This window comes from Acidovorax sp. LjRoot117 (assembly GCF_964252695.1).
In the GTDB taxonomy this organism is placed as follows: domain Bacteria; phylum Pseudomonadota; class Gammaproteobacteria; order Burkholderiales; family Burkholderiaceae_C; genus Acidovorax.
In genome coordinates this window covers 220,573-276,100 of the sequence record NZ_CAXUPO020000004.1, presented here as the reverse complement: position 1 = coordinate 276,100, position 55,528 = coordinate 220,573, and the positions used below count along the sequence as shown (strand labels likewise).

General features: G+C 68.3%; 49 protein-coding genes (2 of these 49 running past the window's edge). 23 read left to right on the top strand and 26 right to left on the bottom strand.

Annotated elements, in window-relative coordinates:
- Positions 1-12, top strand: partial view of a VOC family protein gene (locus ACSQ3D_RS14490; protein WP_436127369.1) — the end only. The gene continues 366 nt to the left of window position 1, outside the view; only the last 12 of its 378 coding nucleotides appear in the window; its start codon lies beyond the left edge, outside the window; its stop codon occupies positions 10-12.
- Between the two features lie 155 nt (positions 13-167).
- The gene (locus ACSQ3D_RS14485) at positions 168-707 is read left to right on the top strand and encodes an EVE domain-containing protein (protein WP_436127368.1); all 540 of its coding nucleotides are present in this window, start codon (positions 168-170) and stop codon (positions 705-707) included.
- A 60-nt stretch (positions 708-767) separates the two neighbouring features.
- On the opposite strand, the gene ACSQ3D_RS14480 is transcribed toward ACSQ3D_RS14485, so the two are convergent.
- The 13 genes from ACSQ3D_RS14480 to ACSQ3D_RS14420 all read right to left on the bottom strand — a co-directional run bounded on the left by ACSQ3D_RS14480 (position 768) and on the right by ACSQ3D_RS14420 (position 17,262).
- The gene (locus ACSQ3D_RS14480) at positions 768-1,706 is read right to left on the bottom strand and encodes an SMI1/KNR4 family protein (protein WP_436127367.1); all 939 of its coding nucleotides are present in this window, start codon (positions 1,704-1,706) and stop codon (positions 768-770) included.
- A 128-nt stretch (positions 1,707-1,834) separates the two neighbouring features.
- On the bottom strand, positions 1,835-5,605 hold the full coding sequence (locus ACSQ3D_RS14475) for a molybdopterin cofactor-binding domain-containing protein (protein ID WP_436127366.1): 3,771 nt from the start codon (positions 5,603-5,605) through the stop codon (positions 1,835-1,837).
- On the bottom strand, positions 5,602-6,093 hold the full coding sequence (locus ACSQ3D_RS14470) for a (2Fe-2S)-binding protein (RefSeq protein WP_436127365.1): 492 nt from the start codon (positions 6,091-6,093) through the stop codon (positions 5,602-5,604). Before ACSQ3D_RS14470 ends, ACSQ3D_RS14475 begins: the two co-directional genes overlap by 4 nt.
- A gap of 195 nt (positions 6,094-6,288) precedes the next feature.
- Entirely contained in the window at positions 6,289-7,461 is a 1,173-nt protein-coding gene (locus ACSQ3D_RS14465) for an ABC transporter substrate-binding protein (protein WP_436127364.1), read from the bottom strand.
- Between the two features lie 121 nt (positions 7,462-7,582).
- A complete protein-coding gene (gene pncA, locus ACSQ3D_RS14460; protein ID WP_056411548.1) occupies positions 7,583-8,308 on the bottom strand; it encodes a bifunctional nicotinamidase/pyrazinamidase in 726 nt (241 codons plus the stop codon).
- A 72-nt stretch (positions 8,309-8,380) separates the two neighbouring features.
- A complete protein-coding gene (locus tag ACSQ3D_RS14455) occupies positions 8,381-9,124 on the bottom strand; it encodes an ABC transporter ATP-binding protein (RefSeq protein ID WP_396504320.1) in 744 nt (247 codons plus the stop codon).
- A 2-nt stretch (positions 9,125-9,126) separates the two neighbouring features.
- Entirely contained in the window at positions 9,127-9,927 is an 801-nt protein-coding gene (locus ACSQ3D_RS14450) for an ABC transporter ATP-binding protein (protein WP_056410348.1), read from the bottom strand.
- Positions 9,924-11,831: an ABC transporter permease gene (locus ACSQ3D_RS14445; RefSeq protein WP_436127363.1), complete on the bottom strand. Its 1,908-nt coding sequence runs from the start codon at positions 11,829-11,831 to the stop codon at positions 9,924-9,926. The genes ACSQ3D_RS14450 and ACSQ3D_RS14445 overlap by 4 nt, the downstream gene beginning before the upstream one ends.
- Before the next feature lie 229 nt (positions 11,832-12,060).
- A complete protein-coding gene (locus tag ACSQ3D_RS14440; protein WP_056410350.1) occupies positions 12,061-13,266 on the bottom strand; it encodes an ABC transporter substrate-binding protein in 1,206 nt (401 codons plus the stop codon).
- A gap of 78 nt (positions 13,267-13,344) precedes the next feature.
- Positions 13,345-13,929: an amino acid synthesis family protein gene (locus ACSQ3D_RS14435; protein WP_436127362.1), complete on the bottom strand. Its 585-nt coding sequence runs from the start codon at positions 13,927-13,929 to the stop codon at positions 13,345-13,347.
- A 53-nt stretch (positions 13,930-13,982) separates the two neighbouring features.
- Positions 13,983-14,624, bottom strand: coding sequence for an amino acid synthesis family protein (locus ACSQ3D_RS14430; protein ID WP_056163220.1), 642 nt, complete (start codon positions 14,622-14,624; stop codon positions 13,983-13,985).
- A 27-nt stretch (positions 14,625-14,651) separates the two neighbouring features.
- A complete protein-coding gene (locus ACSQ3D_RS14425) occupies positions 14,652-15,602 on the bottom strand; it encodes a UPF0280 family protein (protein ID WP_436127361.1) in 951 nt (316 codons plus the stop codon).
- A gap of 13 nt (positions 15,603-15,615) precedes the next feature.
- On the bottom strand, positions 15,616-17,262 hold the full coding sequence (locus ACSQ3D_RS14420) for a 6-hydroxynicotinate reductase (RefSeq protein ID WP_436127360.1): 1,647 nt from the start codon (positions 17,260-17,262) through the stop codon (positions 15,616-15,618).
- A 174-nt stretch (positions 17,263-17,436) separates the two neighbouring features.
- Between ACSQ3D_RS14420 and fdxA the strand changes: the two genes are divergently transcribed.
- From fdxA to ACSQ3D_RS14400, 4 genes are all read left to right on the top strand, one after another.
- Entirely contained in the window at positions 17,437-17,766 is a 330-nt protein-coding gene (fdxA, locus tag ACSQ3D_RS14415) for a ferredoxin FdxA (protein ID WP_056163211.1), read from the top strand.
- A 76-nt stretch (positions 17,767-17,842) separates the two neighbouring features.
- A complete protein-coding gene (locus ACSQ3D_RS14410) occupies positions 17,843-18,619 on the top strand; it encodes a ferredoxin--NADP reductase (RefSeq protein ID WP_056410358.1) in 777 nt (258 codons plus the stop codon).
- Positions 18,620-18,686: 67 nt separating this feature from the next.
- Positions 18,687-19,394, top strand: a complete 708-nt coding sequence (locus tag ACSQ3D_RS14405; protein WP_436127359.1) for a TetR/AcrR family transcriptional regulator — start codon at positions 18,687-18,689, stop codon at positions 19,392-19,394.
- A 130-nt stretch (positions 19,395-19,524) separates the two neighbouring features.
- Positions 19,525-20,712 (top strand): amidohydrolase family protein, encoded by a 1,188-nt coding sequence (locus tag ACSQ3D_RS14400; protein ID WP_436127358.1) that lies wholly within the window; start codon positions 19,525-19,527, stop codon positions 20,710-20,712.
- 77 nt (positions 20,713-20,789) lie between these two features.
- Here ACSQ3D_RS14400 and ACSQ3D_RS14395 read toward each other — a convergent pair whose 3' ends face one another.
- A complete protein-coding gene (locus ACSQ3D_RS14395; RefSeq protein ID WP_436127357.1) occupies positions 20,790-21,623 on the bottom strand; it encodes a glycine zipper 2TM domain-containing protein in 834 nt (277 codons plus the stop codon).
- Positions 21,624-21,799: 176 nt separating this feature from the next.
- Positions 21,800-22,738 (bottom strand): YihY/virulence factor BrkB family protein, encoded by a 939-nt coding sequence (locus ACSQ3D_RS14390; RefSeq protein WP_436127356.1) that lies wholly within the window; start codon positions 22,736-22,738, stop codon positions 21,800-21,802.
- Between the two features lie 181 nt (positions 22,739-22,919).
- Between ACSQ3D_RS14390 and ACSQ3D_RS14385 the strand changes: the two genes are divergently transcribed.
- Positions 22,920-24,065 (top strand): serine hydrolase domain-containing protein, encoded by a 1,146-nt coding sequence (locus tag ACSQ3D_RS14385; RefSeq protein WP_436127355.1) that lies wholly within the window; start codon positions 22,920-22,922, stop codon positions 24,063-24,065.
- A 92-nt stretch (positions 24,066-24,157) separates the two neighbouring features.
- Positions 24,158-24,724 (top strand): shikimate kinase, encoded by a 567-nt coding sequence (locus tag ACSQ3D_RS14380; RefSeq protein WP_056410369.1) that lies wholly within the window; start codon positions 24,158-24,160, stop codon positions 24,722-24,724.
- Between the two features lie 110 nt (positions 24,725-24,834).
- Here ACSQ3D_RS14380 and ACSQ3D_RS14375 read toward each other — a convergent pair whose 3' ends face one another.
- Positions 24,835-25,215, bottom strand: a complete 381-nt coding sequence (locus ACSQ3D_RS14375; protein WP_436127354.1) for a hypothetical protein — start codon at positions 25,213-25,215, stop codon at positions 24,835-24,837.
- Between the two features lie 22 nt (positions 25,216-25,237).
- Entirely contained in the window at positions 25,238-27,976 is a 2,739-nt protein-coding gene (metH, locus tag ACSQ3D_RS14370; protein WP_436127353.1) for a methionine synthase, read from the bottom strand.
- A 229-nt stretch (positions 27,977-28,205) separates the two neighbouring features.
- Here metH and ACSQ3D_RS14365 point away from each other — a divergent pair, with 229 nt between their 5' ends.
- Entirely contained in the window at positions 28,206-28,592 is a 387-nt protein-coding gene (locus ACSQ3D_RS14365) for a hypothetical protein (protein ID WP_056410373.1), read from the top strand.
- 45 nt (positions 28,593-28,637) lie between these two features.
- Here the strand turns inward: ACSQ3D_RS14365 and ACSQ3D_RS14360 are convergent, their stop codons facing one another.
- On the bottom strand, positions 28,638-29,120 hold the full coding sequence (locus ACSQ3D_RS14360) for a PACE efflux transporter (RefSeq protein WP_396504308.1): 483 nt from the start codon (positions 29,118-29,120) through the stop codon (positions 28,638-28,640).
- A 72-nt stretch (positions 29,121-29,192) separates the two neighbouring features.
- On the opposite strand from ACSQ3D_RS14360, the gene ACSQ3D_RS14355 reads away from it, so the two are divergent.
- Both ACSQ3D_RS14355 and ACSQ3D_RS14350 read left to right on the top strand, forming a co-directional pair.
- A complete protein-coding gene (locus tag ACSQ3D_RS14355) occupies positions 29,193-30,128 on the top strand; it encodes a LysR family transcriptional regulator (RefSeq protein WP_056410377.1) in 936 nt (311 codons plus the stop codon).
- A 277-nt stretch (positions 30,129-30,405) separates the two neighbouring features.
- The gene (locus ACSQ3D_RS14350; RefSeq protein WP_436127352.1) at positions 30,406-32,562 is read left to right on the top strand and encodes a TonB-dependent siderophore receptor; all 2,157 of its coding nucleotides are present in this window, start codon (positions 30,406-30,408) and stop codon (positions 32,560-32,562) included.
- Positions 32,563-32,611: 49 nt separating this feature from the next.
- On the opposite strand, the gene ACSQ3D_RS14345 is transcribed toward ACSQ3D_RS14350, so the two are convergent.
- A complete protein-coding gene (locus ACSQ3D_RS14345) occupies positions 32,612-33,424 on the bottom strand; it encodes an MBL fold metallo-hydrolase (protein WP_436127351.1) in 813 nt (270 codons plus the stop codon).
- A 126-nt stretch (positions 33,425-33,550) separates the two neighbouring features.
- On the opposite strand from ACSQ3D_RS14345, the gene ACSQ3D_RS14340 reads away from it, so the two are divergent.
- The 5 genes from ACSQ3D_RS14340 to ACSQ3D_RS14320 all read left to right on the top strand — a co-directional run bounded on the left by ACSQ3D_RS14340 (position 33,551) and on the right by ACSQ3D_RS14320 (position 40,711).
- Complete coding sequence (locus tag ACSQ3D_RS14340) at positions 33,551-34,561, top strand: helix-turn-helix domain-containing protein (protein WP_436127350.1); 1,011 nt, start codon at positions 33,551-33,553, stop codon at positions 34,559-34,561.
- 188 nt (positions 34,562-34,749) lie between these two features.
- A complete protein-coding gene (locus ACSQ3D_RS14335) occupies positions 34,750-35,643 on the top strand; it encodes a PPK2 family polyphosphate kinase (protein WP_436127349.1) in 894 nt (297 codons plus the stop codon).
- 164 nt (positions 35,644-35,807) lie between these two features.
- A complete protein-coding gene (locus ACSQ3D_RS14330; RefSeq protein WP_056410382.1) occupies positions 35,808-37,127 on the top strand; it encodes a Glu/Leu/Phe/Val family dehydrogenase in 1,320 nt (439 codons plus the stop codon).
- 528 nt (positions 37,128-37,655) lie between these two features.
- Positions 37,656-39,314: a class I adenylate-forming enzyme family protein gene (locus ACSQ3D_RS14325; protein WP_436127348.1), complete on the top strand. Its 1,659-nt coding sequence runs from the start codon at positions 37,656-37,658 to the stop codon at positions 39,312-39,314.
- On the top strand, positions 39,314-40,711 hold the full coding sequence (locus tag ACSQ3D_RS14320) for an MFS transporter (protein WP_436127455.1): 1,398 nt from the start codon (positions 39,314-39,316) through the stop codon (positions 40,709-40,711). Before ACSQ3D_RS14325 ends, ACSQ3D_RS14320 begins: the two co-directional genes overlap by 1 nt.
- 62 nt (positions 40,712-40,773) lie before the next feature.
- Here ACSQ3D_RS14320 and ACSQ3D_RS14315 read toward each other — a convergent pair whose 3' ends face one another.
- Complete coding sequence (locus ACSQ3D_RS14315) at positions 40,774-41,598, bottom strand: EAL domain-containing protein (protein ID WP_436127347.1); 825 nt, start codon at positions 41,596-41,598, stop codon at positions 40,774-40,776.
- Positions 41,599-41,708: 110 nt separating this feature from the next.
- Positions 41,709-42,818 carry a hypothetical protein gene (locus ACSQ3D_RS14310; RefSeq protein ID WP_436127346.1) on the bottom strand — a complete coding sequence of 370 codons (1,110 nt, stop codon included), beginning with the start codon at positions 42,816-42,818 and terminating at the stop codon, positions 41,709-41,711.
- 257 nt (positions 42,819-43,075) lie between these two features.
- On the opposite strand from ACSQ3D_RS14310, the gene ACSQ3D_RS14305 reads away from it, so the two are divergent.
- The gene (locus tag ACSQ3D_RS14305) at positions 43,076-43,735 is read left to right on the top strand and encodes a hypothetical protein (RefSeq protein WP_436127345.1); all 660 of its coding nucleotides are present in this window, start codon (positions 43,076-43,078) and stop codon (positions 43,733-43,735) included.
- Between the two features lie 127 nt (positions 43,736-43,862).
- Here the strand turns inward: ACSQ3D_RS14305 and ACSQ3D_RS14300 are convergent, their stop codons facing one another.
- The 5 genes from ACSQ3D_RS14300 to ACSQ3D_RS14280 all read right to left on the bottom strand — a co-directional run bounded on the left by ACSQ3D_RS14300 (position 43,863) and on the right by ACSQ3D_RS14280 (position 49,620).
- Positions 43,863-44,195 carry a hypothetical protein gene (locus ACSQ3D_RS14300; RefSeq protein WP_436127344.1) on the bottom strand — a complete coding sequence of 111 codons (333 nt, stop codon included), beginning with the start codon at positions 44,193-44,195 and terminating at the stop codon, positions 43,863-43,865.
- Positions 44,196-44,236: 41 nt separating this feature from the next.
- Positions 44,237-45,610 (bottom strand): SH3 domain-containing protein, encoded by a 1,374-nt coding sequence (locus ACSQ3D_RS14295; protein WP_436127343.1) that lies wholly within the window; start codon positions 45,608-45,610, stop codon positions 44,237-44,239.
- A gap of 156 nt (positions 45,611-45,766) precedes the next feature.
- Positions 45,767-47,209: a prephenate-dependent tRNA uridine(34) hydroxylase TrhP gene (trhP, locus tag ACSQ3D_RS14290; protein WP_436127342.1), complete on the bottom strand. Its 1,443-nt coding sequence runs from the start codon at positions 47,207-47,209 to the stop codon at positions 45,767-45,769.
- A gap of 189 nt (positions 47,210-47,398) precedes the next feature.
- Positions 47,399-48,364: a tRNA 2-thiocytidine(32) synthetase TtcA gene (gene ttcA, locus ACSQ3D_RS14285; RefSeq protein ID WP_436127341.1), complete on the bottom strand. Its 966-nt coding sequence runs from the start codon at positions 48,362-48,364 to the stop codon at positions 47,399-47,401.
- 191 nt (positions 48,365-48,555) lie between these two features.
- Positions 48,556-49,620, bottom strand: coding sequence for a homocysteine S-methyltransferase family protein (locus tag ACSQ3D_RS14280; RefSeq protein ID WP_056163146.1), 1,065 nt, complete (start codon positions 49,618-49,620; stop codon positions 48,556-48,558).
- A 349-nt stretch (positions 49,621-49,969) separates the two neighbouring features.
- On the opposite strand from ACSQ3D_RS14280, the gene ACSQ3D_RS14275 reads away from it, so the two are divergent.
- From ACSQ3D_RS14275 to ACSQ3D_RS14250, 6 genes are all read left to right on the top strand, one after another.
- Entirely contained in the window at positions 49,970-50,209 is a 240-nt protein-coding gene (locus tag ACSQ3D_RS14275; protein WP_200912359.1) for a hypothetical protein, read from the top strand.
- A gap of 118 nt (positions 50,210-50,327) precedes the next feature.
- Positions 50,328-50,678, top strand: coding sequence for an RNA recognition motif domain-containing protein (locus ACSQ3D_RS14270; RefSeq protein WP_056163143.1), 351 nt, complete (start codon positions 50,328-50,330; stop codon positions 50,676-50,678).
- Between the two features lie 267 nt (positions 50,679-50,945).
- Positions 50,946-52,838 carry a DNA helicase RecQ gene (gene recQ / locus ACSQ3D_RS14265; RefSeq protein WP_436127340.1) on the top strand — a complete coding sequence of 631 codons (1,893 nt, stop codon included), beginning with the start codon at positions 50,946-50,948 and terminating at the stop codon, positions 52,836-52,838.
- A 156-nt stretch (positions 52,839-52,994) separates the two neighbouring features.
- The gene (locus tag ACSQ3D_RS14260) at positions 52,995-53,840 is read left to right on the top strand and encodes a hypothetical protein (protein WP_436127339.1); all 846 of its coding nucleotides are present in this window, start codon (positions 52,995-52,997) and stop codon (positions 53,838-53,840) included.
- A 180-nt stretch (positions 53,841-54,020) separates the two neighbouring features.
- Positions 54,021-55,244, top strand: coding sequence for a hypothetical protein (locus tag ACSQ3D_RS14255; RefSeq protein WP_436127338.1), 1,224 nt, complete (start codon positions 54,021-54,023; stop codon positions 55,242-55,244).
- Positions 55,245-55,296: 52 nt separating this feature from the next.
- Positions 55,297-55,528: the start of a threonine ammonia-lyase gene (locus ACSQ3D_RS14250; RefSeq protein WP_056163130.1), read on the top strand. The gene runs 968 nt beyond the window's last position; 232 of the gene's 1,200 nt are visible here — the first part of the coding sequence; the start codon lies at positions 55,297-55,299; the stop codon falls past the right edge of the window.

Sequence of the window (55,528 nt, the reverse complement as noted above, 5' to 3'; positions counted from 1 at the left end):
GCGCTGGAGTAGCCCCCTGTGCCGCCTGGCGGCGTCTTCCCCCAAGGGGGACGCACCCCGTGGACCGGCGAAGCCGGATCCACGGGTGCACTGGTAGGCGCTGCGCCCGTTCCATAGAAAGTGGTGGAGCCCAGCATCACAACCACTGCAACCACAAGGACTACAGCATGCAAACCGCACTGTGGGCGGATACGCCCGTAACCACCGCCGTCGCCCGGCCATCCCGGCGGGCCGCTGTGTCCGACGCCGTGGCGCAGCCGCCCCGCAACTGGATCGCCGTGGCCAGCGCCGAACATGCGCGGCTGGGGCGTGCCGAACCTGCGGCGGGTTACCTGCAGGTGTGCCACGGCAAGGTGGCCCCGCTGCAGCGCATGCGCGCCGGGGACCGGGTGGCCTACTACGCACCCGCCACGACGATGCGCGGCGCGGACCGGCTGCAGTCCTTCGTCTCCATCGGCACCGTGCTGCAGGGCGCGCCGTATGCCGTCGACATGGGCAACGGCTTTGTGCCACACCGCAGGGACGTGGCCTATGTGCCGGACGCCCGCGAGGCGCCGATCCGCCCTCTGCTGGCGCAACTGGAGTTTGTGGAAGACCCCCAGCGCTGGGGCGCGAAGTTTCGCTTCGGGCTGTTTGCCATCAGCGACCACGACATGCGCGTGATTGCACTGGCGATGGGGGCGTCGGAGCAATTGCTACATTTTTGATAGCTGCTAGCGCCCGGCCATGGAGCGGTAGCGGCATTTTTTATCAGGTTCCAACGCCATCTAGCGCGACAGTGGGTTGAGCGCATCCACCGCGGCCTTGGCAGTGGGCAGGTCGCCGCCAAACTCTGCCTGGTAGGCGCGGATGGCCTGCCGACGCGTGGCCGGGTCCGCCGCCAGCGATTGCCATGTTGGCGCAGCGGGGCTTTGCACGGCGGCCGGCGCGTTCACCTCCTGCGCAGGGGCAGATCGAAGTTCCCAGCGAGGCACCACCGAAAACCGCAGCTGCGCCGTCGACAAACGTTCCAGTTCCTGCGCCAGTTGCTTCTGCGAGATCAACGCCCACACGTCGCGCGGCCGCGCACGCGGCCCGTCCTGCACCGATTGCTGCTGCGGCGCTTGCCCGGCCATCGCCTGCAGGCGTTCAGCGCTGTCGGCGGGCATCAGCGCAGATGTGCGCGCGACATCAAGGCGGGTTTGGGTAACGGCTTCTTCCTGCGAGAACTCGTCCATCTGGTGGCTGAGGTCCGCCATGGACTGCAGCAGCATCGCAGTGGCAAAGTCGTCGAAGCTGGCGTGCAGCACCATCGCCTCGTCATCGTCGTGGGGCACCAGGGCGACCGGCGCCACTGTGTGGGGTAGTGCATTAACGCCCAGGGTCAGGCAATACGCGTCGCCCGCGCCGTTCTGGGCGAAGGGGAGAAACCTGCGACCGCCCTGCGCGGCTGCGTACAGCCATTCCTGCGCCGCGTCTGCGCGCTCTTGCGCATCCATCCACTCGAAGTCCTCGCAGCTGATGAAGGCGGGCGGCTGCGTGAGGCACAGCGTGCGCCACTGCCCTGCCCAGTCGGGGCCGTAGAAGGTGGCGCCAGCGGCGACCAAGGCGCGCAACAGGGCGGGTACTTCGATGCCCACCTGGGTGGCCAGGTCATCGAGCGCGTCGGCATTGGCGAGGGCCGCGTCAGCTGCGGCAGGGGGTGGTGGAGTCGTTGGCTCAGTCATGCGGCATCGTAGTCTTGCCCGGTCGGCCAGCGGACGTGTGGACATGCAGACGCACGTGCCCCTAATGCTATGTTTTTGATAGCGCCTGGCGCTGATTCAACAAGCGCCAGGCCATGCAAAGCCCTAGATCACGGATGCGCAGGCCCCGCCCGTACGCGCGCCAGCGCCTCAGGCACATCGCTCCACGCGGGCCGGCCCGGCGCGTAGCGCTGGCGCATGTAGTGCGCCAGCTCGGTGACCTGCGCATCGCTGAGCGCATGGCCGAAGGCGGGCATGAAGCCGATGTCGCGCGCGGCGGGCTCGCGGATGCCATGCACGATGACCTGCAGCAGGTTGTCGGGCCGGTCGCTGTGCAGGTTGCTGTTGAGCGCCAGCGGGATGTTCACGCCCAGCAGCTTCGGGCCGTCGCCGTCGTGGTGGCAGGCGGCGCAGGCGCCGTTGAACAGGCGCTGCGCCTGGCCGGGCTGGGGCGCGAGTGCGGCGGCCTGGGCCACGGCGGCCAGGGCCGTCGCCTCGCGGGCCTGCACGGCATCGGCGGCGGGCTCGGTGTCCGCGGTGAACGAGGCGAGGTAAGTGGCCATGGCGCGGATGTCGCCATCCGGCAGGTGCGCCAGCTCGCGCACCACCGGTGCCATGGGGCCCGAGGCGCTGCCGTGCTGCGCGCTGTGGCCGTGGCGCAGGTAGCTGTAGAGGGACTCGGCGCTCCACGGCACGGGGGCCTTGGACAAGCCGGTGAGCGCGGGCGCTTCCCACCCATCCACCATCGCGCCCGACAGGAAGGCGGCACCGCCCATTTCAGCACCCATCGCATTGCGCGGCGTGTGGCAGGCGCCGCAGTGGCCCACGCCCTGCACCAGGTAGGCGCCGCGGTTCCACTCGGGCGGGCGCGTGGGATCGGGCTTCCAGGGCGTGGCGTCGTGGAACAGCGCGTTCCAGCCGGCCATGAGCGGGCGCACGCTGAACGGGAAGGCGAGATCGGTCTTGGGCACCTCCGCGCGCACCGCGGGCTGCGCCATCAGGTAGGCGTACAGCGCTGTCAGGTCGTCGTCGCTCATCTTCGCGAACGCGGTGTACGGGAACGCGGGGTACAGGTGCTTGCCGTCGCGCGAGATGCCTTCGCGCATGGCGCGCTGGAAGGCGCTGAACGACCACTGGCCGATGCCGGTCTCGGCGTCGGGCGTGAGGTTGGTGGTGTAGACGGTGCCGAACGGCGTCTCCATGCCGCGCCCGCCGGTGTTGGGGGTGCCGCCGGGCGCCGTGTGGCAGACCACGCAGTCGCCTGCAGCGGCCAGCAGGCGGCCACGTTCGATGGTGGCGGCGTTGTAGACCGCCGCGCCGCCCGCCGTCTGCACCACGGGCGCGATGGACGGGCGCCAGCCCAGCAGTGCGGCGCCCAGGGCCAGCCCGCCAGCCAGCAGTGCACCGCCGCGCGCCCACAGGCTGCGCCGGCGCGGCCAGGTGGCGGTGGCAGGCACGGCGGGTGCGGGCAGCTCCAGGGTGGGCAGCACGTCGGCCGGCGGGGTGGGCATGCCGCCCTCGTCGCCGGGCCGCCCGCGACCTGCGGCCTCGGCTGCCGCGGTGAGGGGGTTCAAGCCCGCCCGCACGACCTCGGGCGTGAACGGCGGCGCCCGAAAACGCACGCCCGTGGCGTCGAAGATCGCGTTGGCGATGGCCGCCGTGCCGGGCACCGAGGACGACTCGCCCGAACCCAGCGGCGCCTCGTCCTGCCGGGGCATGTGCATGACCTCGATGACGGGCACTTCGCGAAAGCTCAGGATGGGGTAGCTGCCCCACTCGCGGTTGTCCACGGCCTGCTTCACGGGCTCGAACGTCACCTGCTCCTTGAGCGCGCGGCTGGTGGTCTGCAGCACGTTGCCGTGCACCTGCTGCTCCACGCCCGCCGGGTTGACCATGAGGCCCGCGTCGTGCCCCACGACCACGCGGCGCACATGCACCTCGCCGGTCCGCTTGTTGACCTCGACATCGGCCACCCAGGCGGCCCAGGCCGCGCCGAAGCCGGGCCACTTGCTGTGGATGTAGCGGGCGTAGGCAAAGCCCTGGCCCTGCACCCAGTCGCCGTCTTCACTGCCGCCGTCCAGCGCGCGCTGCTGCGGGCCGGTGCGGCGCACCCAGCCGGCCTTCTCGGCTGTGGCCTGCACCAGCTCGGCCGCGCGCGGGTCGTTCAGCAGCTGCAGGCGAAAGGCCACCGGGTCCACGCCGGCGGCGGTGGCCAGTTCGTCCACATACGATTCGTGCGCAAAGGAGTTGGGCAGCGCGGACACGCCCCGCAGCCACGATGCGCGCACGATGGGCGGCATGTCGTTGACCGCCACGCGCAGGTTGTCGTACTGATAAGGCGGGCGTGCGGTGCGGTCGCCCATCTCGTAGGCCTGGGCCACAGGCTCGATGGTGCGGGTGAGCAGCAGGGCCAGCGTGGGCGCGCCGTTGGACGGGTAAGAGGTCTCGAAGTCGTACGCTGCCACCGAGCCATCGGCGTTGAGCCCGCCACGCACCTGCATGAGCTGCGCCGTGCCCTTGGGCTCCCACAGATGCTCCTGCTCGCGCGTGAGCTGCACCCGCACCGGGGCGCCCACGGCGCGCGACAACAGCGCGGCGTCGGCCGCCACATCGTCGGCACCGTTGCGGCCGTAGCAGCCTGCGGCCTCCATGCGGATGAGGTCGATGTCCACATCGCCCATGCCCATGAGGCGGGCCAGGTCGGCGCGCAGCACGTGCGGGTTCTGCGTGCCGGCCCACACGGTCATGCGCGGGCGACCGGTGCCATCCTGCGCCCGCCACTCGGCCACCGCGCACGACGGGCCGATGGACGCGTGCATCTGGTAGGGCCACACGTAGGTGCGCGGCATGGGCTGGTCGGCCGCGGCCAGGGCTGCGTCCACATCGCCTTCGTCCACCAGGCGCCGCTGCGTGGCCGGGTTGGCGCGGATGGCCTGGGCGATGGCCTCGGGGCTGTCCTGGCGCGGAAAGCCGGGCCAGTCCTTCCACTGCACGCGCAGCTCGCGCAGGGCCTGCTCGGCCTGCTCCTCGCGCTCGGCGACGATGCCCACGAAGTCGCGGACCACCACCACCGCGCGGATGCCGGCGATGTGCGCGATGGACGCCTGGTCCACCGATGCCAGCGTGTTGCCGATGAAGTCGCCATGGTCGGCCCCCGCATACGGCGGGCGCACCACGCGGCCGTGCAGCATGCCGGGCACGCGCATGTCGTGCACAAAGACCAGCTCGCCGCTGACCTTGGCAGGGATGTCCACGCGCGGCACCGACTGGCCGACCACGCGGTAGTCGGCCGTGGGTTTGGTGGGCGTGGCGTCGGACAGCTCCAGCACCGTGTGCTGGCCCGCCAGCAGGTCGCCGTAGCGCAACTGCTGCGCGGGGTCGGCCGCCAACTGCACCACGCCGCCCGACACCTGCAGCGCGTCCGCCGGCACGTTCAGGCGCTCTGCGGCGCGGGCCACCAGCCAGTGGCGCGCCTGCGCTGCGGCAAGGCGCAGCGGCTTGGCGTGGATCTGGATGGAGGCACTTGCGATGGTGGCGCCCTGGTTGGGCGCGCGCGTGGTGTCGCCCAACACCATGTTCACCCGGGCCAGGTCCACGTCCAGCTCTTCGGCCACGATCTGCGCCAGCGCCGTGCGGATGCCGGTGCCCAGGTCCACATGGCCGTTGAGCGCGGTCACGCTGCCGTCGTCCCACACGGCGATCAGTATTTCGACGCCCTCGGCCGGGTTGCCGGCCACCAGCGCGGGCTGGCCCTTGACCGGCGGCGGCGCGGGCGGCGGGTTGCGCACCACCAGCAGCACGCCGTCGGCCGCGTGGAAGTCGGCGCGGGTCAGGGGCGTGTGGGCGCGCAGCGGCGCAGTGCTGGCGGGCGGCGTGCTCATGCCCTGGCCTCCTGCATCAACACCGCCGCGCGCTGCACGGCGCGGATGATCTCCACATGCGTGCCGCAGCGGCACAGGTTGGCCGACAGCTCGCGGCGGATGGCGGCCTCGTCGGGGTGGGGGTTTCGCTCCAGCAGCGCCACGGCCATCATGACCATGCCGTTCAGGCAGTAGCCGCACTGCGCGGCCTGCTCGTCGATGAAGGCCTGCTGCACCGGGTGGCGCCCCGCCGCAGTGCCGCAGCGCCCGGGCAGGCCCTCCAGCGTGGTCACCTCACGCCCTGCCACGCCCTGCGCCGGAATCACGCAGGCCCGCGCGGCCACGCCGTCCACCAGCACCGTGCACGCCCCGCACTGCCCCAGCCCACAGCCGTACTTGGGGCCGTTGAGCGCCAGGTCGTTGCGCAGCACGTGCAGCAGCGTGGCGCTGCCGGACGTGGCCGCAGGCAGGGGGCAGGGCTGGCCGTTGACAACAGCGACTAACTGCATTTGCTGGATGGTTGTTTACTTCGGACGAAAGACACGGTTGCTGCGTCAGCGACGTACGACACTGACGCAGCCCAAGTCAGGGGCCGCCGCGGAAGGGCCGCCCCGCCCCGCTGGCGGCGTCCCCCTTCCCGCATTGCGCAGCAATGCGAGAGAAGGGGGAAGGCGCGAAGCGCCACAGGGGGTTGCACCATATCCTTAGCGCTTGAGCGCTCCGGTGCGCGTGTACATCTCCAGGTCCACGAAGTTCGAGCCGTTGTGGTTGGTGGGGCCGTACTGCAGCGGAAAATCGCCGATCTTGGTCGTGCCCATGTCTTCCAGCGCCTTGATGAAACCGTCGCGCGTGAGGTTGCGGCCCGCGCGCTTGAGGCCTTCCACGAACACGCGCGCGGCGATGTAGCCCTCGAGCATGGTGTAGCTGTCGATCTTCTCGCCCGCGTCGGTGCGGTCCTTGCGGTAGTCCACCACGATGGGCATGCGGCTGGCCTGCGGCGACGGCACGATGCTCGCCGTGACCAGGCCTTCGATGCCGCCGTTCAGGCGCTGCGCCGAGCCCGGCGCATCGGTGATGCCCACCGAGATGGTGTACAGCGGCGACGCGGCACCCGCCGCGCGGTAGTCGCGCAGGAAGACCTCCACCATCTTGCCGGCCATGATCATCACCACCGCGCCGGGCTGGGCCTTGGTGAGCGTGGCGACCTGCGCCTTGGCGTCGGTGGCGGCGATCTCCATGGGCACGGATTCGACCACCTTGACCTTCAGGCCCTGCGCGATCTGCAGGCAGGTGTCGAGGTTGGACTTGCCGAACGCGCTGTTCTGGTAGATGACGGCGATGTTGGTGATGCCCAGCGTGGCCAGGTGGCCCACGATCTTGCGCAGCTCGGTCTCGTAGCTGGCGCGCACGTGGAACAGATAGCGGTTGTGCGTGGTGCGGAACGACGTGGTGCCCACCAGCGGCGCGAACATGGGCACGCCCGCCTTCTCGGCCAGCGGCATCGCGGCGATGAGGTTGCCCGTGGCCACGTAGCCGATCAGCGCGAAGACCTTGTCCTCGTCGATCAGCTTGGCGGTGTTCTCGGCCGTCTTCTTGGGGTCGTAGGCGTCGTCGTGCGACACCAGCTCCAGCGTGCGGCCCTGCACGCCGCCACTCTTGTTGACCTTGTCGAAGACCAGCGCGATGCCGGCCTTGTAGTCCACCCCGAAATCCTTGGCAGGCCCGGTGAACACGGCCGACTGCCCCACCTTGATGCGGGAGTCCGTCACTCCGGTCTCGGCGGCGGCCGGCCCCGCCCCTGCCAGAGCAGCGGCGGCCAGGCTTGTGAGCACCACCCGGCGGTCGATGCGCCCTTCCTCCATCCCACGAAACTTCATGAAACGCTCCTTACATCAAAGGCGCAATCTTCCCTTTAACTGGAGGGGCTTTGCAACACTTTCTGCGGTGTGTTGTGAATCCGTCAAACGCCTGGCGCCGCGGCGCCGGCGCTGCGGGCGGTCACGCGATGTCGATGTCGCTGGACTGAATGCGCTTGACGCCTTTGGCGGCCATGTTCTTCCACGCGGCGGCGAGCGAGCCGTTGAGGTCGATGGCGCGGCAGGCATCCTCGACCACGTACGTCTCAAAGCCCAGGCGCCTGGCATCGAGCGCCGTCCAGGCCACGCAGAAGTCGGTGGCCAGGCCGGTGACGAACACCGCCCGGATGCCGCGCTGCTTCAGGTACCCCGCCAGGCCCGTGGATGTCTTGCGGTCCGCCTCTTCGAACGCCGAATAGCTGTCCACGTGCTGGTGGAAGCCCTTGCGCAAGATCACCTGCGCCTGCGGCACTTTGAGGTCCTTGTGCAGCGCTGCGTCGTCGGTGCCCTGCACGCAGTGGTCGGGCCACAGCACCTGCGGGCCGTAGCTGAGCTTGGCGGTTTCAAACGGCTTCTTGCCCGCATGGCTGCTGGCAAACGAGGCGTGGCCCTGGGTGTGCCAGTCCTGCGTCACCACCACGTTCTCGAAGGCGGTGGCGATGCGGTTGATGACCGGCACCACCTCGTCGCCCTGGGCCACCGGCAGGGTTCCACCCGGCACGAAGCAGTTCTGCACATCCACCACGATGAGCGCTGCGCGCTCGCCGGGTTTGATCTTGCCCGCCGCCCACGCGGTGGGAAGGCAGACGCCGGCCACGGTGAACGCGGCCGATTGGAGAAGAAGGCGACGACGCGGTGCAGTTGGCATGGTGAACACTCCGGTTGGGAACGCACTGACACATCGGCGGCGGCCCGGTGGGGCCACCGCCGGGGATTCGCTTCACACGCTGAGGTAGGCCCGCCGGACTTCCTCGTTCGCCGCCAGTTCGGCCATCGTGGCCTGGTAGCGGATCTGGCCCTTCTCCAGCACATAGGCGCGGTCGGAGACCAGCTCGGCAAAATGCATGTTCTGCTCGGACAGCAGGATGCTCACGCCCTGCCCCTTGAGCTCCAGGATCATCTGCGCCATCTGCTCCACGATGACGGGCGCCACGCCCTCGGAGGGCTCGTCGAGCAGCACCAGGTACGGGTTGCCCATGAGCGTGCGGGCCACGGTCAGCATCTGCTGCTCGCCGCCGCTCATGCGCCCGCCCGGGCGCTGGGGCATCTCGCCCAGGTTGGGGAAGAGCTTGAACAAGGCCTCGGGCGTCCACAGCGGGGCGGCCGTGCCGTCGGGCCACTGGCGGGCCGGCTGGCGGCCTACCTCCAGGTTCTCCATCACCGTGAGGTCGGTGAACACGCGGCGGTCTTCGGGCACGAAGCCCAGGCCCAGGCGGGCCGCGTCGTGCGGGTCGCTTTTGGACAGGTCCTTGCCCATGAACTGGATGCTGCCCTTGCGCTTGGCGAGCATGCCCATCAGCGTCTTGAGCGTGGTGGACTTGCCCGCGCCGTTGCGGCCCATCAGCGCCACGACCTCGCCGCGGCGCACTTCCAGGTCGACGTCGTAGAGGATCTGCGCGGCGCCGTACCAGGCCTGCAGGCCCTGGGCTTTCAGGAGAACTTCGTTCGTTGCGCTGCTCGTCATGGTCATGCCGTCTCCGCCGCCGGGGCCGCTGCGGCCGATGCTGCTGTTTTCTTCTCGAAGGTCTTGCCGGTGCCGAAGTAGACCTCCTGCACCTTGGGGTGGTCGCGCAGCTCCAGCGGCTTGCCTTCGGCGATGAGGCGCCCGCGCGCCAGCACGATCATGCGGTCGGCGTACGCGAACACCACGTCCATGCTGTGCTCGGTGAACAGCACTGCCATGCCGCGGTCGATCACGAGCTGCTTGGTCAGCGCCATGAGTTCGTTGCGCTCCTTGGGCGCCATGCCGGCGGTGGGCTCGTCCATGAGCAACAGCTTCGGGCTGTTGGCCATGGCGATGGCCAGCTCCACGCGCTTGACGTCGCCATAGGCCAGCACGCTGCAGGGGCGGTCGGCCTGGGACTTCATGCCCACCTGGTCGAGCAGCGCCAGCGCCTCGTCGCGCTTGTGGTCCGCGGCCTTGCGCCACATCGAGAACAGGCGGCTGTCGCTGGAGATCAGCGCCATCTGCACGTTCTCCACCACGGTGAGCGAGGCGAAGGTCTCGGCGATCTGGAAGGTGCGGCCCACGCCCATGCGCCAGATGTCGCGGGGCTTGCGGCCCACCAGCTCCTGCCCGTCGAGCTGTATGGAGCCCACGTCGGCCGGCAGCTGGCCGTTGACCATGTTGAAGGTGGTGGACTTGCCGGCGCCGTTGGGGCCGATGAGCGCCAGCAGCTCGCCCGCGGCCAGCTCGAAGTGGATGCCATCCACCGCCTTGACGCCGCCGAACGACTTGCCCAGGCCCGTGACTTTGAGCAGGCTCATGCCTGGCCCTCCTTCATGTTCTTGGCTTCGCGCCGGTTGTCGAAGACCTGCTTGATGGCGCCTGCGATGCCCTGCGGGAAGAGCAGCACCAGGATGAGGATGATGGCGCCCAGCATGGCGCGCCAGTAGTCGGTGTTGCGCGCCACGGTGTCGTGCAGCCAGGTGAAGGTGACCGCGCCCACCACGGGGCCGGCCAGGGTCTGGATGCCGCCGAGCAGCACCATCACCAGGCCGTCGACCGAGCGGCCCACGTGCAGCGTCTCGGGCGAGATACTGCCCTTGGAGAACGCGAACAGCGCGCCGCCCAGGCCCGCGAACAGCCCGGCGATGACGAAGGCCGTCCACTGCATGCGCTTGACGTCGATGCCGATGGCATCGGCGCGCAGCACCGAGTCGCGCCCCGCCCGCAGCGCGTAGCCGAACGGCGAGTACAGGATGCGCCGCAGCATCAGCACGCCGCCCACGACCAGCGCGAGCGTGAGGTAGTAGTAGTTGCGCTTGTCCGACAGCCAGGCCGCGGGCCACACGCCGGTGAGGCCGTTGCTGCCGCCGGTGAAACCGTCCCACTGGTAGCAGATGGCCCAGGTGATCTGCGCGAAGGCCAGCGTGAGCATGGCCAGGTACACGCCCGACAACCGCACGCAGAACCAGCCGTACAGCAGCGCACCGGCGGCCGCCGCGAGCGGCGCCACCACCAGGGCCAGCTCCATCGGAATGCCGGCCGAGCGCACCAGCAGCGCTGCCGCGTAGGCCCCGAGGCCAAAGTACGCCGCATGGCCGAACGAATGCATGCCCGCCGGCCCCATGATGAAGTGCAGGCTGGCCGCGAACAGCGCGGCGATCAACAGGTCGATGAACAGCACGGTGAGGTAGGGCGAGCCGGCCGTGAGCATCGGCAGCAGCACCAGCACAGCCAGCAGTGCCATGCCGCCGATCTTGAACCAGCGGTCCGGCGCACGCAGCGGCGCCTCGGGCAGGCCGGTGTTGCGGCTGGCGGCCTGCGGGCGGCCCATCAGGCCCCAGGGGCGCACCACCAGCACCACGGCCATCACGAGGAATTCGACCACCAGCGTGAGCTTGGAGAACGAGACGCTGTAGCCGAAGATTTCGACCACACCGAGCCAGATGCACACCGCCTTGATCTCGGCGATGAGCAGCGCGGCCACATACGCACCGGGGATGGAGCCCATGCCGCCCACCACCACCACCACGAAGGCGGCGCCGATGGTGTTGAGGTCCATCTCCAGCGTGGCCGGCTCGCGCGGCAGCTGCAGTGCGCCGCCCAGGCCCGCCAGCAGCGCACCCAGCGCGAACACCGCCGTGAACAGCCAAGCCTGGTTCACGCCCAGGGCGCTGACCATCTCGCGGTCCTGCGTGGCGGCGCGCACCAGCGTGCCCCAGCGGGTGCGGGTGAGCAGCAGCCACAACAGGCCCAGCACCACCGGGCCCACGACGATGAGGAACAGGTCGTACGACGGGAACTGGCGGCCCAGGATGTCCACCGACCCCGACAGGCCCGGCGCGCGCGGGCCGAGCAGTTCTTCGGGGCCCCAGATCCACAGCGCCGCATCCTTGATGACCAGCACCAGCGCGAACGTGGCCAGGAGCTGGAAGAGCTCGGGCGCCTTGTAGATGCGGCGCAGCAGCACCACCTCGACCACCGCGCCGAGCGCCCCCACCACCACGGCAGACAGCAGCAGCGCAGGCCAGAACGCGAGGCCCGTGCCCAGCTTGGCGACCATGGAATAGGCCACGTAGATGCCCACCATGAAGAACGAGCCGTGCGCAAAGTTCACAATGCGCGTGACGCCGAAGATCAGCGAGAGCCCGGCGCCCACCAGAAACAGCGAGGACGCGCCCGCCAGTCCGTTGAGCAGCTGAACGATAAAACTCGAAAAACTCATTCCAGATCCTTCGGGGTCACGGCAAAGTTCATCCCTGCAGGTCGGTGCCTGCGGTGTGGGTGAGGCAAACGCGCAGCGCCATCCCAAGCCGTTCGGGCTGAGTTTGTCGAAGCCCTTCGCAGCGCTTCGACAAGCTCAGCGTGAACGGGTGTGCAGCTTTTTACAGATCACACAGGCAGGGAGATGGCGATCGCAGGCGCCCACGCGGGGCCGCCTGTTGAACGCGCACTCAGTCTGCCGCGCGCAGCTTCTTGACTTCTTCGTTGGTCGGCTGCACCTTGGCGCCGTCCACATAGCGGTAGTCCACCATCACGCCCTTGCCGCCTTCGTTCTTGGTGCGGCCCACGTAGCTGCCCATGGTGGACTGGTTGTCTTCCGCGCGGTAGGTGGCGCGGCCGAACGGTGTGGTGACCTGCAGGCCCTTGAACGCGGCGATGAGCTTTTCGGTGTCGGTGGAGCCGGCTTTCTTGATGCCTTCACCCAGCGACTTGATGGCGCTGTAGCCCACGACCGAACCCAGGCGCGGGTAGTCGTTGAACTTGCCCTGGTAGGCCGTCATGAAAGCCTTGTGCTCAGGCGTCTGGATGCCGTACCAGGGGTAGCCGGTGACGATCCAGCCGTTGGGGGCTTCGTCCTTGAGCGGGTCCATGTACTCGGGCTCGCCGGTCAGCAGGCTGACCACCTCGCGGTCCTTGAACAGGCCGCGGGTGTTGCCTTCGCGCACGAACTTGGACAGGTCGGCACCGAACAGCACGTTGAAGATGGCATCGGGCTTGGCGTCGGCCAGGGCCTGCACCACGCTGCCCGAATCGACCTTGCCCAGCGGCGGCGCCTGTTCCACGACGAACTCGACATCAGGCTGCGCGGCCTTGAGCAGTTGCTTGAACGTGGCCACGGCCGACTGGCCGTATTCGTAGTTGGGGTACACCAGCGCCCAGCGCTTTTTCTTCAGGGCCACCGCGTCCGGCACCATCATGGCCACCTGCATGTAGGTGGATGCGCGCAGGCGGTAGGTGTAGCGGTTGCCGTTTTGCCAGACGATCTTGTCGGTCAGCGGTTCGCTGGCCAGGAAGAAGAATTTCTTTTGCTTGGCGAAGTCGGTCAGCGCCAGGCCGATGTGCGACAGGAAGGAGCCGGTGAGCACGTCCACCTTCTCGCGCGAGACCAGCTCTTCGGCCACGCGCACGGCATCGCCCGGGTTGGCGTTGTCGTCGCGGATCACCAGCTGCACCTTCTTGCCCAGCAGGCCGCCCGATGCGTTGATCTCGTCCACCGCCAGCTCCATGCCCTTCTTGTAGGGCTCCAGGAAAGCGGGCTGCGCCTTGTAGCTGTTGATCTCACCAATCTTGATGACATCCTGTGCGTGCACAGGGGCCAGCGTGATAGCCAGCGCGGCTGCGGCCGTGGCACGCATGAGGTTTTGTCGCATCGTCATGGGAACACTCCTGGAAAAGGTAGGGTGGGTGTGGGAGATGGTCGGGAACGGGGGAGATGGTAGTGCGGTACGGCGCATTCAGCGCAGGCCGTCCACGCCCTGGATGTCGGCGACCTGCAGGCCACCGATGCGGGGCAGCGGGCGGCCACTGTCGGTGACGACGATGGCGACCACGATCTCGTTGGCGCGGGGCGCATCGGCCACGCGGGCCTCCATGGCGTCGAAGTGGCTGCGCACGTAGGCGGCATCCTTGTGGCCCAGGGGCACATCGATGGCGGTGCCCAGGCCGCCGATCTTCTTGCTGGACGGCACGAGGGCGGCGCCCTTTTCGACCGCCACGCGCAGCGGCGCGCCGAGCTTGGGGTGCAGGATGGCTGCGGCGTGTTCCAGCTCGCCGGCCTCGCCCACGATGGCGGCCTTGCCGTAGCTGTGGGCCTGGCCGGGCTCGATGCCCAGCGCTTGCACGCAGCGCTGGCCGAGCAGCGCGCCCAGCTCTTCGCCGATGGCCGTGAGCTCATCGAGGCTCTCGGCGTAGCGGCCGGCGAACGGGTTCTCGATGACGGCCATGGCCAGGGCCTTGCGCACGGGCGGCTGCACGTCGCGGCCCATCTCCACACGCACTTCGTCGGTCTGCACGATGATTTTCCGGATCTTGGCGGGCATGTCTTGTACTCCTGGGTTCTTGTGCTGTTGCGTTCTGGTTGTGGTGCGGGACCCTAGCGCAGGCCGTTCCACTGGCTGATGTCCTGCGCCTTGAGGCCGCCCACGCGGGCATGCACGCGCGGGCCGGTGGTCATGGCCAGGATGAAGACGATCTCGTCGGCCAGCGGCGCGCCGGGCACGCGCACCTCCATGGCATCGAAGTGGCTGCGCACGTAGCTGGCGTTGATGTGCGTGAGCGGCACGTCGAGCGCAGCACCCGGGCCGCCCACCTTCTTGGTGGAAGGCACGATGGACAGCGCGTTGGCGGGCTGCCCCGTCTTCTCTTCGGCCTGGCCCTTGGCGTAGGCGTTGCGGTCGCCCTTCCAGCCCAGCAGTTCGCGCATGGCGTAGCCGCCCGGCACATGCCACAGCGCGCCGTGCTCCAGCTCGCCGGCCGCGCCGACGATGGAGCCCTTGCCGTAGGTCTCGATGCGCTCGGCGGGCACGCCCATGGCCTTGAGCAGGCGCTGCGCCATGTCCAGGCCCACGTCCTGCAGCGCCTCCATCATGGGCAGGATGTCGGCCTCGTAGCGGCCGGCGTAGGGGTTGGTCAGCACCGCGCCGATGGCACCCCGCAGCAGCGGCACATCGGCCACGGGACCGAACTCGTGCCGGATGTCCTCGAGGTGGGTGAAAACGCGTCGTATCTGGATCATGGGATGGCCTGTGGGCTTGTGAATTCGTTAAGCAAATACTGAACCAACTTCTTCGTGCACCGCGCTCACCGCGCCTGCCGCGCCTGCCGGGCCTTCGGTGCGTGCGGGCAGCCCCGCCAGCGCTGCCTCGGGCATGCGGGTGGCCGCGAACTCGCCCTGGCACACGAGCAGCGCGCACCAGATCAGCCCGCGGGACTGCAATTCTTGCGCCTTTTCCAGCCCTTGGTGCAGCGCGCGCAGCACCTGTGCGCGCGGCAGCGGCGGGACATCCACCGTGACGGGAATGGCGCCGAGGTCGCTGTCGTCGCGCACCAGCCAGGCGGGCATGCGGGTGATGCGCTCGTCCAGCACGTTCACGGCGTTGGCCACCACGGTGGCGGCGGCGTCGGCCTCGGCCGCGGTGCGCGCGAGCACCGTGACGCTGTCGGCGATGCCCAGCGACTGGCTGCGCCCGCGCCAACCGCTGGTGGCCACGCCGCGCACCGGCATGGTGCTGTCGATGCGCAACTGGCCGTCCAGCAGCAGCCCGTGGCGCAGCTGGGCGGCATCGAGCCTGGCGATGTCCGCATACACCCCCACCGAGGCCGACTGGCCCGGGGCGAGGTGCAGCGCGATGTCGCCACCGTTGTTGACCCAGGCGCGGGCAATGCCGTCCTGCGCGAAACACGCGAGGATCTCTTGCGCCACCGCCCCGGCCACGGCGGCCATGGGGGTGATGAAGCCCTTGCGGTACGGGTGGCAGGCCTGCCACATGCGCTGCGCGACCACACCCTGCAAGGAGGTGGCTTCACCCACCGGGGCGCGCAGGCCGGGCAGCTCGTTCACCAGCTCTTGCAGCAGCCCCTCGAAGCGCTGCCAGGCGCGCTCGTGCGCGGCAGCCACGGCGCTGCGTTCACCCTCGGCCTGGATGACCAGGTCGATGGGTCCGTGCTGGAAGTGCCAGCGGCCGTCGGGCAGAAAGTTGCGGCAGGCGTGCATAACGAGGCGCCGTTCAGCCCAGCAGGGGCGGGCGGCCCAGCGGCCAGGGGTTGCCAGCGGGCAGCGCCTGCCAGGACAGCGACTGCGGCGCACCGTCGTTGTGCCACGCGCCGTGCTCCAGCACCTCGCGCAGGCTGCGGATCTGCTCGGCATGGCCGCCCAGGGCCTCGTAGTCGGTGCGGCGCATGCTGAACTCGATGGGCGCCACGATGGCGGGGGTGGGCACGGTGCCGAAGCTGTTGTCGGGCATGCGCAGCACATCGGCCATCACGGTGATGCCGCCGCCGGGCCACACATAGGCGGGTGCGCCGCCGCAGGTCACGTTGACCAACGCGTTCTTGATGGAGCGCGTGAGCAGCACGGGGTTTTCCGTCACGCCCGCGCGCAGGCTGCCGCCCGCGCCGCCCAGGAAGAGCACCGAGGTGAGCGAGGGCTCGCAGTTCTCGCCGATACGCTCCACGATGCGGCGCACCGCATCGGGCATCTCGGCCTCCACCGGCACCAGCGATTCGTTCAACACGTACCAGCTGGCGTGCTCGCCCGTGGTGGAGGTCATGAGCAGGCGCAGGCCCGGCCACGCGACCGATGCGTCCCAGCCTTCGATGATGGACAGAGGGTCGGCGATGTCGGTGCCGCCCCAGCCCGTGCCGGGATTGGCCACCTGGAAGTAGCGGCCCGGGGTGGACTTGCGCCCGCGCATCTGGATGCCCGAGGACTTCATGTCCAGGCAGCGGCCGGCCTGGTGCTCGGTGAGCACGCCGGTGATGTGGTCGTCCACCACCACCACCTCGTCGGCCTGGCCGAAGAACTGGCGCGCGAAGATGCCGATGGCCGCGGAGCCGCAGCCCACGCGCATGCGCTGCTCGGCCACGCCGTTGACGATGGGCGCCTGCCCGGCCTGGATCACGAGCTGCGAGCCGCCGTCGATGGTGAGTTCCACCGCCTGCTTGTTGCCCAGAAGCTGCATCATCTCGTTGGCGATGCGCCCTTCCTTCTTGCTGCCGCCCGTGAGGTGGTGCACGCCGCCGAGCGACAGCATCTGCGAGCCGTATTCGGCCGTGGTGACGTGCCCCACCACCTCGCCCTTGCAGCGCACGTTGGCCTGCTCGGGGCCGAGGAAGCGGTCGGTGTCGATCTTCACCTTGAAGCTGCAGTAGCTGAAGATGCCCTCGGTGACCACGGTGACCATGTCCACGCCATCGACCTTGGAGCCCACGATGAACGGCGCAGGCTTGTAGTCGGGGTAGGTGGTGGACGAGCCCACGCCGGTGACGAACACTTCTTCTGTCAGCAGCAGGTCGCCGCTCCAGGCGGGCTGCGCGGCGGCATCGGCGGCGGTGCCGCCTTCGGCGTCCACCGGCGCGTCGGCATCCGCCGCGGACGAGCGGCCTGCGAAGGGCACCAGCGCAACTTCGCCCGCCTCCACCGTCTTGCGCAGCAGCACCACCGGGTCCACGCGCACCAGCACGCCGGCGTGGTTGGCATAGCGGTCGCACGCGCCGGCGCGGCCTTCCGATATCTGGCACAGCACCGGGCACGCGTTGCACTCCACCTTGGCGGCGTTCATGCGCTCGTTGCGCGGCCGGGCGCGCTCCAGCACCTGCGGCAGCTCTGGCGCATCCATGCCTGGAAGCCCGTCGGTCTTGGTGTGTTCAGTCATCGTGGAGCCCATTCATTGCATCTTTTCAAATGCTTGTACGCGCATTGCATTTTGTGTAGCATTCACTTAACTTAAATGTTGTGATTGCTACATTGATCGCGAATGTAGCGCAATCGATGATGGTCCGCAATGGTGTTTTCGCACCCCCTGAAACGGTGCACGAGGAGCCCCAAAATGACGCACGTAGTGACGGATGCATGTATTCGGTGCAAGTACACCGACTGTGTCGATGTCTGCCCGGTCGACTGCTTCAAGGAGGGGCCTGAATACCTCGTCATCGACCCCGACGAGTGCATCGACTGCGCGGTCTGCATCCCCGAGTGCCCCGCCAACGCCATCTATGCCGAAGACGACCTGCCCCCGGGCCTGGAAATCTTCCTCGAATTCAACAAAAAGCTGGCCCCGGGCCTGCCCACAATCACCAAAAGAAAACCGGCTTTGCCAGATGCGGAACAATGGAGGGTTGTGAGCCACAAGCTTTCCGGCCTGGATATCGCGTTCTGAGCCCCGCTCCAGCACGCCGCCAGCGCGGACTTCAGCCAGTTTTCTTCTGTACTTTCAACTTTTCCGACCAAGCACCATGAGCGCCTTTCTCGAAGAACGCGTCCTCTCCGTCCACCACTGGACGGACCGCCTTTTCTCCTTCACCACCACGCGGGACACGGCCCTGCGCTTTTCCAACGGCCATTTCACGATGATCGGCCTGCGTGGCGAGAACGGCAAACCCCTGCTGCGCGCCTACAGCATCGCCAGCGCCAACTACGAAGAGCACCTGGAGTTCCTGTCGATCAAGGTGCCCGACGGCCCGCTGACCTCGCGCCTGCAGCACATCCAGGTGGGCGACACCATCGTGGTGGGCAAGAAGCCCACCGGCACGCTGCTCATCGACTACCTGCTGCCCGCCAAGCGCCTGTACATGCTGTCCACCGGCACCGGCGTGGCGCCGTTCCTGAGCCTGATGCGCGACCCCGAGACGTATGAGAAGTTCGAGGAAGTCATCCTGGTGCACGGCGTGCGCGAGGTCAAGGAGCTGGCCTACCACGACTACATCACCCAAGAGCTGCCCCAGCACGAGTTCCTGGGCGAGATCGTGAGCAAGCAGCTCAAGTACTACCCCACCGTGACGCGCGAGGCGTTCAAGCACCAGGGCCGCGTGACGACCGTGATCGAGAACGGCCAGCTCGCCCGCGACCTGGGCCTGCCGGCGCTCAACCCGCTGGAAGACCGCGTGATGATCTGCGGCAGCCCCGAGATGCTGCGCGACCTCAAGCACATGATGGAAGAGCGCGGCTTCAAGGAAGGCAACACCACGAAGCCGGGCGACTTCGTGATCGAACGCGCGTTCGCAGAGCAGTGATCTCCCGGCCGGCACCGGGCGCCTGTCGAACAGGTGCCGCTGCCGGCCCCACCCACCAGGACCCGCCATGTCTGCCACTCCCCCCAAGACCCGGACAGCGTCCAGCCGATCTCCCACCGTGCGCAAGACGGGGGTGCGCGAGCAGGCCGCACAGACCACGCGCGACAACATCCTGAAAGCGGCGACCAAGGTGTTCGCGCGCTACGGCTACGAAGGCGGCAGCGTGGAGAAGATCTCCAAGGCGGCCAAGTCCTTCGACCGGATGATCTACTACTACTTCGGCAGCAAGGAAGGCCTGTTCATCGAGGTGCTGGAGGAAACCTACCGGCGCATGAACGATGCGGAGTCCAAGCTCGACCTGGACACCGCCAAGCCGGTCGAGGCGCTGCAGGCGGTGATCCGCTTCGTGGTGGGCTACTACCGCAAGAACCCCGAGTTCATCACGCTGCTCAACACGGAAAACCTGCACAAGGGCAAGCACATCTCCAAGTCCATGCGGGCCCGCGAATACTCGTCGCCCGCCATCGAGGTCATCCGCCGCGTGCTGGAGAGCGGCCAAGCGCAAGGGCTGTTCCGCAAGGACGTGTCGGCGCGCGACGTGTACCTGCTGATCGCCGCCACGGGCTACTTCTACATGTCCAACCGCCACACGCTGTCGGCCTTTCTGGGTGAAGACCTGGAGACGCCCGATGCGCTGGCGCACTGGGAGTGCTTCGTCATCGACAGCGTGCTGCGCACCGTGGCGCCGGGCCCCAGCCTGCCCAAGGGCAAGTGACGGCCGAAGGTCCGAAGATCTTCGGCACGCACCTCCGCAAGCAGCACTGCAAACGCAGGACGCACCGGACACAACGATTTTCTGAGCGAGGGCCGCAACGGGCCCGAACCCCCACCCACGAGGAGAATCCATGGCAGAAGCAGCAGCCGGCGGCAAGTCGGGCAAGGTCGTCATCAAAAACATCGGTCTCTTGTTGTCGGGCGACCTCGACCGCCCCATCCTCGATGCCGACACCATCGTCGTCAGCGACGGACTCATCGTGGCCGTGGGCCGCGAAAAGGATTGCGACACCGAACACGCGCAGACCGTGATCGATGCGCGCCAGACCTGCGTGGCCCCCGGCCTGATCGACAGCCACGTGCACCCGGTCTTTGGCGACTGGACGCCGCGGCAAAACCAGATCGGCTGGATCGACTCCACCATGAACGGCGGCGTGACCACCATGGTCTCGGCCGGCGAGGTCCACCTGCCCGGCCGCCCCAAGGACATCGTGGGCCTGAAGGCGCTGGCCATCACCGCGCAGCGCTCGTTCGACAACTTCCGCCCTGGCGGCGTGAAGGTGATCGCGGGTGCCCCGGTCATCGAAAAGGGCATGACCGAGCAGGACTTCAAGGACCTGGCCGACGCGGGCGTGACGCTGCTGGGCGAAGTGGGCCTGGGCTCCGTGAAGGCGGGCTACGAGGCCCAGCAGATGGTGGCGTGGGCGCGCAAGCACGGCATCCAGAGCACCATCCACACGGGCGGCCCGTCCATTCCGGGCTCGGGCCTCATCGACAAGGACGTGGTGCTGGAGGCCGATGCCGATGTGATCGGCCACATCAACGGCGGCCACACCTCGCTGCCCTGGAAGCATGTGTGCGAGCTGTGCGAGAAGTCGTCGCGCGCGATCGAGCTGGTGCACAACGGCAACGAGAAGATCGCCATCCAGGCCGCGCGCGCGGCCATCGAACTGAAGTGCCCGCACCGCGTGATTCTGGGCACCGACGGCCCGGCCGGCTCGGGCGTGCAGCCGCTGGGCATGCTGCGCATGATCGCCTTGATATCGAGCTTTGCCGACATCCCCGCCGAGTTGGTGTTCTGCTTTGCCACAGGCAACACGGCGCGCATCCGCAACCTGAACTGCGGGCTGATCGAGCCGGGCCGCGCGGCGGACTTCGTGTTCATGGACCGCGCGCAGCACACGGCCGGCGCCACGCTGCTGGAGAGCGTGCAGCTGGGCGACATCCCGGGCATCGGCATGGTGATGATCGACGGCCTGGTGCGCTGCGGCCGCAGCCGCAACACGCCGCCTGCGACGGAAATCCCGGTGGTGCTGTAGCCGCAGCCACTCACTGCGCCTCCGCCCAGCAAAAAAGCCCGCAGTTGCGGGCTTTTGCATTGGGGTTCAGGGCTGGCTCAATACGTATCGGCCACGCGCACAGCGCCTGGCTGGGCGCGCGGATAGGACTCTGCGGCGCGCGAGGCCGTGCCGTCATCCACGCGGAAGCCCTTGCCCTGCAGAACGACCGGTGTGCCCACGGCCGGAGGCTGCGCGCGGGTGAAGCGTCGCACCGAACCGTCTTCCATGCGCACGGCGATCTGGTAGACCGTCTGCGTGCGCGTGCGCTCTTCGACCTTGTGTCCCACATAGCCGCCGCCCACGGCACCCAGCACCGTGGCCGCAGTACGGCCCGACCCCTTGCCCACCTGATTGCCCACCACGGCACCCAGCACGCCACCGGCCACGGCGCCCACGCCCGTGGCAGGCGCCGCCTGCTGCACCGCCTGCACCGACTCGACCCGGCCGCAGGATGCGCATACGGGTGCTGGCGCTGCGGTGCGCATGGCAGGCTGGGGCGGCACATAGCCGCCCTGCGAAGATCCACCTTGGTAAGACCCGCCTTGGTAAGACGAACCTTGCGAATAGCCGGGCGCCTGGTTAGCTACATTATTTGTAGCAATACTTCTTTGACCAGCTTGCGGCAGGGGCTTGTTTTGCGCAGGCCCATCGACTGGGGGCGTGCCGGTCGCCGGCTGCGCCAGGGCTGCCATGGCGGCGCGAGGCGCCTCTGCAGCCGATTTGCCGGCGTTCTGCACCACCAAGGTGGTGCCCAAGGCCACCACGCTCACCCCCAGCACCCCGATGGCAGCCCACAGCCATTTGAGCGAGTGGCCCGAGGCCGCACCGGCAACGCCTGCGTGCGATGTGGCGGACAAAGGATGGGACGATGACGAAACGATAAAGCTCATGATTTTTCTCCGAAAGATCCAGCGGTACCAACACAACGCTGGAAGAGTGGCTGCAGAGTACCTGCGGGTGCCTGAAAACCGGACATAGCCCCTGTAAAGGACGTAAGAAGCTGTTTACCGGCAGATGGGTGCAAGGCGGGCTCGCGAGCAGCGAGCTACGTTGCGCCTGGCGCACCTCACCGCGCGGTGACCGCCCCTTCAGGCGCTGCGGCAGGCTCTGCCGGCGTGCCATGCAGCTCCTGGAATGCGCGCGCACAGCTGGCCGAGAACAACAGCACTGCCGACGAAAAGTAGATCCACATGAGCAGCACCACCAGCGACCCCGCCGCCCCATAGGCCGACACCACCGCAGCCGTGGACAGGTACCACGCCAGCAGTTGCTTGCCCACGGTGAACAGCGTCGCGCCCACCACGGCCCCCGCGAGGATGCAGCGCGAAGACGGACGGGCACCGCCGCCAATGCGCATCAGTCCCATGAACAACAGCACCGCAAAGCCGAAGGCCACCACCTCGTTGAGTATCTGCATGGCCGGCGCCACGGGTGCGGACGACAGGTGCGAGCCCGCCCAGCCCGCAAACAGGTTGATCAGCGTGGACAGGACCAGCGACACCAACAGCAAAAAGCCCAGGGCCAGCACATACGCCAGGCCCCGCAGCCGCAGCGACGCCATGCGCCACCAGGCGGCGCGCTGCTGCGTCGGCGCTTCGCTGCGCCACAGGTGCTCCAGTGCCGACTGCAGCTCCACGAACACCCCCGTAGCGCCAGACACCAGCACCACAAAACCCACCAGGGATGCAAGCCGCCCTTCCGACGGCTCCTTGGCACTGGCCAGGGCCTGCCGAATCACCTCGGCCACCTGCTGGCCCATGACGGCCTGCACCTGGGATATGAGGTTGGTCTCCAGGTAGCTGCGGTCCATCCACCAGCCCAGCACGCCCACCAGCAGCAGCAGCAACGGGGCCAGGCTCAGCATGCCGTAGAAGGACATCGCCGCGCTCATGCGCAGCCCGTCGGCGTCCAGCCACAAATTGATGGCGCGCCAGAACGGTTGCACCATTTTCCACAAGGGATCGACAAGGCGCAGGGCGCGGCGCTGGAGGCTGGAGACGGTCATGCCGCAAGCCTAGCGCGGCACGGCACCTGCATCCAGCCGCGATTCGCTGCAATGCAGGTAGGTTCGGTCCGACACCGCGGGCCCTGCAGCTGTTGCGCAGGCGACCGCGCCATCGCCCTGGGTGCGCATACTCGGTGGGCATGGCGTGCCATGCCACGCCATGCCCACCTGGAGATCGCCCATGAACCCCCTTGCCCTGCCCCGCCTGCGTGAGGCGCTGCAGCGCCATGTCGACCAGGGCCTGCTGCCCGGCGCCGTGGCGCTCGTCCACCACCGCGGCCATACCGTGCTGCACGAGGCCGTGGGCGCGCTGCGCCCGGGCAGCGGCGCGCCCCCGATGGCGGCCGATGCCATGTTCCGCATCTATTCGATGACCAAGCCGATCGCCTCCCTGGTGACGCTGATGTTGATGGAAGAAGGCCGGCTGCTGCTGTCGCTGCCCGTGTCGCACTACCTGCCGGCGTTTGCCGGCCAACGCGTGTACGACGAGGCCACCGGCACCAGCAACCCGCCAGCGCGCGAAGCCACCGTGCACGACCTGCTGCGCCACACGGCGGGCCTGAGCTACGCCTGGGAGCCCGGCACCGTGGCCGATGCCTACCGCGCGGCGCGCATCGGGTCGCGCCGCCTGACCAACGCCGCGCAGGTGGCGGCCCTGGGCCCGTTGCCGCTGGTGCACCCGCCGGGCAGCGCCTGGGAGTACAGCCGCGCCACCGACGTGCTGGGCGCCGTGCTGGAGGCGGTCGAAGGCGCGCCGCTCTCCGCCATCCTGCAGGAGCGCGTGCTGGGCCCGCTGGGCATGCGGGACACGGGCTTTGCGGTGCCGGCCCACCGGCTGGCCGATCTGGCCGAGCCGTTCGCGATCGACCCGCAAACCGGCGCCGCAGCGTTGGCGCTCAACGACGTGTCCGCCCCGCCCGCGTTCGAGTCCGCAGGTGGCGGCCTCGTGTCCACCGCGGCCGACTACGCCCGGTTTCTGGCGCTGATGCTGGGCCGTGGAACCTTGCAGGCCGCAGACGGCCCCGTCCGCCTCGCCAGCCGCGCCACGGTGGACTTCATGACCGCCGACCACCTGGGCGGCATCCCGGTGGTGGGCGACCTCCTGCCGCCGGGCCACGGCTTCGGCCTGGGTGTGGCCGTGCGCAGCGCCACCGGCCTGGGCAGCAGCCCCGGGTCGGCCGGCAGCTACAGCTGGAGCGGCCTGGGCGGAACCTGCTTTTTCGTGGACCCGGCCGAGGATTTGTTCGCCATCCTGCTCACGCAGGCACCCGGACAGCTGCGCTATCTGTGCACGCTGTTCCCTGCGCTGGTCTACGCCGCGCTCTGAGCCGGACAGGCCGGGGACTGCGCCCCGGGGTGCGCTGGCGCCGCCCCCTTACACTCTGCGCCCAGTTGGTACAGCATCACAACAGGACATTTATGCAGATTCGCTGTGCACTGGTCGGCATGCCCGGCTCGGGCAAATCCACCGTCGGCCGTCAGCTGGCCCACCGCGCCGGCGTGCCGTTCATCGACCTGGACCACCGGCTGGAGCAGACCATCGGTACCACCATCCGCAGCTTTTTCGAGGCGGAAGGCGAGTCACGCTTTCGTGACCTGGAGTCCGAGGTACTGGCCGAGGTGTGCCGCGGCAGCGGCGGCATGGTGCTGTCCACCGGCGGCGGCGCCGTGCTGCGTGCCGGGAACCGCGGGGTACTGCGCGAGTTCGGCTCGGTGATCTACCTGCGCGCCTCGGCCGAAGAGATCTACAAGCGCGTGAAGCACGACCGCACGCGCCCCCTGCTGCAGGGCGGCAACCCCATGGACAAGCTGCGCGAGCTCTACGCCCAGCGCGACGGCCTGTACCGCGAGACCGCACACTTCATCATCGAGACCGGCCGCCCCACGGTGCACACGCTGGTCAACATGATCATGATGCAGCTGGAGATGGCCGCGAGCGTCGAGGGAACAGCGGCGCCGGCCGCTGGGGCCACACCGGTCGCATAAACCTGCGCTACAGGCCTGATGGCGCTCCGCCCGGGGCGCCCACCTGGCACAGGGCAAACAAGCGCGATGCTGGAACCCTCAGCCCAGCCACATCAGCCACATCAGCCACATCAGCAGATGCTGCCGCCGATGCTTTTGCCGTCTTTCAGATCGAACCCGAAATAGCAGCTGGTGTCCGACTTCGAGTACTGGATGCACTGCAGCCGCTCTTTCACGCGGACGCGGACTTTGGGGTCGGTCGTGCACTCATCTTTCACGTCCGGGCCCAGACGGTCGAAAAGGTCCCGGGCCGCCTTGCCCTGCACGTGGAAGGACACCTTGGCATCCTGCGCAGTGGGCGCAGCAGGGTCGCCCAAACCACCAGAGTAGATCGCCATCTGCGCGGTCACCGGCCTGAAGGCGAATGCCCAGTCGGCGGCCAGCGCTGCGGCACAGGCTGCGCCCAGCAGGGCCGCGGCCAGGCAGGACTTTTTCACGAGCGATTTCTTCATGGGCATCGGCACTGCGCCCGCACTACAAATTGGGCGCCAGCAACCGCGCCAGCACGGCCTCGTCCATGCCCCGGCGCTGGGCCATGTCGTGCAGCTGGTCCTCGCCGATCTTGCCGACGTTGAAGTACACGCTCTCGGGGTGGCCCAGGTAGAACCCGCTCACGCTGGCGGCAGGCATCATGGCCAGACTCTCGGTCAGGGTCATGCCGACCTCGTCGCACTGCAGCACGCGGAACAACTCCGTCTTGGCGCTGTGGTCGGGGCAGGCGGGGTAGCCGGGGGCGGGGCGGATGCCGGTGTACTTCTCGGCGATCATGTCGTCGTTGGACAGGTGCTCGCCAGCCGCATAGCCCCACAGGTCGGTGCGCACGCGGTGGTGAAGGGCTTCGGCAAAGGCCTCGGCCAGGCGGTCGGCCAGGCTCTTGAACATGATGGCCGAGTAGTCGTCCAGCGCGTCGATGAAGGCCTTTTCCTTCTTCTCGATTCCGAGGCCCGCCGTCACCGCGAACAGGCCGGCGTAGTCGGCGATGCCGCTGCTCTTGGGCGCGACGAAGTCGGCCAGGCAGCGGCTGGGGCGCGTCACGCCGTCGATGGTGTGCTTCTCGGCCTGCTGGCGCATGCCGTACCAGGTCATGGCCACCTCGGTGCGCGTCTCGTCGGTGTAGAACTCGATGTCGTCGTCGTTCACGCTGTTGGCGGGGTACAGGCCCATCACGCCGTTGGCGGTGAGCCAGCGGCCTTCGATGATCTTTTTCAGCATGGCCTGCGCGTCGGCGAACACGCGCGTGGCCTCCACGCCCACGACCTCGTCGGTCAGGATGGCGGGGTACGGCCCGGCCAGGTCCCAGGTCTGGAAGAACGGGCCCCAGTCGATGTAGCGCGCCAGCTCGGCCAGGTCGAAGTTCTTGAACACGCGGCGGCCCAGCGCGCGCGGCACGGTGGGTTGGCAGGCTGCCCAGTCCACGGGCGTCTTGTTGGCGCGGATCTTGGCCAGCGACCACAGCGGGGTCTGCTTCTTGTTGGCGTGCTGGGTGCGCACCTTGTCGTAGTCGGCGTTGAGTTCGTCGACATAGGTCTGCACGCCGTCACCCAGCAGGCTCTGGGCCACGCTCACGCTGCGGGACGCGTCGGGCACGTAGACCACGGGGCCTTCGTAGTGCGGGGCGATCTTGACGGCGGTGTGCACGCGGCTGGTGGTGGCGCCGCCGATGAGCAGCGGGATCTTCTTGATGCGGAAGTGGTCGTCCTTCTGCATCTCGCCGGCCACGTACTGCATTTCTTCCAGGCTGGGCGTGATCAAGCCCGACAGGCCCACGATGTCGGCCCCCTCCACCTTGGCACGCGCCAGGATCTCGTGGCAGGGCACCATCACGCCCATGTTCACCACCTCGAAGTTGTTGCACTGCAGAACGACGGTGACGATGTTCTTGCCGATGTCGTGCACGTCGCCCTTGACGGTGGCGATGATGATCTTGCCCTTGCTGCGCACGTCGCGGCCGGCCAGCTCGTCCTGGCGCTTTTCTTCCTCGATGTAGGGGATCAGGTGGGCCACGGCGGACTTCATCACGCGCGCGCTCTTGACCACCTGGGGCAGGAACATCTTGCCCGCGCCGAACAGGTCGCCCACCACGTTCATGCCGTCCATGAGCGGGCCTTCGATCACGTGCAGCGGACGCCCGCCCTTGGCGACGATGGCCTGGTAGGCCTCTTCGGTGTCTTCGACGATGAAGTCGGTGATGCCATGCACCAGCGCGTGCGACAGGCGCTCGCCCACGGTCTTGGGGGCGTCGGGCGTGCCGCGCCATTCGAGCTTCTTGCTCTCGTCCTTGGCGCCGCTCTTGGCGGTCTCGGCCACCTCGACCAGGCGCTCGCCCGCATCGGGGCGGCGGTTGAGCACCACGTCCTCCACGCGCTCGCGCAGCGTGGGTTCCAGGTCGTCGTAGACGCCGACCATGCCGGCGTTGACGATGCCCATGTCCATGCCCGCCTGGATCGCGTGGTAAAGGAACACGGTGTGGATGGCTTCGCGCACCGGGTCGTTGCCGCGGAAGCTGAAGGACACGTTCGACACGCCGCCCGAGACCTTGGCGCCGGGCAGGTGCTGCTTGATCCAGCGCACGGCCTCGATGAAGTCGACCGCGTAGTTGTTGTGCTCCTCGATGCCGGTGGCCACCGCGAAGATGTTGGGGTCGAAGATGATGTCCTCGGGCGGAAAGTCCACCTCGTCGACCAGCACGCGGTAGGCGCGCTCGCAGATCTCGATCTTGCGCTCGAAGGTGTCGGCCTGGCCTTTCTCGTCGAAGGCCATGACCACGGCGGCCGCGCCGTAGCGCTTGACCAGGCGCGCCTCGTGCTTGAACTTGTCGATGCCCTCTTTCATGCTGATGGAGTTGACGATGCCCTTGCCCTGGATGCAGCGCAGGCCGGCCTCGATCACGTCCCACTTGGAGCTGTCGACCATGATGGGCACCCGCGCGATGTCGGGCTCGGAGGCGATGAGCTGCAGGAAGCGCACCATGGCGGCCTTGCTGTCGAGCATGGCCTCGTCCATGTTCACGTCGATCACCTGGGCGCCGTTTTCCACCTGCTGGCGGGCCACGGCCAGGGCCTCTTCGTACTGGCCGTTCAGGATCATGCGGGCGAAGGCCTTGGAGCCGGTGACGTTGGTGCGCTCGCCGATGTTGACGAACAGCGTGCCCTCGCCGATGGTTACCGGCTCCAGGCCGGACAGCTTCATGGGAGGAACGGGGACAGCGGACATCAGGCTCACTCGTGCAATCGGTTCGTGGGGGCCACCGAGCGTCATCGCATCCAGGGATGACCGACCTTGCGGGCGTGGGGGCCCGCTGCGACGCTCTTTGGGGAAGCCCTGATTTTACGGGCGCCAGCCGCCAGGGCTGAATCCGCGGGGCTGGCACAAAAGCCCGTGATGTGCCGCCTGCCCACCGCTAAGATGCGGTGGCTCCCGCTGCTTCCATTTCCTTGCGCTGATGAAACACCCCGTAGACACCGCCTATTACGCCGCGACCCAACTGCCGGGCCAGCGCTTCGATGCATCGCTCCGTGAGGGCTGGGGTGTGTGGATATCGCTGCTCGGGGACGACATCCTCAAGGCCGTCTTCACGCGCCGTGCCGATGCGGACGGCTACGTCGCCCAGCAGACCTCGGGCGGCCAGCGGGGCCAGGTGCGCAGAATGTGGCTGGTGCTCAACGAGACCACGGGCGAAGCCTATGCGCTGGGGGGTGACGGCAACCTGCCGGTGCACGGTGTGGACCTGGACTTCAGCCACCGCGCCCAGCTGGACAAGCTGCGCAGCGATGTGCTGTCGCGCCTGAGCGAGGCCGAGTTGAACGCGCTCGGGCTCAAGCGCATCTGAGCGCCGCGGGGCCCGTGCGATGGGCCCGAAGAGCGCAAAGCGCGCTCAGGCCGCCTGGGCCGACGCCGGCAGGCCGAAGATGCGGTCGAATCCCCAGTTGAAGACGAACGTGTAGCACAGGAAGAACACGATCAGCCCCAGGTCCATGACGAAGGCGGTCCACAGGCTCACGCCGAACCACCAGGCGAACAGCGGCACCAGCGTGAACACCAGCCCGCCCTCGAAGCCGATGGCATGCGCCACCCGGCGGCCCACGCTGCGCCCGCGCACGGCCTGGCGCGATTCCCAGCGCTCGAAGGCCCAGTTGAAGACGATGTTCCACACGATGGCGATCGCCGACGCCGCCACCGCCACCACGCTGGAATGGCCCGCGCCCTGGCCCGTGAGCAGCGCCAGCCCCAGCGTGGCGGCCGCGATGGCGATGAGCTCGTACAGAGTGACGTAGATCACACGGCGCTTGATGCCCTGCAGCCCGGTGCTGGCGGGGGTGGATGGCGTGGCCTGAAGGTGCGGGGTGCTGGAAGTCATGGCGCTACTGTATGTGCGCCGCACTGATACATAAAGTCAGCTTGTTTCAGATTTTCTGATAGATTGAGCCGCATGGCTTTCTCCTCCGACAGCGTGCAGGTGTTCCTGGCCGCCCTGGACCACGGCTCGTTCTCCGCCGCCGCGCGGGCGCTGGCGCGCGTGCCGTCGGCGGTCAGCATGACCATTGCGCACCTGGAGGCCGAACTCGACGTGCAGCTGTTCGACCGCAGCGGCCGGGAGCCCCGCCCCACCGCCGCCGCGCGGGCCCTGGAGCCTCAGGCGCGTCTGCTGGCGGGGCAGTTGCAGCAGCTCAACGCCCAGGCGCTGGCACTCACCCAGGGGCTGGAGGAGCGCCTGACCTTGGCCATCGCCCCCGAACTGCTGGCCGCGCGCTGGACGGGGCCGCTGGCCGCACTGGCGCAGGAATACCCGCTGCTGCAGGTCGAGGTGCTGGCCGCGCCGCAGGTGGACGCGCTGGCGCTGGTGCATGCCGGCCGGGCGCAGTTGGCGCTGGTGTTTGAGCGCCCCAGCATCGATGGGCGCGAGGGCTTCCAGGAGGTTGGCACCGAGACGCTGGTCGCGGTAATGGCCCCCGACCACCCCGTTCTGGCGGCGGCGCGCGCCGCCGCTCAGGCCCGGGGCGAGCCACCCGGCAGCGCCATGCTGCGCGAGGAGCACCTGACCACCACGCGCCAGATCGTGGTGGCCAGCCGCGACCTGGCCCAGACCGATCCGCGCTTCGTCTTCGCGCGCCACCACTGGCGCACCGACAACCACCTGGCGGCCCTCGGGCTCATCGAGGCCGGCCTGGGCTGGGGCTGGCAGCCGCGCGCGCTGGTACAGCCCCGCATCGCGGCGGGCACGCTGGTGGAGATGCCGTTCGAGAACCTGAGCAACGGCACCGCCCTGTGGGTGGACGTGGTGTGGTCCAAGGAGCGGCCCCAGGGCCTGGGCGCCGCGCGCTTCGTGGCCCTGATGAAGACCGCCGCCGCGCCAACGCAGCGCTGAAGGCGTGCGCCCCGGGCGTTGCGGCCTTGGGACAGTGCCGCCAAGCCGGGTGGCGGGCACGTCGCTCAGCGTGCTCTGCGCAGGACACCCGCCGGTCAAACCCAAAGATAAAAGAGAATGCGAATTAGTTGCATTTGAGGCTATGATGGCGCCCCTTTTCCCGCACACCCGCCAAGCCCTCACCCACTGCCCCGCCCACACCGCGCTCGCACGGGAGCTGGCGGGCTGCCCCACCAGCGCAGCCGCGGTCTTCGCCTTTCCATTCTTCGTTGTGACCATGCATTCCTTGACCCACCGGCCCGCACGGACGACTGCCGTCGCGCGCGCCGCCCTGGCGCTGTGCGCCCTGTCTGCGGCCGCCGCCGCGCTGGCCCAGACTGCGCCCGCCCCCGCCCCCGACACCGGTACCGCCACAAGCCCCGCGCTGTCGGAAGTGCAGGTGCGCGACAGCAGTGCCGCCACCGGCTACCAGGGCGCCCAGCGCAACACCGGCGCCACGCGCACCGACACCCCGCTGATCGAAACCCCGCAGTCCGTGCGCGTGGTGCCCCAGCAGCTGATGGAGGACCTGGGCGCGACGCGCCTGGCCGATACGGTGGACTACGTGAGCGGCATCACCCGGCTGAACGACTTCGGCGGCACGTGGGACAACTACGCGATCCGCGGCTTCAGCAACACCGACGGCGGCCAGCTGCTCAACGGCTTTGCGTCCAACCGGGGCTACGGCCCGCAGCGCGACGTGAGCTCGGTCGAACGCATCGAATTCCTGAAGGGCCCGGCAGCCGCGCTGTACGGCAGCAGCGAGCCGGGGGGCACGCTCAACATCGTCACCAAGAAGCCGCAGTTCACCGCCGCCCACAAGGCCGGCCTGCAGGTGGGCGGCCAGGGCTACCGGCGTGCCACGCTCGACACCACCGGCCCGCTGGGCAAGGACGTGGCCTACCGCCTGAACGTGGCGGCCGAAGACGGCGCCAGCCGCACCGCGCTGGTGGACAACCGCAAGCTGGTGGTGGCCCCGTCCATCACCTGGAACCTGGGGCCCAACACGGTGCTGAACTACGAGGCGGAGTTCATCCGCATCCGCACGCCGCTGGACCGCGGCATCGTGCAGGTGCGCGGCAACGTGGGCGCGCTGCCGTCCGACCGCTACCTGGGCGACCCCAGCCGCCCCAACCTGCACGTGAACGGCGACACGCACCAGGTGACGCTGGACCACGACCTGGGCCAGGGCTGGCGCACGCGCGTGGGCGCGTCGTACCGCGAGACGGACCTGTATGGCGCCGCCGTGGACCTGACCGGCGCCCTGGCCGCGGACGGCCGCACCCTGACGCGCCGCGACAGCTGGCGCAGCCTGCCCGCGCGCGACGCGTCGCTGCAGGCCGAGGTCGAGGGCAAGCTGCGCACCGGCGGCCTCGCCCACACCGTGCTGGCCGGCGTGGAGACCTGGCGCCTGACCGCGGCGCAGGACATCCGCTACTCCAGCCTGGCCAGCCAGCCGTTCGCCATCGACATCTACAACCCCGTGTACGACCAGCCCGTGGGCAACCTGACCCCAGGCTTCGACCTGGTGGACCGCACCCGCGCCACGGGCCTGTTCGTGCAGGACCAGATCGACCTGAGCGAGCGCTGGAAGCTGCTGGCCGGCGTGCGCTTCGACCGCTTCCACCAGGACAGCGAAAACCGCCTGGCCGCCACGCGCCAAGTGCAGGACCATTCGTCCGCCACGCCGCGCATCGGCGTCACGTACCTGATCGATCCGAACACGTCCGTCTACGCCTCGGCCGGGCGCTCGTTCCGCCCCAACGCGGGCACCGACGAAGGCGGCCGCGCGTTCGACCCGCAAAAGGGCCAGGCACTGGAGCTGGGCGCCAAGTGGCAGTCGGCCGACCAGCGGATGAACGCGAGCGTGGCGCTGTTCGACATCCGCAAGACCAACGTGCTCACGCGCAGCCCCACCAACGCCAACTTCAGCATCGCCGCGGGGGAGGTGCAAAGCCGCGGCCTGGAGCTGGATGTGGCCGGGCAGATCAACGCCCACTGGCGCATGACCGCCAACCTGGCCTACACCGACACCGAGGTGACCCGCGACAACAACGCCGCCCTGCTGGGCAAGCGCCTGCTGAACGTGCCCCGCGTGAGCGCCGGCCTGTTCGCCATCCGCGAAGACCAGGCCCCCTGGGGCGGCCGCTACGGCGTGGGCGGCGGCCTGGTGCACGTGGGCGAGCGCACCGGCACCGCGACCGACACCTACCGCCTGCCGGCCTACACCACGGCACGCCTCACGGGCTACTGGCAGATCGACAAGCGCACGCGCCTGACGCTGGACGTGCACAACCTGTTCAACAAGACCTACTACACGGCGTCGTGGGGCGCGCTCACCGTCATCCCGGGCGCGCAGCGGCAGGTGGTGGCGGGCGTGCAGGTGTCGTTTTGAACGAAAACTGCCCCTGCCGCTGGATCAGCAAGCGCAAACAGCTATTGTTTTAATAGCACACAGCAGTGTCCGTGGGGAGGAAGCGCCTGCGCTCTCCGTCCTCGGGCACCCACAGGCGGTGGTCCCAGCCACCCTGCTGCGCCAGCGCCCGCACTGCATCGCGGGTGGTGGGGCAGTGGTCCAGCGCCTGCAGGTGGTTCACCACCAGCGTGCCCGGGGTCAGCGCGGCGGCCTCGGCCATGTCGGCGGCGTCCATGAGGATCTCCGCGCCCACATCGAAGCGCGCGCCGCCTGCGGGCAGCACGGCCACGTCCGGCCGCAGGCGCGCCAGGCAGTCGCGCACGGCGGGGGTCAGCAGCGTATCGCCCGCCAGGTACACGCTGGGCTGGCCGGGCAGCTCCAGCAGGTAGCCATGGCCGTGCTCCATGAAGCGGGCGATCCAGCCCTGCCCGTGCATGCAGGCCACCGGCGTGACGTGGCCGCCCAGGGCAAACGGCTGGCGCTCCGGACCTGACAGCGGCAACACCACCAGGCCCCGCTGCGCCAGGTAGGCCGCATCGCGCGGCATGCAGATCACCGGAATCTGCCGTTCGCGCAGAAAGCGCTTGCCCGCACTGTCCAGGTGGTCGAAGTGGCCGCGCTGGCAGTGGGTGATGAGGGCGTGCGTCACGCGCTCCAGCGCGGCGTCCGTGCCCGGCGGCAGGTCGACGATGGGGTTGCGCTCACGCCCCTTGCCCAGGTAGCGCAGCGCCGGCAGCGTGCCGCGCGGCGCGAGCATCGGGTCCACCAGCAGGCCGACGGGGCGGCCCTGGCTTGAGAACTCCAGCACGACGGTGGCATTGCGCAGATGGGTGATGTGCATGGCGGGGGTCTCCAACAAGGCCGGTGGGTGGATAGGTCGATGCCCGATTGTTGGATGCCACGGCGTGCGCGAGAATGGCCTGATCTGACAATTTCTTGCCATTTCTAGCCACCCCATTTTTTGCCCATGACCGCGTCCCTTGTGCCATCGGCCCCCCGTCGGCACGCACCGCCGCCGACCACAGCGTTGCGCCTGGGCCTGCTGCTGTACCCCGGCTGCATGCCGGCCGGCTTGTTCGCCGCCGCCGACATGGCCCGCGCAGCCGGCCTGCGGGCGCAGCGGCCCGTGGCGCAGACGCTGTGGGTGGGCGCGGACCTGCAGCCCGTACCCACCTGGCAAGGACCCTCGCTCACGCCCACCGCCGCACTGGCCGCTGCGGACCTGGACGCGGTGCTGGTCCCCGGCCTGTGGCTATCGTCCACCGACGGCCTCGCCGCGCAACTGCAGCCACTGGCCCCGGCGGTGCAGGCCCTGGCCGCGCTGCCCCGCCGCACGCAGGTGTGGAGCTACTGCGCGGGCGTGTTGCTGGCCGCCGCCAGCGGGCGCCTGCGCGGGCGCGGCGCCACGGCCACCTGGTGGCTGCGGACCGCGCTGGAGCAGCAATACAGCGCCGTGCACTGGCGTTTTGACGAGCCCCTGGTGCAGGACGGCACCGCCACCACGGCGGCCGGCGCCAACGGCTACCTGCCGCTGATGCTGCACGCGCTGGGTGCGCGCCTGGCGCCCGAGGCCCTGGCCGACCTGCAGGCATTGCTGATGCTGCCGCGCCCGCGCACCACCCACCCGGCGTTCGCGGGGCACGACCTCATGGCCACGGCCGACGCCGACCTGCGCCGCGCCATGCTCTGGGTGCAGCGCAGCCCCGCCATCGAACTGCGGCTGCCCGCGCTGGCGGAGGCACTGGGCCTCTCGCCCCGCACGCTGGCGCGCCGGGTGCAGGCGCACACGGGGCTGTCGGCCGCGCACTGGATGCGCCGCATCAAGCTGCGCCAGGTGAGCGAGGCGCTGTGCGACACGCCACACCCCTTGAAGCGCATCGCCGAAGACCTGGGCTTTGCGAGCGAAGCCGGCCTGCACCGCGCCTTCCGTCAGGCCACCGGGCAGACGCCGCTGGCCTACCGCATGGCGCAGCGGTGACGCGCCTTCCCCTCTTCCGAACCCGGGCCCGCCCACGCACCGCTGTCGCTGTCGCTGTCGCTGCGGGCCAGGGTGCGCCTGGGCGCCCGGCACAGCCTTGGCAACCAGCAGCGGCCCGCGCAGACCATTTGTGAAATGCGCCCTGTTGCCCTAACCTGTGCCCCATCCACGCACCGCCCCTCACATCCATGCCCTCACCCCTGATCCCCAAATCCCGCAGCAAGACCGCCGACCTGTGGTCGCAATGGCAGCCCGGCAAACCCACCGCCGATGACGGAAAGGACGGCAGCCGCGGCAAGCCGCAGCGTGGCGTGTCGCTGGGCGACTACGACCCGGGCGCCAAGCCGTTTTCCCTGGGCGGGAAGGCGCAGGACAAGGCGGCCGTGGACGCGCTGGCCGCGGAGCTCGACACGCTGCAGGACCTGTTCTACGCCGACAAGCGCTACAAGCTGCTGGTGGTGCTGCAGGGCACCGACACCTCCGGCAAGGACGGCACCATCCGCGGCGTGTTCGGCCGCATGAGTGCGCTGGGGGTGCACGCCGTGGGCTGGAAGGCACCGACCGAGGCCGAGCGCGCCCGCGACTACCTGTGGCGCATCCACCAGCAGGTGCCGCAGGCGGGCGACATCACGGTGTTCAACCGCAGCCAGTACGAGGACGTGCTGGTGCCGGTGGTCAACGGCTGGATCACGCCCGAGCAGCACCAGGAGCGGCTGGCCCACATCAACGACTTCGAGCGCATGCTCAGCGAGACGGGCACGGTGGTGCTCAAGTTCTTGCTGCACATCAGCGCCGACGAGCAGAAGGAGCGGCTGCAGGAGCGTCTGGACGACCCGGCCAAGCACTGGAAGTTCAGCCAGGGCGACATCGAGGTGCGCAAGCAGTGGGCCGACTACCAGCGCGCCTACGACACGCTGCTGTCCGCCACGCACACCCCCTGGGCGCCGTGGACCATCGTGCCGGCCAACTCCAAGACGCACCGCAACCTGATGATCGCCACCGTGCTGCGCGAGGTGCTGCAGAACCTGGACCTGCGCTACCCCGAGGGCGACCCGGCCCTGGCACAGCTCAAGGTCGAATGACCCGCAGTGGAGAGCGCCGGTTTTGCTGCAATGCCGCATGGACAGGCGCTTTCGGCTGGTTATGCATCAAACGCATAACCCGCAAACACTCCGGCCTTAGACAGCGTGAGGGCACAGGCATAAGCTTCGCAGCCTGAACTGATCGATCCCACAAGGAACTCACCATGTCTTCATCCACCGGCGCCCCTGGCACCACCGCTGCGGGCGCCGTCCACAGCCTGCCCTCCTACCTGCAAGCCGATCACCTCGGCCCCTGGGGCAACTACCTGCAGCAGGTCGACCGCGTCACCCCCTACCTGGGCAACCTGGCGCGCTGGGTGGAAACGCTCAAGCGCCCCAAGCGCATCCTGATCGTGGACGTGCCGATCGAGCTCGATAACGGCACCATCGCCCACTACGAAGGCTACCGCGTGCAGCACAACCTGAGCCGCGGCCCCGGCAAGGGCGGCGTGCGTTTTCACCAGGACGTGACGCTGTCCGAGGTGATGGCCCTGTCGGCCTGGATGTCGGTGAAGAACGCCGCGGTGAACGTGCCCTACGGCGGCGCCAAGGGCGGTATCCGCGTGGACCCCAAGAAGCTGTCGCTGGGTGAGCTGGAGCGCCTGACGCGCCGCTACACCAGCGAGATCGGCCTGCTGATCGGCCCCTCCAAGGACATCCCCGCACCCGACGTGAACACCAACGGACAGGTCATGGCCTGGATGATGGACACGTATTCCATGAACACCGGCGCCACCGCCACCGGCGTGGTCACCGGCAAGCCCGTGGACCTGGGCGGCTCGCTGGGCCGCGTCGAGGCCACCGGCCGCGGCGTGTACACCGTGGGTGTCGAAGCCGCCAAGCTGACCGGCCTGGCGCTGAGCGGCGCCCGCGTGGCGGTGCAGGGCTTCGGCAACGTGGGCGGCATTGCAGCCAAGCTGTTTGCCGAAGCCGGCGCCAAGGTGGTGGCCGTGCAGGACCACACCGGCACCATCTTCAACGGCAACGGCCTGGACGTGCCGGCCCTGCTGGCCCACGTCAAGACCCGCGGCGGCGTGGGCGGCTTTGCCGGCGCCGACGTGATGAAGCCCGAGGAGTTCTGGGGCGTGGACTGCGAGATCCTGATCCCTGCGGCGCTGGAAGGCCAGATCACCAAGGACAACGCAGGCCAGATCAAGGCCAAGCTCGTGATCGAAGGCGCCAACGGCCCCACGACCACTGAAGCCGACGACATCCTGAACGACAAGGGCGTGCTGGTGCTGCCCGACGTGATCGCCAACGCCGGTGGCGTGACGGTGAGCTATTTCGAGTGGGTGCAGGACTTCTCCAGCTTCTTCTGGAGCGAGGACGAGATCAACGCCCGCCTGGTGCGCATCATGCAAGAGGCCTTCGCGGGCATCTGGCAGGTGTCGCAAGAGCACAAGGTGAGCCTGCGCACCGCCACCTTCATCGTGGCCTGCCAGCGCATCCTGCATGCGCGCGAAATGCGCGGACTTTACCCTTGACCCCCTGAGCGGCTGCGCCGCTTCCCCCCGAGGGGGACGCACCCGGTGGACTGGCAGAGCCAGATCCACGGGTACGCTGGTAGGAGGAGCGCCCTGTGGTGGGGCGGTATGAGTTGAAAATGGCCCGGTCCCTTATTCGGGGGCTGGTCTTGAGAAAACCGCCAGTGCCGTGATCCGGTGCTGGCGGTTTTTTTGTCTGCGGGCCGGGGGCATGCGGTCTGGACCTGGGTGTTGCTGGAGCGGCAGTTGTAACTTCGAGGGTCGTGCGCAGGCTGCCCAGGACGGCGCAATGACGTTCGGTGGCCGCTCCATTTCCGGTGATTTTCTTCACGGGTCAAGGCTGGGGTTGGCCTGCTGTTGCGCGGTGGTGACGCTGTTGGCGGCGCCGCCGACCGTTTGACAAGGGAAACTTACCGCAGAGGCGAAACGGAAACCAATAGATACGCATACGTACAAATCGTCATCTCTTGCTACGAGCAGTCGTGAAAAACTTCCTTGTTTTCTTCACGGCAATTTCGGGAGATTCCGGTGGCTTTACCTTCTTTGCGCAGTTTTGTGGCGCGCTTTCTCCTCAACCGCCTGCGCACCGCGCGCTCCGTGGCCCGCCTGGCCTACCGGAGGCACCCGCACAAGCCGGCGCTTATCGACCGGCGCGGCACGCTGACGTATGCGCAGCTGCAAGACCGCGTGTACCGGCTGCAGGCCTGGATGCAGGCGCAGGGTGTGAAGAAGGGCGACGTGGTGTTCACGCTGCTGCCCGAGACCGGCGAGCAGTACGAGGCGCGCCTGGCCACATTCGAGAACGGCACCATCTTTGCCAGCTTTCACAAGCACCTGCCGGCCGACGCGGCGCTGACCACCATCGGCCGCGTCAAGCCCACGGTGTTCATCCATGACCCGGAGCTGAGTGCCCCCATCCTGCAGGCCGTGCGCGAGAAGCTGCCCGGCCTGCGCACGCTGGCCATCGGCCCGGAGTACGAGCAGGCGCTGGCCCAGCACCCGCCCTCGCCCAGCACCGTGGATGTGCACGAGGACGATATCTTCGCGCTGCACATGACCTCGGGCACCACCGGGCTGCCCAAGTCCATCGGCTACAGCAACCGCAAATACCTGGACAGCGTGCGCTTCATCGCCCGGTCCATCAACTTCACGCCGCCGGTGGGCGGGCCCGATGTGAACATGCTGGGCCTGCCGCTCACGGGGCCGGGATCGGGCCTGGTGCTGCCCACGCTGCTGTCGGGCGCCGCGCTCGTCATGCCCGAGGACTTCAGCGCCACGACGCTGGCCGCCCTCATCCAGAAGCACCGCGTGTCGCGCGCCTTCCTCTCGCCCTCGGCCATCATCGACCTGCTGGACGAGCCCACGCTCGACCAGTACGACCTGTCGTCGCTGACGCATGTGCCCTACGGCTCGGAGATGACGCCCGCACCCAAGATCGCCGAGGCCATCCGCCGCTTCGGGCCGATCTTCCAGCAGGGCTACGGCTGCCTGGAGGCGCTGCCGCCCATCACCTGGCTGCTGCCGCACCAGCATGTGGATGGAGAGGGCAACCCGCTGGGGCTGGAAGTGCTCTCCACCGTGGGCCGCGTCATGCCCGGCGTGCAGGTGGTCATCCGCAGCGACGACTTCAAGCCGCTGCCCCAGGGCGAGATGGGCCTGATCACCGTGCTGACGCCCGTGCGCTTCGACGGCTACTGGCTCGACCCCGAGAAGACGCAGGAGACCCTGCGCGACGGCTGGGTGGTGATGGGCGACCTGGGCTACTTCGACACGGCGGGCTACCTGCACGTGCTGGGACGCAGCGCGGACCGCGTCTCGCGCAACGGCCAATTGCTCAACCCGCGCGAAGTGGAAGAGGTGGCGCACACCCACCCCTCGGTCAAGGAGGCCTGCCTGGTGCAGCATGGTGCGCAGGCCGTGCTGGTGCTGAGCCTGCGCCAGAGCTGGCGCAAGGAGCACGACTGGCGCACGCTCGAAGGCGAGATCGCGCAGTACCTGGTGCAGCAGCTGCCCGCCCACCTGCAGCCGGACGATGTGCGCATCGTCGAGGAGATTCCGCGCAGCTTCCTGAACAAGATGCTGCGCCGCGAAGTGCGGCTGATGCTCGAAGCCGCGCCGCCGCGCGCAGCCGCCCCTGCGCCCACATCCGCCGCAGTGCCCGCGTCCGTCTCGGCGGTGGCACCGTGATGCACCCCAGCCACGCGCCTGGCAGCACCACGCCATCGCCCCTGACCCTCGGCACCAAGCTCAGCTACGCGGTCGGCAACGTCGGCCTGCAGATGCTGGTCGCGGCGATGAATTTCATGCTCATGATCTTCTACACCGATGTGGCCCTGGTCGCGCCTGCCGTGGCCGGCGCGGCGCTGCTGGTGGGCAAGGTGTGGGACACCGTCAACGACCCGCTGTTCGGCTGGGTGACCGACCGCACGCGCTCGCGCTGGGGCCGCCACCGCGTCTACCTCATCTACGGTGCGATCCCGCTGGGCATTGCAGCCGCTGCGGTGTGGATGGTGCCGCCGGGCCTGTCGCCCGTGGCAGCTTTTTTGTGGATCGCCATCACGTACACGGTGTTCGACACGCTCATGACGCTGGTGCAGCTGCCCTACCAGGCCATGGCCGCGAACATGACCACCGACTACGACGAGCGCACCAGCCTCACGGCCTATGCATCGATGGGCGCGCTGATCGGCTTTTTTGCCGGCAGCGTGTTCATGCCGATCCTGGTGCGGGCCGCACCCGACGCGCGCACGGGCTATGCGCTGGCGGGCTCATGCTTCGGCCTGATCGCCGGTGTGGCCGTGGCCGTGGTGGCCTGGCGCGTGCGCGAGCCCCAGGGCAGCGCCGCACCCACCGCGCAGACCGAAGCCCCCGCCGACGCACGACCCATGTGGGACAGCGTGCGCGAGACCCTGCGCACCACGCTGCGCAACCGCCCCTTTTTGCTGCTGATGAGCGCCGCGACCCTGGTGCGCCTGGGCCTCACGCTGGTGCAGGCCTCGCTCGCGTACTTCGTGATCTACCAGCTGCAGGGCGACAAGGGCGACCTGCCGCGGTACATGGGCACGCTGCTCGGCGTGGTGGGCCTGTCGCTGTTCGTGTGGAAGTACGTGGTGGACCGCTGGGAGAAGAACTGGGCGTACGTGTTGGGCCTGGTGCTGTGCGCGGGCGGCCTAGTGGCGCTGTACTGGGTGGGGCCGGGGGACCAGCGCATGGTCATGGCCATCCTGGTCGTCATCGGCATCGGCATGGGTGCGCACTGGATCGTGCCCTTTGCCATGGTGCCCGACACCATCGACCACGGCCACATGCAGGCCGGCGAGCGCAAGACGGGCATGTACTACGGGCTGTACGGCCTGATGGACAAGCTGGCGCGCACGCTGGCCACGGTGATGGTGGCCGGCATGCTCGACGTGACCGGCTACGTGCCCAACGTGGCGCAGTCGGCCAGCGCGCTGCAGGGCATCACCCTGATGACGGGCGTGCTGCCGGCGGTGTGCCTGGTGCTGGCGGTTCCGCTGCTGGTGGCCTACCCGATCACCCGCGCGCGGCACGCAGGCATCCTCTCGCGCATGGGCTCATCCTGAGTCGCTGATTCGCTGAGCCACCGCACCGCCAGCGCGCCAGCAGGGCTGCGGCTGCGGCAGGGTTACGGACGCAGCGTGTCGAACGCCGCCGCGTCCAGCGCAGCCACCGCGCGAAAGGCCGGCCGGGCAAACAGATAGCCCTGCATCAGGCGGATGCCCGTGTCGGCCAGGAAGTCGCGCTCCGCGCGGGTTTCGATGCCTTCGGCAATCACCTGGATGTCCATGTCCTCGCACAGGCGCACCAGGCTGCGCACGATGGCCTGGCGTGCCCGGTTGGTGTCCACGTGGCGGATCAGGTCCATGTCGATCTTGATGATGTCGGGCTGAAAGTCCGACAGCAGCTTCATGCCCGCATAGCCGGCGCCGAAGTCATCGATGGCGGTGCGAAAGCCGCAGCGCTGGTACTCGCGCAGGATGCTCGCAAACCACGGGCCGTCTTCGACACGCTCGCCCTCGGTGACCTCGAAGATGATCTGCTCGAGCGGAAAGCCGTGCGCCCGGGCCGCCTCCAGCGTGGTGCGGATGCAGACCTCGGGCCGGTAGATCGCGTTGGGCAGAAAGTTGATGGACACCGGCTGCGCCAGCCCCAACCGCGCAGCGCCCTTGATGGCCTTGACCCGGCAGGACTGGTCGAACCGGTAGCGGTTGCGGTCGTTCACCTGCGACAGCACGGTCATCGCGCCTTCGCCGCCCGGGCCGCGCACCAGCGCCTCGTGGGCATAGACCTCGCGGCTGTGGACATCCACTATCGGCTGGTACGCGAAGTCGAACTGAAACCCCAGGCCCTCGCCCCTGCCGCAATCCTCGCAGTCCTGCCGTGTGCCCGCCAGCGGAACGAACCCGACGGGAAACGCGGCGTGGGCGGACAGGGAGGGAAGTGCGTACATGGCTGGGTGGTCCGTTCGGTTCGTAAATTATCAGCGCTGCACCTGAACGGCCGGGCCACCACTGCGCCCGCTGCAAGCACGCGCACAGCCCGGCGATGCGCACAGGGGCTCTAGGCAGTGGGTGACGGCCCCACCGGATCGGCCGGCACCACGCCCCGCATCGCCAGGCAAAACGGCTGCACGCATTCGGCCCGCGCGGCATAGGGGCAGCCCACGGTCTCGCACAGGCCGGACGCGCCGTTGCGCGCCCGGTCTTCCTCTCGCGGCACCTGGCCGCTGGCCTGCAGCACGGCCATCTGCGTCCAGGGGTCCAGGCGGCCGGCCTGTTGCTGCGCCAGCATGTCGCGGCCATACACGGTGGCCGCCAGCTGCGGCTGAAAATCCAGCACCAGCAGCGCGCTGGTACGAGGTGCCGCAGCGTCGGCGCCCTGCAGCACCAGTGCCAGCACGCCCGACTGTAGCGCCTGGCCCCCGCCCGCAAAGGGGACCTGCAGGGCGCCCCCGGGCAGCGCGGCGGCCGCGGTGGCTGCGGAAGGGGCTGCCTGCGCGGCCAGCCAGGGCACCGGCACGCGCAGCGTGAGCGCAAAGCCGCGCGGCCCCTCGGGCGTCTGCGCCGTGCCCTGGCGCACCAGCCAGGTCTGCAGCGGAGGTTGCTCCGGGTCGATGGAGCCGTTCTCCAGCGCCTGCGCCAGGCCCACCGGCCAGGGCTGTGCGGACACCACACGCTGCGGCGCACCGCTGCTGGCCGTGACCTGCTGCACCAGCGCGCTGACCATGCGCATCAGCGGCGCGCCGAGGCCGGTGGCGGGCCAGGCGGTGCCCGACGCGGCAGATGCAGCCCCGGCCGCCATGGCAGACGTTGCAGGCGCCCCGGTGGGCAGCGGCGGCGGCGCGGGCATGCGCAGCGGCGCGGCGCCGGCTCTGGCACCACCCTGCGCGGCATCGGCCCCACCGCGCCTGGGGTCGAAGCCCGCCCCCAGCTGCTCGCGCGCCTGCGCCGAAATGCTGGCCTTGTCGGCCGGCACGGGCAGCGGGCTGGTGGGCGACGGGGGCGAGCCCGCGGTCGGAGGCGGCGCAGCCGGGTCGGCCCCGGCCGGCGCATGCGCCGCAGGTGCTTTGTCCAGGCCCAGCAGCGACGTCTGCCGCTGCAGCGCCGCCTCGGCCAGGAACTGGGCCACGGGCGGGAGCGCGCTGCGGGAGGGGTCGATGGGAAGGGCCATGCCAAGGATGCGGGGGATGGTGGATTCTGTAGCGATTCCTGCGGCATGACCAGGGTGGGCGACGACCCAACGCTCGCCGCGCAACCCGCCGCCACCGCATCCAATGGGCCGACGGCCACGCTGCCATGGCATTCAGCTATTGAATTTATAGCACCTAGCGCTCAACCAGAGCGCGGTACGGCGCATTTTTGCTTCAAAATCCGCTGTGCCTGCTCCGCCCAACACGCTGTCGGTGGCAGCCCTCGCATCCAACCGCCATGTCCCCGCGCCCCATCACACCGCAAACCCCCCAGGCCGTCTGCCCCGCGCCGCACCCGTGGGTTGCGCCTGCGCTGCTGGGCGCGGTGCTGGCATTCCTGCTGCTCAGCGCCTGGGTCTTTGCGCCCGGCTGGGAGCGCGCTTTCCGCTCCGACAACTCGCCCGCATCGTGGCTGTCGAGCGCGCTGCTGCTCACACTGTGCATCACCGCACTGCGCCTGACGGCCGAGCGCTGCCTTTCGTGGCGGCTGGGCGTGTGGCTCACGGTGGCCTTCGGCGCGCTGGCGCTGGACGAGCAGTTCATGCTGCACGAGCTGTGGAAGTTTCGCTGCCACGAGTGGCTGGATGCATGCCGGTGGGGTGTCGTGCGCGAGGCGCCAATGTTGGCGGTGGCCGTGGTGGGCCTGTGCACGCTGGTGTGGCTGCACGGGGCTTTGTCGCACCGCACTACCCGTGGCTGGCTGTGGGCCGGTTTTGCGGTGGGGCTGTTGGCGATTGGGGTGGACCAGTGGCCCGAGGTGCAGCCGCATTGGCCCTGGCTGCCCGAGCTGCCGGAGTTGCTGGCTACTTTGGAAGAGGCGCTGGAGGTGGTGGCGGAGGCGCTGGTGCTGGCGGCGTTGTTGCGGCAGCCGCGATACGGTGAGAACGAAGTACGGTGACAACACGCTTGCCGACGGCTTTGGGCCCGAAGCGGTTAGTCGCGTTTCCCCAAAGCGGTCAATCATCCTCCCCAAAAAATACCAGTGCGCCGGCCCAATGGGGAAGTTGACCTTCGCCGGACCGGCGTCAATGAACGTCTTGGCCGCCGATAATGTGCGGGAAGTTCTGATCAACGAATGACAGAACGAACTCGAAGGGCACGGCCGGCAAGCTCTGCGTTTCGGCCGCCTTGATGTAGCCCTGCCAAAATGCCCGGATCTTGGCGGGGACAGTAGGTTGGAAGTTCATTTGCTCCTCGAGCAACTGTCTCCATGTTCCCTCCGAGTTCCAGGCTCTTCGCAACATCGGCTCAAGACTGGCAAGTGTCTGCAATTGCTCCTGTCCCAACTCGCCTATCGAGTCCAGCAGGTAGCAGTCGAGAAGTCGCAGCAAATAGTTGTTGTTCTCGTACCGATCCATTCAATCATCCAATGTCTGCTTGTGGCCGACAGCTGCCCCGCTCACGTGCACTCCTGATCCACCCAATACCCCGCCCTGAACCACTGCCCGTTGATGTTCAGGTACCAACGCCATTCAAAGACCGGCTCATAGCTCATGCTGCCCGGCGCAGGTATGTCGATGCGCAGGATGTCCGCCACGCCGTCGCGGTCCAGGTCGATCTCGTGCACTGTCACGGCGGTGTTCTTGCGCTGGGGCTTGTCGCGGATGGGCGGGTCGGCGGGCATCGTCCAGCTCGTGGCGTAGCGCGTGGAGCGCACCTTCACGGCATCCGGCGGCAGCTTGCCGGGGACGACCAGGCGGGCCAGCACGTCGGCGGTGTCGGACAGTTTGGCGTAGCCGCGCACGGGCTGGGATTCTTCGCCGGGGTCGTTGAACGCGCGGCCGGGGTAGTGGCCGCCGCAGTAGTGGGCGTCGTTGCTGATGTCCCACATGCGCTGGCGCACGGCGTGCGCACCCACCAAGCCCTGCTGGGCGATGGCGTACACGGTGAGCGGCGGGGCGAATGCCTGGTCTGCGGTGCCCACGTCCCAGAAGCCCGTGACGTACTCGATCTCGGGCCCGCTGTGGCGGGCAAACCGGCCCACGGGTGTGCCTGTGGGAATGACACTGATGCGCGTGCCCGCCACGGCGGCCAGGCCGTCGGCATCGGTCTCGTGCAGCAGGGCCACGCTGTCGTGGCGACGAAAGTAGGACGGGGCGATGGCGCGCAGTACCGGCCGAGTGGCCAGGGGCGCCACGGCCGGCAGGTTGTCCACCGCGCGGGTGGCGAGCTGGACATCGGCGAGCGGGTTGACGGGTGCGCCCCGGTCGATTTCCTGCTCGGGCCGCAGCAGCACGCCGGTGCGCATCAACTTCTTGGCCGCGTCCCATTCGGGGCGCTGGGGGTACACCACCGCTGCGTCCAGCGCATGGGTTTTGGCCAGCGCCGCGATCTGCAGCGATGCGGGGCGTGGCAAGGCGTTGCCGTAGGCCCGCAAGCGGTTGGGCGACGGTGCCACCCAGAAGGCGCGGGCAGCGTCTTTACCCGCCTGGGCCAGGGTCAAGGGCTGGTCAGCGAGCAGGTTGCAGGACACATGGGCTTGCACGGGTGTCGGCAAGGCAGGGCCCAGGCGCGTGTCGCCGCGGTACAGCACGGCGCACCAGCCGTCGCGCTCGGTCAGCTGCTCCAGCGCCGTGTTGGCGGGCACCTGGGCCACCACGCGGGCCTGGGGCTGGGCGGCGTCGCGCAGGTTGACCCAGGAGCCTTGCACGTAGCGTGCTTTGGCAGGCGCAACGCTGGGGGTCTGCGCCCCTGCGCTGCCACCCGCCAACATGATCGCCGCCGCCGCCGCGGCCCAGCGAAGGCGGTGCAGGCCATCAGAAATCGTCTTCATGTGTCCGCGCCCTCGTGACTGACTGATCCAATGGACCGATACAACTGACTGATCCACATTGCCGCACTTGAAACATCCGTTCGGGCTGAGCGTATCGAAACTTCGCGCGGCGCTTCGACAGGCTCAGCGTGAACGGATGGGGTGGCGCGCCCCGCGTCAGACTGCCAACGCGGGTTCGGGCGCTGCCGCTGGCGGCTGCGCTTCGACCACCCGCGCCAGCAGCGCGCCTTCGTAGCGCGCAGGCAGCGGTATCCACACGCGCACCGGGTTGCCCTGCGCCACCGCGATGCTCTGGCCGTCCACGTTGCGCATCTGCTCGAGCCGCAGCGTGAGGTTGCCACTGGGGTGCACCACTTCCAGCAGGTCGCCCACGGCAAAGTGGTTCTTGGTTTCGACCTGCACCCAGTCACCGCTCAGGCCCGCTGCAGCCAGGCCCTCGGCGCCCAGCACTTCGCCCACGAACTGGCTGCGCTGCGTGGCCGAGTGGCCGTTGATGTAGTTCTGGTAGTCGTTGCTGGGGCGGCGCTCCAGCAGGCCGCCGGTGTAGCCGCGGTTGGACAGGCCTTCCAGCTCGATGAGCAGCTCGGGGTTGAACGGCCGGCCGGCCACGGCGTCGTCGATGGCGCGGCGGTAGACCTGGGCGGTGCGGGCCACGTAGTACAGGCTCTTGGTGCGGCCCTCGATCTTGAGCGAATCGACGCCGATCTGCGCCAGGCGCGCCACGTGCTCCACCGCGCGCAGGTCCTTGCTGTTCATGATGTACGTGCCGTGCTCGTCTTCCATGATGGGCATCATCTGCCCGGGGCGGCCGGCTTCCTCGATGAGGTAGACCTTGTCGGCCTTGGGGTGGCGCTCGCCGTTGCCGGTGGTCGATGCAAAGGCCTGTTCGGCTTTCTGCTGCGCGGCCTCGAAGTTGAAGTCGCCGTCCATCTTCTGGGCGATGGCTTCGCCGGTGGTGGGGTCGATGTCGGCGTCGTGGGTGGCGTAGTTCCAGCGGCAGGCGTTGGTGCAGGTGCCCTGGTTGGGGTCGCGGTGGTTGAAATAGCCGCTGAGCAAACACCGGCCCGAGTACGCGATGCACAGCGCGCCGTGCACGAAGACCTCCAGCTCCATGTCGGGGCATTCCTGGCGGATTTTCTCGATCTCGTCGAGGCTGAGTTCGCGCGAGAGGATGACGCGCTCCACGCCCATCTTCTGCCAGAACTTCACCGCCGCCCAGTTGGTGGTGTTGGCCTGCACCGAGAGGTGCACCACCTGCTCGGGCCACTTCTCCTTGACCATCATGATCAGGCCCGCGTCGGCCATGATGAGGGCGTCGGGCTGGCAGTCGATGACGGGCTCGATGTCGCGCAGGTAGGTGCGGATCTTGTCGTTGTGCGCAATGAGGTTGCTGGTGACGAAGAACTTCTTGCCGCGTGCATGGGCCTCGCTGATGCCTTGGCGGATCTGCTCGAGCTTGAACTCGTTGTTGCGCGCGCGCAGGGAGTAGCGCGGCTGGCCGGCGTACACGGCGTCGGCGCCAAAGTCGTAGGCGGCGCGCATCTTGTCGAGCGAGCCGGCGGGCAGCAGGAGTTCGGGGGCTTTGAGGAGGGTGGTCATGGGGTGCCTCTGGATGCGTGGTGAGGGCGGATGAGGACGGACGGGTGCGGATCTGCCAGTTCACACCCCACCCGTTCGGCCTGAGCCTGTCGAAGGCTCGCACCTGGCTTCGACAGGCTCAGCCCGAACGGTCCGGGGGGTGCAAACGCAGTCAATAAAACCATGGCGATGGAGTGCATCGGACAGGGGTCAGCGGGGCATCACCGAGAGGCCCGCCAGCGTGCCCACGGCCTGCGCCGGAAACTCTGGCGCATCGAACGCCTTGTCGCCATCGGCGTCCTGCACGCCATTGGGCACCATGCCCTTGAAGTCGAACTGGCGCGGGTCCATGAAGTGCGAAGGCACCAGGTTGCGCAGCGCCACGGCCATGTTCTCGATGCGGCCGGGGTACAGCTGCTGCCAGTCGCGCAGCATCTGGCCGATCTGCTTGCGCTGCAGGTTCTCCTGGCTGCCGCACAGCGTGCACGGGATGATGGGGAAGGCGCGGATGTCCGCCCAGCGGCTGAGGTCGTCTTCGGCCACGTAGGCCAGCGGGCGGATGATGAGGTGGTCGCCGCGGTCGCTCTGCACCTTGGGCGGCATGCCCTTGAGCTTGCCGCCGAAGAACATGTTGAGGAAGAACGTTTGCAGCATGTCGTCGCGGTGGTGGCCCAGCGCGATCTTCGTACACCCCAGCTCGTCGGCCACGCGATACAGGATGCCCCGGCGCAGGCGGCTGCACAGGCTGCACATGGTCTTGCCTTCGGGGATGTGCTCCTTGACGACGCTGTAGGTGTCCTGCGTTTCGATGTGGAAGGGCACGCCCACCTTCGCCAGGTAGTCGGGCAGCACATGGGCCGGAAAGCCGGGCTGCTTCTGGTCGAGGTTGACGGCGATCAGCTCGAACTTGTGGCCGTTGCGCTGCTGCAGCATGCGCAGCACGTCGAGCATGGCGTAGCTGTCCTTGCCGCCGGAGACGCACACCATGACTTTGTCGCCGTCTTCGATGAGGCCGAAGTCGCCGATGGCCTGGGCGACCTGGCGGACCAGGCGCTTTTCGAGCTTGAGCGCGGCGTGGGCGGCGGCTTTCTCGGCGGCGGCTGCGCTGTCTTCTGCGCTGTCTTGTGCGCTGTCGGCGTCAGCAGGCGTTTCAAGGAGGGTGGCGGGTTCGGACATGGAAAAGCAGGCCGGGGTGTGGGGCAAGGGAAAAGACAAAGTTCAGCCGAAGGCGTCAGAGCCTGTGGAATGTGCCGCAGAGTCGGTCGCCCGGCAATGCGCTACCGCACGGCAGCAGTTTTCAGTTGCTACTGTTTTTATAGCTACTGCCGCTGGACGAACAAGCGGTAGCAGCCTATTTCATCCAAAAATCAGGCTTCGGCGGGGTAGAACATCTTGCGCGTGGGCACGGTCTCCACCGCCTTGGCGATGGCGCCGATGTGGTCCGGCGTGGTGCCGCAGCAGCCGCCCAGGATGTTGACCAGCCCCTCGGCCGCGAACTCGTGCACCAGGCGGCTGGTGATCTCGGGGGTTTCGTCGAAGCCGGTGTCGCTCATGGGGTTGGGCAGGCCGGCGTTGGGGTAGCAGCTGATGAAGGTGTCCTCGGCCACGCGGTTGAGCTCCTGGATGTAGGGGCGCATCAGCGTAGCGCCCAGGGCGCAGTTCAGGCCGATGGCCAGCGGGCGCGAATGGCGCACGCTGTGCCAGAAGGCGGTCACGGTCTGGCCGCTCAGGATGCGGCCCGACGCGTCGGTGACCGTGCCGCTGATGATGAGCGGCAGCCGCTGGCCGCTGTTCTCGAAGTACTCGTCGATGGCGAACAGCGCGGCCTTGGCGTTCAGCGTGTCGAAGATCGTCTCGACCAGCAGCACGTCGGAGCCGCCCTCGACCAGCGCCTCGGTCTGCTCGTAGTACGCGGCGCGCAGCTGCTCGAAGTCGACATTGCGCGCGCCCGGGTCGTTCACGTCAGGGCTGATGCTGGCCGTCTTGGGCGTGGGGCCCAGGGCGCCGGCCACGAAACGGGGCTTGTCGGGCGTGCTGTACTTGTCGCAGGCGGCGCGGGCGAGCTGGGCGGAGCGCAGGTTCATCTCGCGCGCCAGCCCGGCCATGTGGTAGTCGTCCTGCGCGATGGTGGTCGCGCCGAAGGTGTTGGTCTCGATGAGGTCGGCGCCGGCGGCGAGGTACCGCTCGTGGATGTCGCTGATCACGTCGGGCCGGGTGAGCGAGAGCAGCTCGTTGTTGCCCTTGACGTCGTACGCAAAGTCTGTGAACCGGTCGCCCGCCCCGCCGGGGCCGCTGTAGCCCTCGCCCCGGTACTGCGCCTCGCCCAGCTTGAAGCGCTGGATCATGGTGCCCATGGCGCCGTCGAGGATGACGATGCGTTGGGCAAGGATGTCGGGCAGCTGCGCGGCGCGGGTGTAGTGAAGGGCTTGCATAGCCCCGTATTGTAGAAAGCCGGGGCCCACAGGGCGGTGTGCAGGGCTGCTGCAGTGCCCGGAGTGCGGAAACCGGTAGAAAAACCTTCCAGGACGCACCCGGCGCTTTTTAGAACCATCAATAATATTGATCGACTTTTAAATTCCAATGGGATATAATTTGCCTTGCTGCAGTCACGGCTTCCAAGCCGCGCCGCCGCAGCAACGCCTGCTCAAAGACCGCTAGCAACACGTCTTTGCCACTGCAGGTGCGTTGTGCGACATGTGTCGCCCCAGTGGGCCTGCTAGAGCTGCAGCCCGCCGAGCCCCTTGATGCTCACGCAGGCCAATGTTCCGCCTGCGATATTGAATGAACCAGATTTCACAGACCGCCATTTCCATGGGCAAGTACGTCGTTTCGCCCGCGACACACCCGACCGACTGCGGCCGCTTCCGCGCCTCCTTCTCGGTCCATCGTTCAGAGAGCAAGGGCAGCTACTGCCGCGTGTTCCGTTTTGACAAGGTCTTTGCATCGCGCGAAGCCGCCCGGCTGTTCGCAGTCACCCAGGGCTGGCTGCAGGCGTGCATGCCGCACCCTCCGATGTGCTGATGGTCTGCACGCTGCAGATTCCATCCGCCTCCCCCGTGGTTGCGGGCTCCTCCCGGTCCGCACACCCACCCCAACGGTACGCCCTTCGCTGCGCGCCATCCTTTAGAAAGACTCTCCCATGAGCACCAAGATCTATGTGGGCAACCTGCCCTACTCCGTGACCGATTCCAGCCTGGAAAGCAACTTCGCCGAGTTCGGCGGCGTGTCTTCCGCCAAGGTCATGATGGACCGCGAAACCGGCCGCTCCAAGGGCTTCGGCTTTGTCGAAATGGCCAACGCCGAAGTCGCCCAGGCCGCCATCACCGCGCTGCACGGCATGTCGGTCGACGGCCGCTCCATCGTCGTGAACCTGGCCCGCCCACGCGAAGACAACCGCAGCTCGGGTGGCTACAGCGACGCAGGCTACAACGCCGGCAAGCGCTCGGACGTGGGCTACGGCAACGGCGGCTTCGGCGGCGGCCGCTACTGAACCGGGTCTTCCCGTGTCCTGAAAACCGGCTCTGTGGAGCCGGTTTTTTTTCGCCCCGGCCACGGCGCCCCGCCAGCCGCTGTGCCGCGGCCGGGGCCCTTGCGGGGCTTGGCCGCGGCGGTCCTGATGCCGGCTGTGGGGACGTGCGCGGTGCCCGGCGCACAATAGCCCCTTCGCCTGCGGGCGCGCCTGCCGCGAAATATTGATCCAATTGGCCTCTACCGCTTGCCAGGCAAGCGCTGGCAGCTATCAAATTCAGAGTATCCGTTGTCGTCCTCCCGCCTGTCCTCCGCCCCCTCCGCATCCCCCGCCCACACCGTCCTGCAGGACGTCTTCGGCTACGAGCAGTTCCGCGGCCCGCAGCAGGCCATCGTCGAGCATGTGATCGGCGGGAGCGACGCGCTGGTGCTGATGCCCACCGGGGGCGGCAAGAGCCTGTGCTACCAGGTGCCGGCCATCGTGCGCCAGCAGCAGGGGCGCGGGGTGACCATCGTGATCTCGCCACTGATCGCGCTGATGCACGACCAGGTGGGCGCGCTGCACGAGGCGGGCGTGGAGGCGGCGTTCCTCAACTCCACGCTGAGCTACGACGAAGCGCAGGACGTGGAGTTTCGCCTGCAGACGGGCGCCATCACGCTGCTGTATGCCGCGCCCGAACGGCTGAACACGCCGCGCTTCCTCGGTCTGCTGGACGACCTGTACCAGCAGGGCGTGCTGAGCCTGTTTGCCATCGACGAGGCGCACTGCGTGAGCCAGTGGGGCCACGACTTCCGCCCCGAGTACCGGGCGCTCACGGTGCTGCACGAGCGCTATGCGGGCGTGCCGCGCATCGCGCTCACGGCCACGGCCGACGACCTCACGCGCGCCGACATCATCGAGCGGCTGCAGCTGGAAGACGCGCGGCTGTTCATCAGCAGCTTCGACCGGCCCAACATCCGCTACCGCATCGAGGAAAAAAAGGACGTCACCACGCAGCTGCTGCGCTTCATCGAGCGCGAGCATGCGGGCGAAGCCGGCGTGGTGTACTGCCAGTCCAGAAAGCGCGTGGAAGAGCTGGCGGCCACGCTGAGCGACGCGGGCGTCAACGCCCTGCCCTACCACGCGGGCCTCGATACCAAGGTGCGCCAGAAGAACCAGGACCGCTTCCTGCGCGAAGAGGGCATCGTGATGGTGGCCACCATCGCGTTCGGCATGGGCATCGACAAGCCCGACGTGCGCTTCGTGGCGCACGTGGACATGCCCAAGAACATCGAGGGCTACTACCAGGAGACCGGCCGCGCGGGCCGCGACGGCCTGAATGCCGATGCCTGGATGGCCTATGGCCTGAACGACGTGGTCAACCAGCGCCGCATGATCGACGAGAGCCCGGCGGGCGAGGAGTTCAAGCAGGCGCTGCGCGGCAAGCTCGACGCGCTGCTGGCGCTGGCCGAGGCCACCGACTGCCGCCGCGTGCGGCTGCTGGCCTACTTCGGCGAACAGTCCACGCCCTGCGGCAACTGCGACAACTGCATCAGCCCGCCCGCGGTGTGGGATGCCACCGATGCCGCGCGCAAGCTGCTGTCCACCATCTACCGCGTGAACCAGGCCAGCGGCATCAGCTTTGGCACGGGGCACATCATGGACATCCTGCGCGGCAAGAAGACCGAGAAGGTCGCGCAGTTCGGGCACGAGAAGATCTCTACCTTCGGCATCGGCGCGGACCTGACCGAGCCCCAGCTGCGCGGCGTGCTGCGCCAGCTGATCGCCACCGGCGCGCTGGGCCTGCAGAAGTTGATGCTGGACAGCGGCCACAGCTTCGACACCCTGTGCCTCACCGAAGGCTCGCGCGCCGTGCTCAAGGGCGAGGTGCCGGTGCAGCTGCGCGAATCGGTGTCGTCCGCACCGGCCAAGCGCGCCCGCAAGGGCAGCGCCCCTCCGGCCGCCGCCGCCAACCTGGGCCCGGACGCCCAGGTGCGCTTCATCAACCTCAAGTCCTGGCGCGCCGAAGTCGCGCGCGAGCACAACCTGCCGGCGTACGTGATCTTTCACGACGCCACGCTGGCGGCAATTGCCGAGCGCAACCCGACCACGCTGGACGACCTGCAGGGCATCAGCGGCATGGGCGCGAAGAAGCTCGATGCCTACGGGGCGGAGGTGCTCAGGGTGTGCACGAACGCCTGATCGCCCGGGGTTGAAGCCCTGATGCCGCGTTGGGTTTCATCGCCCGGTGCCGGGCATTCGGCAGTGTCTCCTGCCGTTGCAGGCAGAGACCGTCTTGCGGATCGGCTATAACCTTCCTCGCCTCGAAGGGAGGTTCAACCAATGAGAAAGACGCGGATGTTCAAGAAAATTCTGGGGGTCGTCGCACTGTTGGGTGCAGGTCTGGCGCAGGCGTTCTCCCCCCAAGCGGGTACCTGGATCGTGACGTCGGAGATGGACGGCAAGCCCGGCCGGGGCTTCGGCATCGACGTGCAGAACACCACGCTGGTGATGCAGATGTATGCGTACGAGAACAGCGGCCAGTCGACCTTCTACCTCGCCGTGGGCGACATGGTGGACAACAAGGTGACGGCACCGCTGAACAAGTACACCGGCGGCCGGTTCTTCGGCAGTGGTGCCCGCTCGGGCACGGCGGCAGGAAGCCCGGGCAACGTGACCGTGCGATTCACCACGGGCACCACGGGGTTCATCACCTTTCCGAACGAGCCCGAAGTGGCGATTGCACGCTTCAACTTCGGTTACGGCGCCGTGGCGGAGAGCCTGCGCGGCTTCTGGACGCTGAACTCCATCGGCAGCGAAGGCCTGCAGTCGGACCTGGTGGAATTCAACACCAACCTGGGCGCGACCAGCAACGGCAACGGCCTGATGGCCAACACCGCCCAGAGTTTCGGTTGCGAGCATCAGGTGCGTGGCGCACTGAGCGGCAATGTGCTGTGCATCAAGATCAACTCCAGCAACCAGGTCGTGCGCACCTATGTCTTCATCTACAGCGTGAACGAAGGCGAAGGCTACTCGGTGGCGTCTGCCAACAGCGCACAGCAGACGCTGTACATCCGCCGCCTGACCACGCCCAAGGGTGTGGGCACCGGCCTGCTGTACAAGAATGCGGAAGTGGGCTCGGGCAATGCATCCGCCTTGCAGCAGCACATCGAACACATCTCCCAGTTCGGCGTGCCCCAGTAAACACGCAGCGTCTTTGGTGTGGCGGGTGCCTCTCGGGCAACCCGCACCCGGGGCCGAGCCCTGCGCGGTGGGGCACGGCCCCACACCACGCAGGCGCGGCCCGGTGCTGCACCGTTGCCGATGCATCGGCGCCTGGCATGCCCCCGGGCGCCTCTATCGCCACACCCACTGCCAGACACCGTGCTCAATTTCTTCAAGAATCTCTTTCACCGCCCCCTCAGCGCAGACAAGTTCGCCGACATCGCGCTGGAGGCACTGCGGCGCACCTGGCCAGAACACACCTTCACGCTGGACCGGGAAAGATTCCAGATCCGGCAGTCCGACGGGCTGTTGATCAATCTGCACAACATCTTCACGGACTACCGCCGTGCCGACCCGGCGATGCGACAGCAGCAGCTGGACCGCTTCGTCCGGGGCATGGTGTCTGCAGGCAGCTCGGAGGATGTCTACGAAGAGGTCAAGGACCGGCTGCTGCCCGTGCTGAGAAACCTGTCGGGCGTGGATCTGATGCGCATCGATGCAGGCGATGAAAAAGCACTGTCGGACATCATGTGCTTTCGCCCCTTGTCGGACGACCTGGGCATTGCCTTGGCCATCGACAGCGAGCTGAACATCAAGCAGATCGGCGACGATGCATTGAAGCGCTGGAACAAGACATTCGACGAAGTGCTGCTGGTGGCCGTCGACAACCTTCGCCACCAGGCGGCTCCCGCGTTCCATGAGATCAGCCGCGGGCTGTTCGGGTCGCACTACGGCGACTACTACGACGCCGCACGCATCCTGGTGCACGAGCTGGTCTGGCAGTTGCCCGTTGGCGCGCAGCCGGTGGCGATGGTGCCCAACCGCAGTTGCCTGCTGGTCTGCGGCGCAGACAACGAAGCCGCCTTGATCGAGATGGTCGGCCAGGCCCGCCGCATCCTCTTCGAGGAATCGCGGCCCTTGTCCGCCGACATGTTCACCCTGACCGACAAGACCTGGGCCCCGTGGACGCCACCCGGCGAGGCGGGGCAGGCGCTGAAGCGTTTGCAGCGCGAGCTTCTGGCCAGCGGCTACGCCGAGCAGAAGCAGGCGATGGACATCGCGCAAGAGCAGGCGGGCACGGATGTGTTCGTTGCCACGCACACGCTGGTGGAAAGGTCTGCAGACGGGCAGCTCATCAGCTACGCCGTCCTGCCTCGGGACGTCCATACCTGGCTGCCCACGGCGGATCTGGTCCTGCTGAGTGAAGGGGAAGGTGCAGATCCGCTGATCGTCACCATGGCGGACTTTCTGGAGATCGCAGGCTCCGGTGCCCAGCGGTTGCCGTATGTGCTGCCGCGGTATGAGGTGGTGGAGTTCCCGGATGCGGAATGCATGGAGAGGCTGCGGGCCAGGGCCACCAGCATGGACGCGGTCGACGTGTGATGGCGCACCCGCCCTGCGGCCACCGCGCCCCGGGCTGCGCCACAATGGCGCCATGCTGACCCTCCAAGACATCCGCGACGCCGCCACCCGCCTGCAGGGCCATGTGCTCGATACCCCGTGCGTCGAATCGAAAACGCTCTCGCAGATCGTGGGGGCGCAGGTGTTCCTCAAGTTCGAGAACCTGCAGTTCACCGCGTCCTTCAAGGAGCGCGGCGCGTGCAACCGGCTCACGCTGCTGTCCGACGAAGAGCGCGCCCGCGGCGTGGTGGCCATGAGCGCCGGCA

What these genes read in the sequence shown, in the direction of transcription:
- ACSQ3D_RS14485 (WP_436127368.1), top strand. Translation starts at nt 168, where the DNA reads ATGCAAACCGCACTGTGGGCGGATACGCCCGTAACCACCGCCGTCGCC.
- ACSQ3D_RS14480 (WP_436127367.1), bottom strand. Translation starts at nt 1,706, where the DNA reads ATGACTGAGCCAACGACTCCACCACCCCCTGCCGCAGCTGACGCGGCC.
- ACSQ3D_RS14475 (WP_436127366.1), bottom strand. Translation starts at nt 5,605, where the DNA reads ATGAGCACGCCGCCCGCCAGCACTGCGCCGCTGCGCGCCCACACGCCC.
- ACSQ3D_RS14470 (WP_436127365.1), bottom strand. Translation starts at nt 6,093, where the DNA reads ATGCAGTTAGTCGCTGTTGTCAACGGCCAGCCCTGCCCCCTGCCTGCG.
- ACSQ3D_RS14465 (WP_436127364.1), bottom strand. Translation starts at nt 7,461, where the DNA reads ATGAAGTTTCGTGGGATGGAGGAAGGGCGCATCGACCGCCGGGTGGTG.
- pncA (WP_056411548.1), bottom strand. Translation starts at nt 8,308, where the DNA reads ATGCCAACTGCACCGCGTCGTCGCCTTCTTCTCCAATCGGCCGCGTTC.
- ACSQ3D_RS14455 (WP_396504320.1), bottom strand. Translation starts at nt 9,124, where the DNA reads ATGACGAGCAGCGCAACGAACGAAGTTCTCCTGAAAGCCCAGGGCCTG.
- ACSQ3D_RS14450 (WP_056410348.1), bottom strand. Translation starts at nt 9,927, where the DNA reads ATGAGCCTGCTCAAAGTCACGGGCCTGGGCAAGTCGTTCGGCGGCGTC.
- ACSQ3D_RS14445 (WP_436127363.1), bottom strand. Translation starts at nt 11,831, where the DNA reads ATGAGTTTTTCGAGTTTTATCGTTCAGCTGCTCAACGGACTGGCGGGC.
- ACSQ3D_RS14440 (WP_056410350.1), bottom strand. Translation starts at nt 13,266, where the DNA reads ATGACGATGCGACAAAACCTCATGCGTGCCACGGCCGCAGCCGCGCTG.
- ACSQ3D_RS14435 (WP_436127362.1), bottom strand. Translation starts at nt 13,929, where the DNA reads ATGCCCGCCAAGATCCGGAAAATCATCGTGCAGACCGACGAAGTGCGT.
- ACSQ3D_RS14430 (WP_056163220.1), bottom strand. Translation starts at nt 14,624, where the DNA reads ATGATCCAGATACGACGCGTTTTCACCCACCTCGAGGACATCCGGCAC.
- ACSQ3D_RS14425 (WP_436127361.1), bottom strand. Translation starts at nt 15,602, where the DNA reads ATGCACGCCTGCCGCAACTTTCTGCCCGACGGCCGCTGGCACTTCCAG.
- ACSQ3D_RS14420 (WP_436127360.1), bottom strand. Translation starts at nt 17,262, where the DNA reads ATGACTGAACACACCAAGACCGACGGGCTTCCAGGCATGGATGCGCCA.
- fdxA (WP_056163211.1), top strand. Translation starts at nt 17,437, where the DNA reads ATGACGCACGTAGTGACGGATGCATGTATTCGGTGCAAGTACACCGAC.
- ACSQ3D_RS14410 (WP_056410358.1), top strand. Translation starts at nt 17,843, where the DNA reads ATGAGCGCCTTTCTCGAAGAACGCGTCCTCTCCGTCCACCACTGGACG.
- ACSQ3D_RS14405 (WP_436127359.1), top strand. Translation starts at nt 18,687, where the DNA reads ATGTCTGCCACTCCCCCCAAGACCCGGACAGCGTCCAGCCGATCTCCC.
- ACSQ3D_RS14400 (WP_436127358.1), top strand. Translation starts at nt 19,525, where the DNA reads ATGGCAGAAGCAGCAGCCGGCGGCAAGTCGGGCAAGGTCGTCATCAAA.
- ACSQ3D_RS14395 (WP_436127357.1), bottom strand. Translation starts at nt 21,623, where the DNA reads ATGAGCTTTATCGTTTCGTCATCGTCCCATCCTTTGTCCGCCACATCG.
- ACSQ3D_RS14390 (WP_436127356.1), bottom strand. Translation starts at nt 22,738, where the DNA reads ATGACCGTCTCCAGCCTCCAGCGCCGCGCCCTGCGCCTTGTCGATCCC.
- ACSQ3D_RS14385 (WP_436127355.1), top strand. Translation starts at nt 22,920, where the DNA reads ATGAACCCCCTTGCCCTGCCCCGCCTGCGTGAGGCGCTGCAGCGCCAT.
- ACSQ3D_RS14380 (WP_056410369.1), top strand. Translation starts at nt 24,158, where the DNA reads ATGCAGATTCGCTGTGCACTGGTCGGCATGCCCGGCTCGGGCAAATCC.
- ACSQ3D_RS14375 (WP_436127354.1), bottom strand. Translation starts at nt 25,215, where the DNA reads ATGAAGAAATCGCTCGTGAAAAAGTCCTGCCTGGCCGCGGCCCTGCTG.
- metH (WP_436127353.1), bottom strand. Translation starts at nt 27,976, where the DNA reads ATGTCCGCTGTCCCCGTTCCTCCCATGAAGCTGTCCGGCCTGGAGCCG.
- ACSQ3D_RS14365 (WP_056410373.1), top strand. Translation starts at nt 28,206, where the DNA reads ATGAAACACCCCGTAGACACCGCCTATTACGCCGCGACCCAACTGCCG.
- ACSQ3D_RS14360 (WP_396504308.1), bottom strand. Translation starts at nt 29,120, where the DNA reads ATGACTTCCAGCACCCCGCACCTTCAGGCCACGCCATCCACCCCCGCC.
- ACSQ3D_RS14355 (WP_056410377.1), top strand. Translation starts at nt 29,193, where the DNA reads ATGGCTTTCTCCTCCGACAGCGTGCAGGTGTTCCTGGCCGCCCTGGAC.
- ACSQ3D_RS14350 (WP_436127352.1), top strand. Translation starts at nt 30,406, where the DNA reads ATGCATTCCTTGACCCACCGGCCCGCACGGACGACTGCCGTCGCGCGC.
- ACSQ3D_RS14345 (WP_436127351.1), bottom strand. Translation starts at nt 33,424, where the DNA reads ATGCACATCACCCATCTGCGCAATGCCACCGTCGTGCTGGAGTTCTCA.
- ACSQ3D_RS14340 (WP_436127350.1), top strand. Translation starts at nt 33,551, where the DNA reads ATGACCGCGTCCCTTGTGCCATCGGCCCCCCGTCGGCACGCACCGCCG.
- ACSQ3D_RS14335 (WP_436127349.1), top strand. Translation starts at nt 34,750, where the DNA reads ATGCCCTCACCCCTGATCCCCAAATCCCGCAGCAAGACCGCCGACCTG.
- ACSQ3D_RS14330 (WP_056410382.1), top strand. Translation starts at nt 35,808, where the DNA reads ATGTCTTCATCCACCGGCGCCCCTGGCACCACCGCTGCGGGCGCCGTC.
- ACSQ3D_RS14320 (WP_436127455.1), top strand. Translation starts at nt 39,314, where the DNA reads ATGCACCCCAGCCACGCGCCTGGCAGCACCACGCCATCGCCCCTGACC.
- ACSQ3D_RS14315 (WP_436127347.1), bottom strand. Translation starts at nt 41,598, where the DNA reads ATGTACGCACTTCCCTCCCTGTCCGCCCACGCCGCGTTTCCCGTCGGG.
- ACSQ3D_RS14310 (WP_436127346.1), bottom strand. Translation starts at nt 42,818, where the DNA reads ATGGCCCTTCCCATCGACCCCTCCCGCAGCGCGCTCCCGCCCGTGGCC.
- ACSQ3D_RS14305 (WP_436127345.1), top strand. Translation starts at nt 43,076, where the DNA reads ATGTCCCCGCGCCCCATCACACCGCAAACCCCCCAGGCCGTCTGCCCC.
- ACSQ3D_RS14300 (WP_436127344.1), bottom strand. Translation starts at nt 44,195, where the DNA reads ATGGATCGGTACGAGAACAACAACTATTTGCTGCGACTTCTCGACTGC.
- ACSQ3D_RS14295 (WP_436127343.1), bottom strand. Translation starts at nt 45,610, where the DNA reads ATGAAGACGATTTCTGATGGCCTGCACCGCCTTCGCTGGGCCGCGGCG.
- trhP (WP_436127342.1), bottom strand. Translation starts at nt 47,209, where the DNA reads ATGACCACCCTCCTCAAAGCCCCCGAACTCCTGCTGCCCGCCGGCTCG.
- ttcA (WP_436127341.1), bottom strand. Translation starts at nt 48,364, where the DNA reads ATGTCCGAACCCGCCACCCTCCTTGAAACGCCTGCTGACGCCGACAGC.
- ACSQ3D_RS14280 (WP_056163146.1), bottom strand. Translation starts at nt 49,620, where the DNA reads ATGCAAGCCCTTCACTACACCCGCGCCGCGCAGCTGCCCGACATCCTT.
- ACSQ3D_RS14275 (WP_200912359.1), top strand. Translation starts at nt 49,970, where the DNA reads ATGAACCAGATTTCACAGACCGCCATTTCCATGGGCAAGTACGTCGTT.
- ACSQ3D_RS14270 (WP_056163143.1), top strand. Translation starts at nt 50,328, where the DNA reads ATGAGCACCAAGATCTATGTGGGCAACCTGCCCTACTCCGTGACCGAT.
- ACSQ3D_RS14260 (WP_436127339.1), top strand. Translation starts at nt 52,995, where the DNA reads ATGTTCAAGAAAATTCTGGGGGTCGTCGCACTGTTGGGTGCAGGTCTG.